This is a genomic window from Cryobacterium frigoriphilum, from assembly GCF_004403305.1.
Taxonomy (GTDB): Bacteria; Actinomycetota; Actinomycetes; order Actinomycetales; family Microbacteriaceae; genus Cryobacterium; species Cryobacterium frigoriphilum.
The window spans coordinates 1-56273 of sequence record NZ_SOHE01000041.1; the positions used below are offsets into that span (position 1 = coordinate 1).

Annotated in this window: 54 protein-coding genes, 2 tRNA genes and 2 pseudogenes (1 of these 58 running past the window's edge); 28 read left to right on the plus strand and 30 right to left on the minus strand. The window is 66.3% G+C overall.

Annotated features, from left to right (window positions below; all coding sequences use genetic code 11):
- Positions 1-484: 484 nt before the first annotated feature.
- Positions 485-937: pseudogene (locus E3T55_RS08505) on the plus strand (TraM recognition domain-containing protein); the annotation flags it as partial.
- A gap of 79 nt (positions 938-1016) precedes the next feature.
- Here E3T55_RS08505 and E3T55_RS08510 read toward each other — a convergent pair.
- A complete protein-coding gene (locus E3T55_RS08510; protein WP_166791722.1) occupies positions 1017-1799 on the minus strand; it encodes a toll/interleukin-1 receptor domain-containing protein in 783 nt (260 codons plus the stop codon).
- A gap of 188 nt (positions 1800-1987) precedes the next feature.
- Here E3T55_RS08510 and E3T55_RS08515 point away from each other — a divergent pair, with 188 nt between their 5' ends.
- The 4 genes from E3T55_RS08515 to E3T55_RS08530 all read left to right on the plus strand — a co-directional run bounded on the left by E3T55_RS08515 (position 1988) and on the right by E3T55_RS08530 (position 4514).
- Positions 1988-2428, plus strand: coding sequence for a single-stranded DNA-binding protein (locus E3T55_RS08515; RefSeq protein WP_134519148.1), 441 nt, complete (start codon positions 1988-1990; stop codon positions 2426-2428).
- Between the two features lie 8 nt (positions 2429-2436).
- Positions 2437-3003 (plus strand): DUF4913 domain-containing protein, encoded by a 567-nt coding sequence (locus tag E3T55_RS08520; RefSeq protein WP_241992955.1) that lies wholly within the window; start codon positions 2437-2439, stop codon positions 3001-3003.
- 90 nt (positions 3004-3093) lie between these two features.
- Complete coding sequence (locus E3T55_RS08525) at positions 3094-3909, plus strand: hypothetical protein (RefSeq protein ID WP_134519149.1); 816 nt, start codon at positions 3094-3096, stop codon at positions 3907-3909.
- Between the two features lie 62 nt (positions 3910-3971).
- Positions 3972-4514: an RES family NAD+ phosphorylase gene (locus E3T55_RS08530; protein ID WP_241992956.1), complete on the plus strand. Its 543-nt coding sequence runs from the start codon at positions 3972-3974 to the stop codon at positions 4512-4514.
- Between the two features lie 91 nt (positions 4515-4605).
- Here the strand turns inward: E3T55_RS08530 and E3T55_RS08535 are convergent, their stop codons facing one another.
- The 5 genes from E3T55_RS08535 to E3T55_RS08555 form a co-directional block, all read right to left on the minus strand.
- Complete coding sequence (locus E3T55_RS08535) at positions 4606-5685, minus strand: tyrosine-type recombinase/integrase (RefSeq protein WP_241992957.1); 1080 nt, start codon at positions 5683-5685, stop codon at positions 4606-4608.
- Positions 5686-5803: 118 nt separating this feature from the next.
- Entirely contained in the window at positions 5804-5998 is a 195-nt protein-coding gene (locus E3T55_RS08540) for a helix-turn-helix domain-containing protein (RefSeq protein ID WP_134519314.1), read from the minus strand.
- A gap of 193 nt (positions 5999-6191) precedes the next feature.
- Positions 6192-6263, minus strand: a tRNA-Gln gene (locus E3T55_RS08545).
- 149 nt (positions 6264-6412) lie between these two features.
- Entirely contained in the window at positions 6413-7942 is a 1530-nt protein-coding gene (gene gltX, locus E3T55_RS08550) for a glutamate--tRNA ligase (protein ID WP_134519152.1), read from the minus strand.
- Positions 7943-7953: 11 nt separating this feature from the next.
- Entirely contained in the window at positions 7954-8982 is a 1029-nt protein-coding gene (locus E3T55_RS08555; RefSeq protein ID WP_166791723.1) for a LysR family transcriptional regulator, read from the minus strand.
- Positions 8983-9063: 81 nt separating this feature from the next.
- Here E3T55_RS08555 and E3T55_RS08560 point away from each other — a divergent pair, with 81 nt between their 5' ends.
- A complete protein-coding gene (locus tag E3T55_RS08560; RefSeq protein WP_134519153.1) occupies positions 9064-10158 on the plus strand; it encodes an aminotransferase class V-fold PLP-dependent enzyme in 1095 nt (364 codons plus the stop codon).
- A 21-nt stretch (positions 10159-10179) separates the two neighbouring features.
- On the opposite strand, the gene E3T55_RS08565 is transcribed toward E3T55_RS08560, so the two are convergent.
- From E3T55_RS08565 to E3T55_RS08575, 3 genes are read right to left on the minus strand one after another with little or no spacing between them, the layout of a single operon-like run.
- Positions 10180-10971, minus strand: a complete 792-nt coding sequence (locus tag E3T55_RS08565) for a fumarylacetoacetate hydrolase family protein (RefSeq protein ID WP_134519154.1) — start codon at positions 10969-10971, stop codon at positions 10180-10182.
- 32 nt (positions 10972-11003) lie between these two features.
- A complete protein-coding gene (locus E3T55_RS08570) occupies positions 11004-12140 on the minus strand; it encodes a branched-chain amino acid aminotransferase (protein WP_198418540.1) in 1137 nt (378 codons plus the stop codon).
- Positions 12137-13228 (minus strand): 3-isopropylmalate dehydrogenase, encoded by a 1092-nt coding sequence (locus E3T55_RS08575; RefSeq protein ID WP_420897988.1) that lies wholly within the window; start codon positions 13226-13228, stop codon positions 12137-12139. The genes E3T55_RS08570 and E3T55_RS08575 overlap by 4 nt, the downstream gene beginning before the upstream one ends.
- 169 nt (positions 13229-13397) lie before the next feature.
- Between E3T55_RS08575 and E3T55_RS08580 the strand changes: the two genes are divergently transcribed.
- The gene (locus tag E3T55_RS08580) at positions 13398-13658 is read left to right on the plus strand and encodes a DUF6458 family protein (RefSeq protein WP_134519156.1); all 261 of its coding nucleotides are present in this window, start codon (positions 13398-13400) and stop codon (positions 13656-13658) included.
- Positions 13659-13680: 22 nt separating this feature from the next.
- On the opposite strand, the gene E3T55_RS08585 is transcribed toward E3T55_RS08580, so the two are convergent.
- A complete protein-coding gene (locus tag E3T55_RS08585) occupies positions 13681-15237 on the minus strand; it encodes an MFS transporter (protein ID WP_420897989.1) in 1557 nt (518 codons plus the stop codon).
- Between the two features lie 97 nt (positions 15238-15334).
- Between E3T55_RS08585 and E3T55_RS21020 the strand changes: the two genes are divergently transcribed.
- Positions 15335-15928 (plus strand): TetR/AcrR family transcriptional regulator, encoded by a 594-nt coding sequence (locus E3T55_RS21020; RefSeq protein ID WP_134519157.1) that lies wholly within the window; start codon positions 15335-15337, stop codon positions 15926-15928.
- A 639-nt stretch (positions 15929-16567) separates the two neighbouring features.
- On the opposite strand, the gene serA is transcribed toward E3T55_RS21020, so the two are convergent.
- Complete coding sequence (serA, locus tag E3T55_RS08595; protein ID WP_134519158.1) at positions 16568-18160, minus strand: phosphoglycerate dehydrogenase; 1593 nt, start codon at positions 18158-18160, stop codon at positions 16568-16570.
- Between the two features lie 119 nt (positions 18161-18279).
- Between serA and E3T55_RS08600 the strand changes: the two genes are divergently transcribed.
- Positions 18280-18681, plus strand: a complete 402-nt coding sequence (locus tag E3T55_RS08600; RefSeq protein WP_134519159.1) for a DoxX family protein — start codon at positions 18280-18282, stop codon at positions 18679-18681.
- 4 nt (positions 18682-18685) lie between these two features.
- Here E3T55_RS08600 and E3T55_RS08605 read toward each other — a convergent pair whose 3' ends face one another.
- Positions 18686-19048 carry a bacitracin resistance protein gene (locus E3T55_RS08605; RefSeq protein WP_134519160.1) on the minus strand — a complete coding sequence of 121 codons (363 nt, stop codon included), beginning with the start codon at positions 19046-19048 and terminating at the stop codon, positions 18686-18688.
- Positions 19045-19536 (minus strand): DNA polymerase III subunit gamma/tau, encoded by a 492-nt coding sequence (locus E3T55_RS08610; protein WP_134519161.1) that lies wholly within the window; start codon positions 19534-19536, stop codon positions 19045-19047. Before E3T55_RS08610 ends, E3T55_RS08605 begins: the two co-directional genes overlap by 4 nt.
- Positions 19537-19704: 168 nt before the next feature.
- On the opposite strand from E3T55_RS08610, the gene E3T55_RS08615 reads away from it, so the two are divergent.
- The gene (locus tag E3T55_RS08615; protein ID WP_134519162.1) at positions 19705-20172 is read left to right on the plus strand and encodes a hypothetical protein; all 468 of its coding nucleotides are present in this window, start codon (positions 19705-19707) and stop codon (positions 20170-20172) included.
- Positions 20173-20193: 21 nt separating this feature from the next.
- Here the strand turns inward: E3T55_RS08615 and E3T55_RS08620 are convergent, their stop codons facing one another.
- From E3T55_RS08620 to E3T55_RS20750, 9 genes and pseudogenes are all read right to left on the minus strand, one after another.
- Entirely contained in the window at positions 20194-21498 is a 1305-nt protein-coding gene (locus tag E3T55_RS08620; RefSeq protein ID WP_134519163.1) for an Nramp family divalent metal transporter, read from the minus strand.
- Between the two features lie 163 nt (positions 21499-21661).
- Positions 21662-23104, minus strand: a complete 1443-nt coding sequence (locus E3T55_RS08625) for an FAD-binding oxidoreductase (RefSeq protein WP_134519164.1) — start codon at positions 23102-23104, stop codon at positions 21662-21664.
- Between the two features lie 177 nt (positions 23105-23281).
- On the minus strand, positions 23282-23914 hold the full coding sequence (locus E3T55_RS08630; RefSeq protein ID WP_134519165.1) for a DUF998 domain-containing protein: 633 nt from the start codon (positions 23912-23914) through the stop codon (positions 23282-23284).
- Positions 23915-24010: 96 nt separating this feature from the next.
- Positions 24011-25039 carry a ketol-acid reductoisomerase gene (ilvC, locus tag E3T55_RS08635; RefSeq protein ID WP_134519166.1) on the minus strand — a complete coding sequence of 343 codons (1029 nt, stop codon included), beginning with the start codon at positions 25037-25039 and terminating at the stop codon, positions 24011-24013.
- Positions 25040-25080: 41 nt separating this feature from the next.
- The gene (ilvN, locus tag E3T55_RS08640) at positions 25081-25590 is read right to left on the minus strand and encodes an acetolactate synthase small subunit (RefSeq protein WP_166791724.1); all 510 of its coding nucleotides are present in this window, start codon (positions 25588-25590) and stop codon (positions 25081-25083) included.
- A gap of 2 nt (positions 25591-25592) precedes the next feature.
- Positions 25593-27425, minus strand: a complete 1833-nt coding sequence (locus E3T55_RS08645) for an acetolactate synthase large subunit (protein ID WP_134519167.1) — start codon at positions 27423-27425, stop codon at positions 25593-25595.
- A 65-nt stretch (positions 27426-27490) separates the two neighbouring features.
- On the minus strand, positions 27491-29185 hold the full coding sequence (gene ilvD / locus E3T55_RS08650) for a dihydroxy-acid dehydratase (RefSeq protein WP_134519168.1): 1695 nt from the start codon (positions 29183-29185) through the stop codon (positions 27491-27493).
- Between the two features lie 69 nt (positions 29186-29254).
- A complete protein-coding gene (otsB, locus tag E3T55_RS20745; RefSeq protein ID WP_241992982.1) occupies positions 29255-29995 on the minus strand; it encodes a trehalose-phosphatase in 741 nt (246 codons plus the stop codon).
- 60 nt (positions 29996-30055) lie between these two features.
- Positions 30056-31657, minus strand: a pseudogene (locus tag E3T55_RS20750) (alpha,alpha-trehalose-phosphate synthase (UDP-forming)); the annotation flags it as partial.
- Between the two features lie 191 nt (positions 31658-31848).
- Between E3T55_RS20750 and E3T55_RS08660 the strand changes: the two are divergent.
- The 6 genes from E3T55_RS08660 (at position 31849) to E3T55_RS08685 (ending at position 37925) form a co-directional block, all read left to right on the plus strand.
- Complete coding sequence (locus tag E3T55_RS08660) at positions 31849-32736, plus strand: sugar phosphate isomerase/epimerase family protein (protein WP_134519170.1); 888 nt, start codon at positions 31849-31851, stop codon at positions 32734-32736.
- Positions 32696-34291, plus strand: a complete 1596-nt coding sequence (locus tag E3T55_RS08665) for an ABC-F family ATP-binding cassette domain-containing protein (protein ID WP_134519171.1) — start codon at positions 32696-32698, stop codon at positions 34289-34291. The genes E3T55_RS08660 and E3T55_RS08665 overlap by 41 nt, the downstream gene beginning before the upstream one ends.
- 43 nt (positions 34292-34334) lie before the next feature.
- Positions 34335-35264 carry an aldo/keto reductase gene (locus E3T55_RS08670; protein ID WP_134519172.1) on the plus strand — a complete coding sequence of 310 codons (930 nt, stop codon included), beginning with the start codon at positions 34335-34337 and terminating at the stop codon, positions 35262-35264.
- Between the two features lie 74 nt (positions 35265-35338).
- Positions 35339-36415, plus strand: coding sequence for a zinc-binding dehydrogenase (locus E3T55_RS08675; protein ID WP_198418541.1), 1077 nt, complete (start codon positions 35339-35341; stop codon positions 36413-36415).
- A gap of 139 nt (positions 36416-36554) precedes the next feature.
- Complete coding sequence (locus tag E3T55_RS08680) at positions 36555-37415, plus strand: hypothetical protein (RefSeq protein ID WP_134519173.1); 861 nt, start codon at positions 36555-36557, stop codon at positions 37413-37415.
- 12 nt (positions 37416-37427) lie between these two features.
- A complete protein-coding gene (locus E3T55_RS08685) occupies positions 37428-37925 on the plus strand; it encodes a DUF1990 family protein (RefSeq protein ID WP_241992958.1) in 498 nt (165 codons plus the stop codon).
- On the opposite strand, the gene E3T55_RS20240 is transcribed toward E3T55_RS08685, so the two are convergent.
- The gene (locus E3T55_RS20240) at positions 37908-38081 is read right to left on the minus strand and encodes a hypothetical protein (RefSeq protein WP_166791725.1); all 174 of its coding nucleotides are present in this window, start codon (positions 38079-38081) and stop codon (positions 37908-37910) included. The genes E3T55_RS08685 and E3T55_RS20240 overlap by 18 nt on opposite strands.
- Before the next feature lie 122 nt (positions 38082-38203).
- On the opposite strand from E3T55_RS20240, the gene E3T55_RS08690 reads away from it, so the two are divergent.
- The 9 genes from E3T55_RS08690 to E3T55_RS08730 all read left to right on the plus strand — a co-directional run bounded on the left by E3T55_RS08690 (position 38204) and on the right by E3T55_RS08730 (position 45580).
- Positions 38204-38389 (plus strand): hypothetical protein, encoded by a 186-nt coding sequence (locus E3T55_RS08690; RefSeq protein WP_241992959.1) that lies wholly within the window; start codon positions 38204-38206, stop codon positions 38387-38389.
- A gap of 273 nt (positions 38390-38662) precedes the next feature.
- Positions 38663-39103, plus strand: coding sequence for a hypothetical protein (locus E3T55_RS08695; RefSeq protein WP_134519175.1), 441 nt, complete (start codon positions 38663-38665; stop codon positions 39101-39103).
- A 309-nt stretch (positions 39104-39412) separates the two neighbouring features.
- Complete coding sequence (locus E3T55_RS08700) at positions 39413-41332, plus strand: glycoside hydrolase family 15 protein (protein ID WP_134519176.1); 1920 nt, start codon at positions 39413-39415, stop codon at positions 41330-41332.
- 77 nt (positions 41333-41409) lie between these two features.
- Positions 41410-42024, plus strand: a complete 615-nt coding sequence (locus tag E3T55_RS08705) for a biotin transporter BioY (RefSeq protein ID WP_134519177.1) — start codon at positions 41410-41412, stop codon at positions 42022-42024.
- Positions 42021-42728, plus strand: a complete 708-nt coding sequence (locus E3T55_RS08710) for an energy-coupling factor ABC transporter ATP-binding protein (protein WP_198418542.1) — start codon at positions 42021-42023, stop codon at positions 42726-42728. The genes E3T55_RS08705 and E3T55_RS08710 overlap by 4 nt, the downstream gene beginning before the upstream one ends.
- A gap of 30 nt (positions 42729-42758) precedes the next feature.
- Positions 42759-43352 (plus strand): CbiQ family ECF transporter T component, encoded by a 594-nt coding sequence (locus tag E3T55_RS08715; RefSeq protein WP_134519178.1) that lies wholly within the window; start codon positions 42759-42761, stop codon positions 43350-43352.
- A gap of 85 nt (positions 43353-43437) precedes the next feature.
- Complete coding sequence (locus E3T55_RS08720; protein WP_134519179.1) at positions 43438-44448, plus strand: FKBP-type peptidyl-prolyl cis-trans isomerase; 1011 nt, start codon at positions 43438-43440, stop codon at positions 44446-44448.
- A 221-nt stretch (positions 44449-44669) separates the two neighbouring features.
- Positions 44670-44966: a DUF1801 domain-containing protein gene (locus E3T55_RS08725; protein ID WP_255455387.1), complete on the plus strand. Its 297-nt coding sequence runs from the start codon at positions 44670-44672 to the stop codon at positions 44964-44966.
- 155 nt (positions 44967-45121) lie between these two features.
- Entirely contained in the window at positions 45122-45580 is a 459-nt protein-coding gene (locus E3T55_RS08730) for a pyridoxamine 5'-phosphate oxidase family protein (RefSeq protein WP_134519181.1), read from the plus strand.
- A 65-nt stretch (positions 45581-45645) separates the two neighbouring features.
- Here E3T55_RS08730 and E3T55_RS08735 read toward each other — a convergent pair whose 3' ends face one another.
- From E3T55_RS08735 to E3T55_RS08750, 4 genes are all read right to left on the minus strand, one after another.
- Positions 45646-46548 carry a glycine betaine ABC transporter substrate-binding protein gene (locus E3T55_RS08735; protein ID WP_134519182.1) on the minus strand — a complete coding sequence of 301 codons (903 nt, stop codon included), beginning with the start codon at positions 46546-46548 and terminating at the stop codon, positions 45646-45648.
- 133 nt (positions 46549-46681) lie between these two features.
- The gene (locus tag E3T55_RS08740) at positions 46682-47593 is read right to left on the minus strand and encodes an ABC transporter permease (RefSeq protein WP_134519183.1); all 912 of its coding nucleotides are present in this window, start codon (positions 47591-47593) and stop codon (positions 46682-46684) included.
- Positions 47590-48828: a quaternary amine ABC transporter ATP-binding protein gene (locus E3T55_RS08745; protein WP_134519321.1), complete on the minus strand. Its 1239-nt coding sequence runs from the start codon at positions 48826-48828 to the stop codon at positions 47590-47592. The genes E3T55_RS08740 and E3T55_RS08745 overlap by 4 nt, the downstream gene beginning before the upstream one ends.
- Positions 48829-49275: 447 nt before the next feature.
- Entirely contained in the window at positions 49276-50709 is a 1434-nt protein-coding gene (locus tag E3T55_RS08750; protein WP_134519184.1) for a cation:dicarboxylate symporter family transporter, read from the minus strand.
- Positions 50710-50893: 184 nt separating this feature from the next.
- Here E3T55_RS08750 and E3T55_RS08755 point away from each other — a divergent pair, with 184 nt between their 5' ends.
- The gene (locus tag E3T55_RS08755; protein ID WP_134519322.1) at positions 50894-52615 is read left to right on the plus strand and encodes a sensor histidine kinase; all 1722 of its coding nucleotides are present in this window, start codon (positions 50894-50896) and stop codon (positions 52613-52615) included.
- Positions 52608-53327 carry a response regulator gene (locus E3T55_RS08760; protein ID WP_134519185.1) on the plus strand — a complete coding sequence of 240 codons (720 nt, stop codon included), beginning with the start codon at positions 52608-52610 and terminating at the stop codon, positions 53325-53327. Before E3T55_RS08755 ends, E3T55_RS08760 begins: the two co-directional genes overlap by 8 nt.
- Here the strand turns inward: E3T55_RS08760 and E3T55_RS08765 are convergent.
- Positions 53324-53713, minus strand: coding sequence for a VOC family protein (locus E3T55_RS08765; RefSeq protein ID WP_134519186.1), 390 nt, complete (start codon positions 53711-53713; stop codon positions 53324-53326). The two genes, E3T55_RS08760 and E3T55_RS08765, sit on opposite strands and share 4 nt — an antisense overlap.
- Before the next feature lie 1012 nt (positions 53714-54725).
- Positions 54726-54801, minus strand: a tRNA-Lys gene (locus E3T55_RS08770).
- Positions 54802-54916: 115 nt separating this feature from the next.
- Here E3T55_RS08770 and E3T55_RS08775 point away from each other — a divergent pair.
- Positions 54917-55765: an inositol monophosphatase family protein gene (locus E3T55_RS08775; RefSeq protein WP_241992961.1), complete on the plus strand. Its 849-nt coding sequence runs from the start codon at positions 54917-54919 to the stop codon at positions 55763-55765.
- On the opposite strand, the gene E3T55_RS08780 is transcribed toward E3T55_RS08775, so the two are convergent.
- A protein-coding gene (locus E3T55_RS08780; protein WP_241992962.1) for a trimeric intracellular cation channel family protein crosses the window boundary here: on the minus strand, positions 55762-56273 show its 3' portion. It continues 241 nt past the right edge of the window; only the last 512 of its 753 coding nucleotides appear in the window; its start codon lies beyond the right edge, outside the window — the gene reads right to left on this strand; it ends in the stop codon at positions 55762-55764. The genes E3T55_RS08775 and E3T55_RS08780 overlap by 4 nt on opposite strands.

Below are 56273 nucleotides of genomic sequence, written 5' to 3' on the forward strand. Positions count from 1 at the left end.
GATGTCACCCCCGTCACCTTCGAACTGCAATACTCGTCAGAGACCGCGGAAGTTCAACTCGCCGCTTAACCCGTGTCCACTAACCGGGGGCAAGGCCAGTTACTCTCCTTCAGTGGTAAACGTTCTCATGTTCATTGCCGCAGGATGGCTCAATCGGTAATGTGTGCTGCTTGGCGAGCGGCAATGATGCGCATCAGCGCACGTTCCGCAGATCGATGTCCCGGGCCGTGGTCGAACGACAAAACTCACATTGCACCCCCGCAGCTGTCCGTCTAGAACTTGCACCCCAGCAAGTACATCGAACCATGGGCCACTGACGCACCAGTATTGAGTCCCTGCGTCCGGCGCGGACGCGTGCACTTGTCGAAAGCTTTGAGTGCCATCACCCAAAGTGGAGCACAGGCCTTTGCAGAACTCAGAATAGATGACTGGATGAATGGCATGTTTGATTCTCTGCAAGCCGTGTGGATTCGACCGATCTTGGACCGGCATCACCACGATGCCGGTGCTGCAATCCCTGGCGCAGGCCCGTACCAAATGGAGCGACAACGCGGCCGGAACCATCTGGGACGCATCCATCGTCAAGATCGTGCTCGGTGGTTCATCCAACGCCAAGGATCTCCACGACCTCGCCACCCTCATCGGAGATCGCGACGAGACCACGGACTCCACCACAATCGGCGACCGAGGTTCACGGTCGTCACAGCGCTCGATTCGCCGCGTCCCGATCATGCCGCCCGACACCATCCGCACCCTCCCCTTCGGCACCGGCCTGATCATGCTCCGGTCAGCCCCACCCATCATCGCGACCCTCCAAATGTGGACCGCCCGCCCCGACGCCAAGACACTGCGCGCGAACCGCGAGGAAATCGAGGGGCTCATGCGCACGCCGGCTCCAGAGGAGCCGCCCACAAAACCAACTGGTGAATCTGTATAGCTCGAGACCGATCTCAACGAGGCGGAATGGCGTGTCCCGCTAACTCCGCGGCACGCGGCACGCGGCGTTCACGCTTGCTCTACTCGGCTACATTCTGACCAGCATCGCGATGGGATCGCTCCGCTGCTGCAATCAAATCTTGCGCCTCACGCACAAGGTCCCATTTAGTTCCAGTGCTGCTATCGGCGGGCTTCAAGACAAAGTCGAAGGATCTAGGAGCGAAATTTTGATCTATCCCGGCTGCTGCCAGGAGGGTCTGAGACCCGCTGGAGACGGTGCCGCTGTCGCGCTTTTGTGGCTGTGCCAGACTTCGAACGATTCCAAGTATCTCCTGAACAAGCGCCTCCATATTCGGTGGGGCGGGCTCCTGGACGGGCTCTGAAGCTCGTTCAATTTCCTTGAACTTTGCCTCCAATTCAGGCCACCACTTCGCAAATGCGCGATCGAACGCCGCATCGTTCCTTGGACCCTTCGCGGTCTCGCTGATCGACTTCATCATCCCGAGAATGCCGTCGCGGCTTGAGTTGACACCGTTGAATTGCCGGATTGGATATTCAAGACTGCTGGGTTGGAAATCAAAAGTGAGGGGAACCACTCGTGTGTCATCGTCAATCTTCTTCGCCAGCGCACCCGCCTCGAAATTTAGCCAGCGTGCTTCTTGGTTGTCAGCAGTGACACAAAGTATGCCGAAGCTAGTTTCAGCTAACTGCGCATTAATAACCTGCAACCACTGCTGTCCGGCTCGAATCGTCTCGGATGAGAAGAAGCAATCGACCTCTTGAATTACATCGGGAATCCACTCGCTCAGCGCTTCTGCGACTTTGCGACTCTTGTCGCCGGACCAGCTAATGAATACCTTCATGACGACAGCATATTGGTTACGGCAGATTGGCTTCGCGCCGATCCGCATTGGGGTGTTCCGGTCTTAGGCTTGAACACAATTCAGTTTCCGCGACTATCGGTCGCATCAAACAAACGCCGGATAGTTGGGCGCACCTCCTAGGTGAAGCGGATCACAATGGTCCGCCACATCCCAGGAGGCCCAGTCCCATGACACTTCACACCCAGCAGTCCCTCTCCGGCTTCATTGCATCGGAGCCGCAGCAGTCCATCACCGAGCACGGCGAGACTCGCTTCTACGCGCGCGTTGGCCAGCCGCACTTCCGCCGCGAAGACGACGGCCGATTCACTGCGCTCACACCGACCTTCCACGACCTCGTCGCCTACCGGGCCACCGCCGATCGGGCCCTCAGGCGATTCGCCAAGGGCGACAGCTTCGTCGCCGAAGGCTACGTGCGCACCTTCCAGGTCGAACGCGAGGGCATCGTCATCCAGCGCGAGGAGTTCGTGGCGAAGAAGATCGGCCACGACCTCGCCCGAACGAATTACGAAGTTGACCGGGCCCGCCGCGCATCCGCGGATGTGCCCGCTTTCCAGGAGGTCACCTCACACGAACTGGCGTCGTCCACCGCCGGCTCCGTCGCGAACTGAGCGCGTCGATGTCAGAATCTCTGGTCGAGCGGGCCCACGGAGACCATGATGACCGCTTCCGCGAGAACTCAAGGGACGAGCTCGACGGTCCCCTCGCCAACGAGCCGCCGCATCCGATCAACTGGAACCTCCTCAACGCCGATGCCGCCGAAGCCGAATGGATCGAACTCAACCGCTGGGTGAACTGGCTGCGTCGCACCTACGGCCTGCCGGCATCCGTCGTGCCGCCGTTCTGGCACCGCCACCCCGAGCTGGTCTGGGAGCTTTCTGCGCTGCACCTGCACTGGCTCTGCGCCTACGACCCCGACCAGCACGGTTCAGCGCCATTCGGCTGGCACCGAGACTTCGCGGATGCCCGCCAACGCCTCCACGACTGGGTCGCGACCTCGGGTACCCGCCTCGAGCGCGACAGGTCAACGCGGCAGACGTCGTGGCCAGGAGAACCGCCAGCGGATGCCGTTGAAGACGTCATCATCGGCAACCGTGACGAGGACTTCGTGCAGTTCGTTGTCGACGACGTCGCCCGGCGCCGCGAAGCCGAGGCAACGTTATACGCCACCGTCCGTCCGGTGTGATTTGAGTCACAGACCAGTGTCCACAGTGAAACTGCCAGCTGATCTTGACGAAATTGACGTTAGACTCTGTTGTAAGTAACGGAGGTAAAAGTGAGCACGAAGAACAGGATCGTCAGTGCAACAAGGGCCCACACTGTCCAAAACTCGAAGCAGTACGTAGTGAAGGCCCGGAACGGCAAGGTTCAAAAGGGAGCCAAGACCACTCACGTCGAGAAGCCCGCGTCGCCGTCTAGGCTAAAAACACACGGCAGCAGGATCGGCGCTGTACCTCCGGTCGAGAACCTCCGCGGCCCGAGCAAGCGTCAGCTGAAGGTTGCCGCTCCTACGCAGCTGAGCGCGGCCCCACGGAGTACTATCGACGCGGCCGCTGCTCAACTCCTGTCTTTGATCCCGGGTCTCAGCCCCCAACAGGCACAGCATTTCATTCAGGGTCTGGTCAACACCCGGCTCAGCGTCCACGCGTTGGGCCCGGCACTGACGAAGCTAGAGTCCGCGGCAACCCCGTCAACAGCCCGCGCCCTCCAGGCGACGGAAAACGTCTGGCGAGAGTTGGACGAGCGGTACCGCCTGCTCAGCAGCACCGAGGTCGCCACCCTTCTCGGTGCCAAAGGTGCGAACAGGGCCTACGCAGCCAGTCTTCGAGCGAAGGGGCATCTGCTCGGAATTCAGCGACGCAACTCCTACGTCTACCCGGGGTTCCAATTCACCGCTCGAAACCCGCGGATCAAGCCGGTAATCCCTCTCCTCCTGGCGTTGGCCACGGAACTCACCTGGGACCTGGAAGACCTGACTATCTGGCTGAGCACTCCCTCGGGTTACTTCGGCGGCGATCGACCAGCCGATCACCTCGATGAGACCGAGACCCTTCTGAGCAGAGCACGGGATGAAGCGACCGTTCAGTGGTAGCACCGCCCTCACCCTTCACTGCCGCTGAGATTATCCTTCCCGCTGACACGCCCCTCTACCGAGTGCACGACAACACACGTGCGGCGAACGAATTCAACCCGGGGTTTGGCGCCCCTACCCGGTTTGCCTTCTTCGGCGACCCCACAGTCCCCGTCCTCTACGCGGCGGAAACAGAGGATGCCGCCATCTGCGAAACGCTCCTCCACAGCGTCCCATTCACCGGCGGGGTCCTCCGACCCCGGAGTTACGAGTCGCGGGTCGCGTCAAAACTCCTCGTCACCCGCCCACTTCGCCTCGCCGCCCTGCTCGGCACCGGCCTACGAACACTGGGCGTGCCGGCCAGCGAGGTAACCGAGACCGAAGCAGACCGCTACCCGGAAACTGTGAAGTGGGCCGAGGCCGCGCACGCCGCGGGTTTTGATGGAGTGGTTTACATGAGTCGGCGCTGCAACAGCGACCGCGTATACGCACTTTTCGGCGATCGCGTTCACGAACCGGACCTGCGCATCCAAACGGACTACGGACGAGTATTCGCCGTCGCCGACGATCGTGACTGGCTCATCGACTACTGCGCCCCTCTGCACGTGGACGTGCTGATTCTTTGAGCCAAGAGCACGACGGGCATGACCTGTGACCAACACACGACGTCGCTCGACGCGGAAGATGTATCGATCGGCTGGACTCGTCTGACCTCGGCTACTCGCCGAGGACGGCATCGAGAATCTCCGCCGTCACCGGGTCGACCTGGTCGGCGGTGACCACGTAGCTGTTGCGCGTGATCTGCTCGTTCGCGTGGCCGAGCAGGCGAGAGGCCAGGGTGATGCCGGCGGCTCGTTCGATCAGCGTGGCCGCCGTGCGCCGGTAGATGTGGGTGGTGTACTCGTCCACTTCGACGCCCAGCTCGACCAGATAGTCCCTCTCGTCGCCGATGAAGGTGCGCAGCAGCCGCTCGTAGTTGCTGACGCTCATCGAGCGGCCAGTCTTCGTGGGGAACAGATACGCGTTGGGATTGGGCTCGGCTAGCGCCAGGCGGCGGCGCACGGCCGCTGAGGCCATGGACGGCAACGCAATGCCCCGCCGTTGACGGGAGCGCTTGGGTGCATTCTTGCGGTGCGTCCCTTCCGCCACCGTCGTGACGATCGTGCCGTTGACCATCAGAGTCGGCGGCAACGTCGTCATGTCCACATCGCAGCGGCGCAGGCCAAGGCATTCTCCGATGCGGATTGAGGTGCCGACCATGATGTCCATGCCGTCAATCAGTGCCCGATAGTTGGGCCGCGGGCCGTCGTCCCGCGTAAGGCGCCACAGTTGCATCCGCTCTCGGATGCTGTTGATCTGTACCGGGGTCAGGGAGGACTCCTTCTTAGGCGCGGTCGGCAGCCGCTGCACATCGCGCACGGGATTACGTTCCAGCGCGTCGTCGCGCACGGCGTAGCCACAGATAAGGCTCAGCACCGACCGTGCCCGGCGCGCTTTTGACACGGTCTCCTCCGCCAAAATACGCTGCAGAATGCGGTCGCAACGCCCGACGGTCAGCCGGTCAAGCCGCACTCCCCCGCAGCGCGGCACGATGATCACCCTGGCGGCCGTCTCGTACGATTCGTACGTCGAGTACGCGAGGCTGCCGGCTTTGGCCCGGCTGAGCACTTGCACCAGCCAGAGCTCGACGGCGTCGGCAATCGTGCTCGAAGGCTTTAGCGCTCCGACGCCGCCCGTCGACATCGCCGCCGCTTGGCGACGCACGTCGGCACGCGCCTCCTCCTCGGTGTCTGCCACTGCCGCTAAGCGATGCGGGGCGCCGCTGTCGTCCCGAGTAGAGGCGCGCGCCCGGTAACGCCCGCTCAAGACGCGATCGATGACGACGCTGCCGAGCTCGCCGGCGGCTATCTGCGGTCTAACCATGCCGGTGCTCGCGGGCCCACGTGAGCACGTCCTCGACGTCGTAGCGAACGTGCCGCCCGAATTTCAAGAACGGCGGTCCGGTGGTGGTGAGACGCCAGTCTTCCAAGGTGCGCTCCGGTACGCGGAGCAGTTCAGCGAGTTCCCGCTGCGTGAGAAACGTGGGCCTAAGTTGCGTTGTCGTGTCCATACCAACGAGGTGCACGGCTGAATCCGAGAGCAACCCGAACGCATCCGGACACGGCCGTAGCCGTGCGCCATAACGACCCCACAGGGTGGTTTCTGGTCCGTTTCTGGTCACAGAGCCAATTTCGGGCCTCTGAGGCCAGAGCTGGCGAAGGAGCGATAGGTGATTTCGCCGCGGAATTCTGCGCTTTTTCTTGCTGGGGTACCTGGACTCGAACCAAGAACAACTGAACCAGAATCAGCCGTGTTGCCAATTACACCATACCCCAATGCCCGGTTCGAAAACCGGGCCGAATCCGAAGATCCGAGGCCCGTTAGATCACCGGGCCGACTCGTAACTCTAACCCACTTTTGGAGGGCCGCGAAACCACTCACACGTTCGCGGAGCGATTTCGCGGCCCTGGGAGGCCAAGAAAGGTCAGGCGCTGGTGATCGGGAGCGCCCCGACGAGGCGGTCGAGGCGGGCCAGGGTGTCGGTACGACCGAGGATTTCCATCGACTCGAACAGCGGCGGCGAGACTTTGCGACCCGAGACAGCGACGCGCAGCGGGCCGAACGCGACCCGCGGCTTCAGGCCGAGGCCCTCGATCAGGGTTTCGGTCAGCACGACGTGGGCACGGTCGTGGGTGAACTCGGCCGCGGGAATCGCCGCCAAGGCCGCAGAAGACGCGACGAGGATGTCGCGGGCCGTTGCGGGAAGAGAGGCGAGGGCATCCGCTTCGTGCACGAGCTCGGCGCTCGTGACGAACAGAAAGCCGAGCATGGCCGGGGCCTCGCCGAGCAGGGCGATGCGCTCCTGGATCAGCGGGGCCGCGGCGGTGAGGATGGCCTGCTGTGCATCCGTCAGGGGCTCAGCCAGCACGCCGGCGGTCGCCAGGTAGGGAACCAGCCGCGAAGCGAAGTCGGTCGGCTCCAGCAGGCGAATGTGGTCGCCATTGATCGACTCGGCCTTCTTCAGGTCGAAGCGGGCCGGGTTCGGGTTGACGTTGACCACGTCGAACGCGGTCGTGAACTCGTCGATCGAGAACACGTCGCGGTCGTGCGAGAGCGACCAGCCGAGCAGGGCGAGGTAGTTGAGCAGGCCCTCGGGGATGAATCCGCGGTCGCGGTGCAGAAACAGGTTCGCCTCGGCGTCGCGCTTACTGAGCTTCTTGTTCTTGTCGCCCATCACGTAGGGCAAGTGGCCGAAGCGTGGCACGAACGTCGTCACGCCAATGTCAATGAGCGCGTGATACAGCGCGATCTGGCGCGGGGTCGACGAGAGCAGGTCTTCGCCGCGCAGCACGTGCGTCACGCCCATGAGCGCGTCGTCGACGGGGTTCACGAACGGGTACAGCGGATGCCCGTTCGGGCGCACGACAACGAAGTCGCTGAACGATCCGGCGGGAAAGGTGATCTCTCCGCGTACGAGATCGTCGAAGGACAGCTCGCTGTCCGGCACCCGCAGGCGCAGGGCCGGAGACCGGCCCTCGGCCCGGTAGGCGGCCTTCTGCTCTTCGGTCAGGTCGCGCTCGAAGTTGTCGTAGCCCATCTTGGGGTCGCGGCCGAGGCTCACGTTGCGCGCCTCGATCTCTTCGCCGGTGACGAAGCTCTCGTAGATGTGGCCGCTCGTCTTGAGGCGCTCGATGATGCCGCGGTAGATGTCGTAGCGCTCGCTCTGGCGGTACGGTTGCTGCGGGCCGCCGACGCCGACGCCCTCGTCCCAGTCGAGTTTCAGCCAGCGCATCGCCTCGACGAGCTGCTGGAAGCTCTCTTCGCTGTCACGGGCGGCATCCGTGTCTTCGATCCGGAAGATCATCGTGCCGCCGGTGTGCCGGGCGTAGGCCCAGTTGAACATGGCGGTGCGGATCAGGCCAACGTGGGGCGTGCCGGTGGGCGAGGGGCAAAAACGAACCCGAACATCGGTTCCGGTTGCCGTGGAAAAGGGGTGCGCAGTGGTTTCAGACATCGAACCTGAGTCTACTTGGCCGTCTCGACCTCCCCCAGTGCCGAATCTCGTGCGGCATCCCGCGCAGCATCCCGCGCAGCATCCCGCGCCGCATCCCGCGCCGCGCTCAGCAGCGCGACGAGGGTACGCGTTGTTGCGGCGAGAGCCGGTACCCGGTCGGCTCCGGCGGCGGTCACGGCGTGCAGGGTGCGCTGGTCGTGGCCCGTTGTCGCTTGAACCGAGACACCGGCCCGCGATCCGACCGACTCGATCGCCAGCGCCGGCAACAGCGCCACACCGATCCCCGCCTCGACGAGCCCGAAGACGGCGGCGACATTGTCGGTCTCGTACGAGATGCGGGGAGCGAACCCGCGGCGGCCGCACAGGTCGAGCAGGTGCCCTCGGCAGCGCGGGCAGCCAGCCACCCAGTTCGCGTCGGCGAGGTCCGCGAGGTCAATGGCTTCAGCGTGCCCGGCGGCAAGTGGATGCCCCGCCGGCAGCACGAGCATCATCTCATCCGGGCGCAGGGTCGTCACCAGCAGCCCGTGGGCGCTCTCCCGGTGGGGATCGACCCGATCCCCCGGGTAACTGAATGTGATGGCCAGGTCGGCTCGGTTTTCCCGCACGGCCGCCACGGCCTCGGGAGGTTCGGCTTCGAGGTAGGTGATGCTGATCTGGGCGTGCTGTTGCTTCATTCTCGCGAGCAGACTGGGCACGATGGTTGCCGACGCCGACGGAAATGCCACGAGCCGTACACGTCCTGACCGCAGACCCTGCAAGTCAGCAATTTCGTCCGCCGCGGCGTCGATCGCCTGCGCGACGGTGACGGCGTGCCGAGCCAGCACCAGCCCGGCCTCCGTCAGTCGCACACCGCGACCGACCCGCTCGACGACCGACAAGCCCAGCCGAACCTCCAGGCGTTTGAGCTGCTGACTGACGGCGGGCTGACTGAAGCCGAGGACCGCCGCCGCCGCGGTGATCGACCCGCATTCATGCACTGCCCGCACCACACGCAGGGCGTGGGCGTCAATGTCGGGGCCCGGTTCGGCAAGGTGGATCATGTCCCAAGAATAACGTCAGCTTATGCTTTTCATCGAACACTGGCCCTTGTTGCATGAATCGTGACCGGACAGGCTGAGGTCATGACCGTCGCGACGCCCACCCCCGCATCCGCTCACCCACCACGGCTCCCGCTCTCGGTCGCCGAGGCGCGTACCCGTTACCTCGGCGGTCGCGGATACCTTGCCGCGTGCACGCTGGGGCTGCCGACGATCGACACGATCGCCGCGATGCGCGCTGATGCCGAGAAGTGGGCCCGCGGCGAGGCCTGCGCCGCGGGCTATGCCGAGGTGGTCGAGCGGGTGCGCATCGGCTTTGCGGATCTCGTCGGCGTCACCCCTGACCGGGTCGCGATCGGCTCTCAGACCTCCGTGATGGCCGCGGTCGTCGCGGCCAGTGTGCCCGATGGCGCCGAGGTTCTGGTGCCGACGGGCGACTTCAGCTCGATGGTATTTCCCTTTCTCGCCCAGGCGCACCGCGGAGTCGTCGTGCGCCAGGTTGCCCTGGCCGATCTCGCCCCCAGCGTCACGGCCAACACCTGGCTCGTGGCCTTCTCCCTCGTGCAGTCGGCCACCGGTACCGTCGCCGACGCAGACGCGATCACCGCATCCGCTCGCCGGCACGGCGCGTTCACCCTGTGCGACACCACGCAGGCGACCGGATGGATGCCGGTGGATGCGGCGCGCTTCGACGCCACCGTCTGCCACAGCTACAAGTGGCTGGGCGCACCCCGCGGCGTCGCGTTCTTCACTGCAACCTCCGCCTTCGCCGACCGGCTGAATCCCGCGAACGCGGGCTGGTATGCGGGCGAGGATGTCTGGGGATCCTGCTACGGACCGGCAATGAGTCTCGCTGCCGATGCCCGCCGCTTCGACGTCTCGCCCGCTTGGCCGGCCTGGGTCGGCGCCGAACCCGCGATCGACCTGTTCCGCAGCCTCGACCTGGCCGAGGTACGGGCGCACACCGTGCGCCTCGGCGACGCGCTCTGTGACGGCCTCGGGCTCGCACGTCTCGGCCAGGCGATCGTCAGTTGGCCGGATGCCGGCGGCACGGACCTCGCCCGGCTCACGGCCGCGGGGCTCACCGCCTCGGGTCGCGCCGGCCGGGCCCGCGTGGCGTTCCATCTCTGGAACGACTCAGACGATGTCGCCCGCGCGGTGGCCGCCCTGCGCCCCTGACCCAGGAGTCGCCCGTGAGGGTCAGGCGGCGCGACGCACCGGGTTGGCGAGCACGCCGATGCCGGGAATCTCCACCTGCACGGTGTCGCCGGCCGAGACGGTCGCTCCGAGGGATCCGGTGAGTCCAGGGGACCCGGTGAGGATCACGTCACCGGGCAGCAGCGTGAAGATGCTCGAGGCGAAGGCAACGATCTCCGCGATCGAGTGCACCTGCAGCTCGGTGTCGCCGTTTTGAAACTGGGCGTCGTTGATACGGCCGTGCACGACGACCTGGTCCACGTCGAACTCGGTCTCGATGACCGGGCCGAGCGGGCAGAAGGAGTCGAACGCGGTAGCGCGGGCGCTGTTGCCGTCGGCGACGGCCAGGTCCTGGGCCGACACGTCCGTCGCAATCGTGTACCCGAAGATGACGCTCTCGACATCGTCGACGGCGACGTTCTTCGCGAAGGTGCCGATGATGATCGCGAGCGACCCCGCCACGCGCACGTCGGTGGACTGCGCGGGCAACACGATGGCCTCGCCCGGTCCGACGACGGATGTGTTGGGCTTGATCACCAAGGTCGGCTCGCGCGGAATCGACTCGGCTTCGGCCTCCGCCTCGGCGGCCGCACTGGCAAAGAAGTCGCTGCCCATGACGACGACCTTCGACCGCGGGATCACTGGGGAGAGCAGCTTCACCGAGCTCAGCGCAACGCGCTCCCCCGTGGTGCCGAAGCCGGCGAACATCGGATCTTTTTCCAGCACGACCAGCTCGTCGTCGTCGACAATGCCAAAGGCGATGGCGCCCTCGTGGCTGAATCGTGCAATCTTCATCGGTGTCCTAACGTTGTTGAGTTGTCTACAGGTTACGCGTCGAGGCGCGTGAGCCAGCCGTGCCGGTCGGGCAGTCGCCCGTACTGAATGTCGGTGAGTTCCTGGCGCAGCGCCAGCGTGATCTCGCCGGCGGGGGCATCCGCATCGCCGATTTCGAAGCCCTTACCCTTGAGCTGGCCGATCGGGGTGACGACGGCCGCGGTTCCGCAGGCGAAGACCTCGGTGATTTCACCGGATGCGATGCCGTCGCGCCATTCGTCCACGGTCACTTCGCGTTCTTCCACGGTCATGCCGCGGTCACGGGCGAGCTGCATGATGCTGTCGCGGGTGACGCCCTCGAGAATCGAACCGGTCAGGCGGGGGGTGACGAGCCGGTCGGTGCCGTGCACGAAGAACACGTTCATGCCGCCGAGCTCGTCGATGTGGGTGCCGGTTTCGCCGTCGAGAAAGAGCACCTGGGCGCATCCGTTGTCGTAGGCCTGCATCTGCGGCAGCAGTGAGGCGGCGTAGTTTCCGCCGCACTTGGCGGCACCGGTTCCGCCGCGGCCGGCGCGGGAGTAGTCGGTCGAGAGCCAGATCTTCACCGGAGCGACCCCGTCGGCGAAGTAGGCACCGGCCGGGCTCGCGATGACGTAGTAGCCCACCCGGTGGGCGGCCCGCACGCCGAGAAAGCTCTCGTTCGCAATCATGAAGGGGCGCAGGTAGAGGCTGGTTTCGGGCGCGGAGGGCACCCAGTCACCGTCGACGGCGATCATCTGCTTGATCGACTGCACGAAGTCTTCGACCGAGAGCTGGGGCAGGGCGAGGCGAGCCGCGGACCGCTGCATGCGCTCGGCGTTCTTCTCGGGCCGAAAGGTCCAGACCGAGCCATCGGCGTGGCGGTAGGCCTTCAAGCCCTCGAAGATCTCCTGGCCGTAGTGCAAAACCGAGGAGGCAGGGTCGAGCTGCAACGGCCCGTACGGCGTGACGCGGGCGTCGTGCCAGCCCTGGTCGACGGTCCAGTCGATCGTCACCATGTGGTCGGTGAAGTGCTTACCGAAGCCCGGGTCGGCGAGAATCTCGTCACGCTCGGCCTCGGCGCGCGCGGTCGTCGACGGCGTGAGCGCGAAGCTCAAGGGGTAGGCGGTGCTGTCGAGGGCGGTGTTGCTGGCCATGCTGGCGGTGCTCATTGGAGTCCCTTGCTGGTGAGGAGGGTCACGATCGCGTCGCCCACGGCGGCGGTGCTGCGGGACGCGGTGTCTGGAGATGTATTGCGGCCGGCGATGTCGGTCGTGACTGCCGCGCTCACCCGGGCCGCGGCATCCGCCAGACCGAGGTGATCCAGCAGAAGGGCGACCGAGAGAATTGCGGCTGTCGGGTCGGCAAGCTGCTTACCCGCGATGTCGGGGGCGGAGCCGTGAACCGGTTCGAACATGCTGGGAAATCGGCCCTCGGGATTGATATTGCCGCTGGCCGCCAGCCCGATGCCACCGCTGATAGCGGCCGCCAGATCGGTCAGGATGTCACCGAAGAGATTGTCGGTGACGACTACGTCAAACCTACTCGGCTTGGTGACCATAAATATCGTCGCGGCGTCAACGTGCAGGTAATCCACGCTGACTTCGGGAAATTCGGCGGCCACGGCGTTGACCGTGCGCTGCCAGAGGCTGCCGGCGAAGACGAGCACGTTGGTCTTGTGCACGAGCGTGAGCCGCTTGCGGGGGCGGCCGGCGGCAACACCGAAGGCGAAGCGCACGACCCGCTCGACGCCGAAGGCGGTGTTGACCGAAACCTCGTTGGCAACCTCCTGCGCGGTACCCTGACGGATCGCGCCGCCATTGCCCACGTAGGGGCCCTCTGTGCCCTCGCGCACGACGACGAAGTCGACGGCGCCGGGAGCGGCGAGCGGGCTCGGAACGCCGGGAAAGAGGATGCTCGGGCGCAGGTTCACATAGTGGTCGAGCGAGAAGCGCAGGCCCAGCAGCAGGCCACGCTCGATGTTGGCGTCCCTGAGCCGGGGGTCACCGGGAACGCCGCCGACCGCTCCGAGCAGAATCGCATCGTGCGCGGCGATCGCGGCGAGGTCCTCGGCCGTGAGCACGTCCCCGGTCTCGAGAAAGCGTGCCGCACCGAGTGCGAAGTGGGTCTTGTCGAAGGTCACATTCTCGTTCGCGGTGACGGCGTCGAGCACCTTGACCGCTTCGGCAATGACCTCGGGGCCGATACCGTCTCCGGGAATAACGGCGAGCTTGATCGTACGAGATGCGGCTTCAGACACAACTTCACGGGACATAACACTCCGAACTGTGGACTCAGCGATCTGCGGAGTCGATACAAATTTGCCAAAACTAACCTGTACTCAAACCCTACTGCGGTCGCTTGGGTGCCTATGCTGGTCTAAATCAATCGTCGGCGCCGCGAGGTCGCCACTACGAAAGCAGGTCGTCATGAGTATCGGACTGGGAATCTTTCTCTTCGTCGTCGGCGCGATTCTGGTTTTCGCGCTCGAAGTCACCGTCGACTGGATCGACCTCAACCTGGTCGGCTACATCTTGATGGGTGCCGGCGCGGTGATCTTCGTGCTGGGCCTCGTGCTTCTCATGCGACGCCGTAACAGTGTCAGCACGACCCGCACCATCGCCGACCCGGCAAACGGCGAGCAGATCACCCGTCGGCAAAGCTCCATCGACGACCGCGACCTGCAGTAGGCAGCACCGGGCGCGCTGCCGGCTAGCGCGCCCGGCGCAGCGCGATGGCTCCGACCAGGGCGGCGCTCACCACGAGGCCGACTCCGATCCAGGCGCTCACGCCCACTCCGCTGTCGAAGGCGTGGCGGGCCGAGTCGAGCAACTGTGCCGCGGCATCCGTCGGCAACTGGCTCGCCACGGTCACCGCGCCGCCCAGGGTTTCGCCCGCTGAGTGTTGCTGCGCCGCGGTGAGCCCGTCGGGAAGAATCACATTGCTGCGGTACGACGCCGTGAGAATGGTGCCGAGAATCGCGGTTCCGAGCACAGCGCCGAGCTCGTACGCGGTCTCGCTGACAGCGGATGCCGCCCCCGCCTTCTCGGCCGGGGCGCTGGCCACGATCAGTTCGTTCGATACCGTTTCGGCGGCGCCGATGCCGACGCCGAGCAACACAAACGCGAGCGCGAGCCCGCCGGCATCGATCTGACCACCGCTGAGGGCGATGAGCGCAAAGCCCGACGCCGATACGGTGAGGGCGAGCGGCACGACGATCGACGGCCGTACCCGCCGGGCGACGGGCACAACGAGCAGACCGGCCACGATCATCGCGCCGAGGCCCGGAACGAGCACGAGTCCGGCATTCAGCGGTGACATACCGAGCACCAGCTGCAGATGTTGGGAGATGAAGAAGAGGCAGCCGACGAGCGCCGTGACGCTCAGCAGGTTGACGCCGACCGCGCCGCTGAAGGCACCGCGGCGAAAGAGTGTCATATCGAGCAGGGGGGTCGTGAGGCGCTTCTGCCGGCGCACGAAGAGCACGCCGAAGACCAGTCCGGCCACGACCGGGGCTAGGCCGACGAGGCTCAGTCCGTTCTCGGCGACCGCCTTGATGCCGTAGACGATGGGCAGCATCGTGACGAGCGAGAGCGCGATGCTGAGGGGGTCGATGCGGCCCGGGTGCGGATCCCGGGATTCCGGTACCAGCAGCGGCGCGCACACGAGCAGCGGAAGCAGCAGCGGCACGGCGATCAGAAAGACCGAACCCCAGGCGAAGTGCTCGAGCAGCACGCCGCCGACGATCGGGCCGAGGGCGCTGCCAACGGCGAACCCGGTCGCCCACACGGCGATCGCGAGGCGACGCTCATCGCGGTCGGTGAAGATCGAGCGCAGCAGCGACAGCGTCGAGGGCATCAGCATGGCGCCGAAGAAGCCCAGGGCGGCGCGGGCGATGATGAGACCCTCGATGCTCGGGGTGAAGGCCGCAACGACCGAGACCACGCCGAAGCCGGCCGAACCGATGAGCAGCAGTTTGCGGCGGCCGATGCGGTCGCCGAGGCTGCCCATCGACACGAGCAGGCCGGCCAGCACGAGCGGGTAGATGTCCACCATCCAGAGCAGCTGGGTGCCGCTCGGCTGGGTCGCCTCACTGATCGCCGGCAGCGCGAAGTTCAGCACCGTGTTGTCGATCGACACGAGCAGCACCGGCATCATGAGCACCGCGAGGGCCCACCATCGGCCGGCACTCCCCCGGCGGGTCGCGCCAGGGTCGGCGGTCAGGCCGCGGGTGTGGCGCAGATCAATTTCGGTGGTGGGTGTTGACACGATCGGTATCGCTTTCTCGTTGAGGGCAACCTTGACTATACCGTCTAGACGGTACAGTAGCCACCTCGCGACCAGTTATTCTCGATACCATGGCGCAATGCCTCCCCCTGCACAGCTCCCGACAGCACAGCCCTCGACACCACAGCCCGCGACAGCGCAGCCCTCGACCCGGGACCGCCTGCTCGACGCGTTCGAGCACCTGCTGATCGAGGGCGGGGAGCGCTCGGCGACGCTCGACGCTGTTGCGGCCGCCGCGGCCGTGTCCAAGGGCGGCCTGCTCTACCACTTCGGATCGAAAGAGGCTCTCATCGAGGGCCAGCTCGCCCGGCTGGCCGGTTTCGCGGCGACGGATGCCGACAACATCCGCTCTGCGCCGGCCGGCCCCGTCGACTATCTGATTCGTACCTCGATCGACACGGGAAGCCCGTTCGACCGGGCCTACATCGCCGCGACGCGGCTCGGCCAGGGTCAGCATCCGCAGGCGGTGGAACGGCTCGCCGACATTCGGCGCGGCTGGCTCGGCGTCATCGAAGAGGCCGTCGGCGACCCGGACGTGGCACAGGCCGTGATGCTCATCAGCGATGGTTTATACAGTAATTCGGCCCTGATGGGCCTGCTCTCCGCTCCCACCGAGATCGAGGGAGCGGAGAACATGGACCGTCTGCTGGCCGTGATCGAACGCCTCACCTGATTGCCTCGGGCGTGATCGGCTCGGGCGAGCGGATGCAGCTGATCGCGCCGGCACCGCTGCCGCCAGGACCCTCGCGCGGTGTCTCGACAGGCTCGACTACCGGCGCCGCTGCGCGGTACTTGCGCCGCTGCGCGGTAGCTGCGCCAGGGCGCTGGGTGAGCATGGACGAGCTGCGCGGTAGCTGCGCCGCTGCGCGGGTGGCACGCCACCCGCGTAGCGGCGCAGGTACCGCGCTCGACCCTCGGGGGCCGAGGCTGGCGTGATCCCGGCCTCGCTGCGCGGTACTTGCGCCGCTGCGCGGTCGCTGCGCCAGGGCGCTGGGTGAGCATGGACGAGCTGCGCGGTAGGCGTGCCACCCGCGTAGCGGCGCAGGTACCGCGCTCGACCCTCGGGGGCCCAGTCGGGCGTGATCCCGGCCTCGCTGCGCGGTAGCTGCGCCGCTGCGCGGTAGCTGCGCCCGGCCGGCGGGCGCACCGCAGAGCATCCGTCGGCAATACGCGGTGTCTCGACAGGCTCGACAACCGGCACCGCTGCGCGGTAGGCGTGCCTACAGCGCAGCGGCGCAGTTACCGCGCAGCTCGCCGGGCGAGCGGATGCCGCGGATGCTGCTGGTACTGCTGGTACTGCTGGTCGCGCTGTCTACTCCGTGATGTCGATTTCGACCATGACATCGGCGTCGATCGCCGTGCGCACCGAGGCGAGCAGGCCGGCCGGAACCTCGGAGTCGACCGTCAGCACGCTGAGTGCCTTGCCGCCGGCTTCGTGGCGAGCGATCTGCATGCCCGCGATGTTGATGCTGGCCTCGCCGAACTCGCGACCGTAGACCGCGACGATGCCGGGGCGGTCGGTGTAGATCATGACGATGAGGTTCTTCGCGAACGGAACCTCGACGTCGTAGCCGTTGACCTCGGTGATCTTCTCGATCTGCTTGGTTCCCATGAGCGTGCCGGAGACCGACACCTGAGAGCCATCGGCCAGCGCGCCGCGCAGGGTGATGACGTTGCGGTATTCCGGGCTGACCGCATCCGTGATCATGCGCACCGTGACGCCGCGCTGCTCGGCGAGCAGCGGCGCGTTCACGTACGACACGGTCTCGCTGACGACGTTGGTGAAGATGCCCTTGAGGGCGGCGAGCTTCAAGACGCTCACGTCATAGTCGACGAGTTCGCCGCGAACCTCGATGTCGACGCTCGTGAGCGGGCTGTGGGCGGCAAGTCCGGAGAAGACCTGGCCGAGCTTCTCGACGAGCGGGATTCCGGGGCGCACGTAGGGGTCGATGACGCCGCCGGCGACGTTGACCGCGTCGGGAACGAGTTCGCCCGAGAGCGCGAGGCGCACGGACTTGGCGACGCTGACGCCGGCCTTCTCCTGCGCTTCGTCGGTCGAGGCACCGAGGTGCGGGGTGGTGATGATGTTGTCAAGGCCGAGCAGCGGCGAGTTCGTGGGCGGCTCGCTGACGAATACGTCGAGGCCGGCGCCGGCGATGGTTCCGGCGACGAGGGCCGCGTGCAGGGCCTCCTCGTCGACGAGTCCGCCACGGGCGACGTTCACGACGAACGCGGTCGGCTTCATCAGCTTGAGCTGGGCTTCACCGATCATGCCGGTGGTCTCGGGGGTCTTCGGCATGTGGATCGTGACGAAGTCGGACTGCGCGAGCAGCTCGTCGAGGGTCACCGGGGTGACGCCGAGCTGCTGGGCGCGGGCCGAGGTGATGTAGGGGTCGTAGGCGATGACGTTGGTGCCGAATGCCTGCATGCGGGCGGTGATGAGGGCACCGATACGGCCGAGGCCGATGATGCCGATCGTCTTTTCGTAGAGCTCGACGCCGGTGTACTTGGAGCGCTTCCACTGGCCGTCGGCGAGGGCACCGGAGGCGGCCGGGATGTGACGGGCCAGGCTCAGGATGTGACCGACGGTGAGCTCGGCTGCGGAGATGATGTTGGACGTCGGGGCGTTGACGACCATGACACCGGCCGCGGTCGCGGCCTTGATGTCGACGTTGTCGAGGCCGACTCCGGCGCGGGCGATGACCTTCAGCTGGGGAGCGGCCTTGATCGCTTCGGCATCCATCTTCGTCGCCGAACGCACCAGAATGGCGTCGGCGGTGGCCAGCTCGGCGAAGAGCGCCTGCCGGTCCGTTCCATCTACGTGGCGCACGTCAAAGTCGGGCCCGAGGGCGTCGACGGTGGCGGGCGATAGTTCTTCGGCAATCAGGACAACGGGCTTCGACACGAAATCGGATCCTTCGATAGCGGTAAACAGGGACTGGTGCACACTCGACTGGCGGGTTTAACTGCCGCAGCAGTGAGGCGCCAGATACCTTTTCACCTTAGCGGCTGCACAATAGACCCATGAGCACTGAGTCGGCAGAAGGCATCCAACTGGTCTTGCGCGTCATCCTGGCGGGTGCGTTCATCTTTATGGGGGTCATGCACTTTCGGCCGGCGGCGCAGCGCACGATGGCCAAGATCATCCCACCACGGTTGCGCTTCACGGGTCTCGCGAACCCCCGCAATCTGGTGATCTTCACCGGGGTGTGCGAGATCGCCGGCGGCATCGGACTGCTCGTGCCGGCCACGAGCGTCGCGGCCGCGATCGCCCTCGCGGTGTTTCTCGTGGCGGTGTTTCCCGCCAACGCCTATGCCGCGGCGCACCCCGAGCGATTCGGCCGTCTCGCCATACCGCTGCTGCCGCGGCTCGCGGCCCAGATCGTGATGATCGCCCTGCTGCTGCTGTCGGTCTGGAAGTGGTGACAGGCTAGACGATCAGGTTGCCCAGGCTGAACATGACGTACATGTCGAGCGAGAGCACGGCGACCAGGCACAGTCCGGTGATGTACATGAGGGCCTGCACGCCCACGGCGCGGCGCCGGCCGAGCCAGAACACGACCCCGTACACCACGACGGGAATCAACACCCCGATGATCAGTACGGCCCAGCCCGAGCCGCCCAGGCTCGTGTCGAGGTCTCCGGCGGCGATGTTGAGGCCGACCAGATTGCCGACGGCCTCCCAGAGGTCGTAGGCGTAGAACAAGCCGAAGACGATAGCCACCGTGACGGTGAGCCAGAGCGGGGCCCGGCGCGGGGCATCCGTCTTGACGGTGGCGGCCGTGTCGCTCATGCTGCTGCTCCGCTTCCGAAGATAAAGGGAATCGGAGCCAGCAGCACCACACCGAGCACCAGCCAGGCCAGCCGGGTGCGCGGGCGGCTCGTGGTGAGCCAGTACGTCACGCCGAACCAGACCATGGGAGCGGCCACGGCGAGCCAAGCGCCGAGCGAGAACATGAACTCCGAGACAGGATCGTCGATCGGATTCGTGATGCGGTTCACGCCGATGAACCAGCCGATCGTGTAGAGCAGATAGACGCCGGCGAGGATTCCCATGATGACGAGCGTCGCGGATGCCCCGGCGCTGGCGACCTGCGCGGCCGCCGGCTCAGAGGTTTCGGCAGAATCATCGTGAAAGCCATCCGGAGTGGTGCCGGTACTCGTGCCGGGTGTGGACCAGCCGTCGGCCAGCTCGGGACGGGTGGAGGCATCCCCCGCCGCGAGGGTCGGGTCGTTCTCACCGGCCCAGCTCAGTGCATCGTCATCCGGTTTGGCATTCATGACCCCAGATTATCCCGGATTGTCGAGGATCCCGGCAGTGACGGCCCCTGGCTTGAGCGTGAGCGCGCCCGGTCTCGGTACACGCTACGGTAACGGGTGTAGCGCACACCCGTTTCGGGCGCGGTAATGGCTGAGGGCGCGAACGCGCACCTCAGATCGGGGGAACCAGTGAAGAAGAGCTACAAGGTGGCCGCCATCCTGCTGATCGTGCAGGGGGGTGTGATGGAATTTGCCGTCTTCGTCGGCGTCATCCCTCTGCTGGCTCTCGGCGTGCAGCAGGACCAGATTTCAGAGCATTTCTCGTTCATCGTTCCGTACCTGCAGGACAACCTCTATCTGATGATGGTGATGAGCGGCGTGTTCGGCGCCGTTCGGCTGTTCGGCGCCATCGGCGTGCTGCGCAACCGGATGTGGGGACTTGCCCTCTCGATCATCAATTGCGTCGTCACCATGGCATTGATGATCTTTCTGCTTCCCGCCGGAATCCTTGATGGAATCTTCTCCTGCACCGCTCTGATCCTGCTGCTCACCGGCTTCTTCGGTGCCCAGACGATCGTCTCTGACCCCGAAACGGATGCCGCGGCGCACGCGCCTGCGACCCTGGCTACCCACGGCTCCCCCGGCGAGAATCAGTAGCGAACGCGGCAGAAAACACCCCTACTGAAAGAGCGGGGCCACCACCGTCACGAGCTGCTGCACGCCGAGCACGATGAACAGCAGCGCGCAGATGCCCAGGGCCGTGTTGGTCCACCAGCGGTTGCGCCACTCGCGCGGAATGTGGGACCGGTTCAGCAGCCCCAGCAGGGTGATCGCCAGAAACGGCATGAACAGCGATCCGAGGATGCCGTAGGCCAGGATCAGGCCGATCGGCTGCCCGAGCAGCAGCAGAATCATGGGCGGAAAAGTCAGCCACAGCAGGTAGAACTTGAAGTACTTGCCGCCGACGCGGGTGTCGGGGTGGCCGGAGTGCTTGCCGCGCATATTGCCCCAGAAGTCGGCGAACATGAGGCTCACGCCGTTCCAGACGCCGATGATCGACGAGAAGGATGCCGCCCAGAAGCCCACCAGAAATCCGGTTCCCACGACCACGCCGTACTTCTCGTTGAGCACCGTGGAGAGGTCGACGAGACCCTTGTCGCCGGCCGCCAGCGTGACTCCGGCGGCACTGACGACCTCCGCGCCCACGATGAGCATGGCGATCACGAAGATGCCGGTCATCACGTAGGCCATGCGGTTGTCGATGCGCATCACCCGCATCCAGCGCGGTGTCGACCAGCCCTTCTCCCGCAGCCAATAGCCGTAGGCCGCGAGGGTGATGGTGCCGCCGACACCGCCGGCCAGGGCGAGGGTGTAGAGCACGCCACCCTCCGGAATGAGCGGCACGAGGCCGGCAGCCATCGCCCCGAAGTCCGGCCGGGCGATGACGGCAAGGCCCACGACGGTCACGAACATGAGCGCGACGAGCCCCGCGGTGATCTTCTCGAACACGTCGTAGCGGCCAAACCACACCATGACCAGTCCGGCGAGGCCCATCAGCACTGCCCAGACCGGCAGCGGCAGCGCCGGGAACAGCGCGGCCAGGGGCAGCGCGGCCGACGACATAGCGGTTGCGCCATAGACGAAGCCCCACAGCATGATGTATGGGCCGAAGTACCAGGTGGTCCATTTGCCGAGCGAGCGCCAGCCCTCGAAGATGGTCTTGCCGGTCGCGAGCGTGTAGCGGCCGGCGCCCTCGACGAGCACAATCTTCAGAATCACCCCGAGAATCACGGCCCAGAGCAGGGCGTAACCATACCGGGAACCGGCGACCAGGGTCGCGACCATGTCGGCCGCACCCACGCCGGTCGCCGCGACCACCAGGCCGGGCCCGATGATCTTGTACTTGGGGGCTGGTCCCTCGTCGGCCACGGCTCCCGATCCGACCGTGGGCGGAATGAGACCGTCAGAGAGGTCTTTCGTCATGTGTCACCTGCTGCACCATTGCGAGCGAATGGCCCCCCAGCGTGCGGCAGGGCGTCTATAACCCTCGCTGCAGTGTGGCAAAGCTGTGCATCCGGGCACAGGACCGATAGAGAGAGGCGTTCTAGCCCCAACAGGGGCTAATCCTACGCGATGGGGTACTCGCTCACGTCGTGACGGTCGAGGCCGGCGGAATGTTGTGGTTGCGCCGCAGCAGATTCTCGGGGTCGTACTGTCGTTTCAGCGCGCTCAAGCGCTCAAACTTTCGCTGACCGTAGACGGCAATCGCCTGGTCGCGAGCGTCCTGACCGTTCTCATCTCCGTTCTCCACCCCGCGCTCATCACCCATGAAATTCACGTATGTGCCGCCCGAGGAGTGCGGCGCCATGTCCGCCGCGAAGTCTCGCACGAAGCGGATGCGCGCCGCGTCGTCGTGCGCATCGTTCCAGAAACCGTAGATGTTGAGCCAGAACTGCGCGGCACGGCTCGGAAACGCCGTGGCCGACTCGGCAACCCGACCGAAGGCCCCTCCGAGGTGGTGCACGTCAAAGCCGGTACCTCGCCAGGTCTGTTCGGTGCCGCGCCGCACGAGCAGATCGATCACGGCGTCGTCGAGGTGGTCGAAGGAGGTGTTCTTCCAGTATGCGCGCGCCCCCTTCGGGAAGGCATCGTCAACCGCCGACTGCCAGGTGGTCCACTTCACCGGTTCGACGATCTCCTCATCGGGGGGCGCCGCCCTGCGCAGTTCGTCGAGGGCATGGGCGCCCTCCTGCAGATACTTCGTCGCCCAGGCGAAACCAACGAACATCCGCGGTTCGTCACCGAGTTCCCAGTCGGGCGGCGGCACCAGAAACGAGATGATCGACGTCAACGCATCGGGAAGCCCTCGCGTCCAGTCGGCGTAGGCCCGCAGGGCCTCGACCCAGTGCGGCTGGTCGTAGACGAAATTGCCCGAAAACACCTCCGGCGGTAGCGGATGCGCCCGGAAAGTGAACGACGTGACCACACCGAAGTTGCCGCCGCCACCGCGCAGTCCCCAGAACAGTTCGGGGTTCTCGGTCGCACTGGCCCGAACGGTCTGCCCTGCCACGGTGATCACTTCGGCCTCGAGCAGGCTGTCGACGGTGAGCCCGTGAGCCCGGGTCAACCAGCCCACGCCGCCGCCCAGTGTCAGGCCGGCGATACCGGTGCCACTGACCACGCCGCTCGGCACACACAGGCCGAACGGTTCGGTGGCCGCGTCGATGTTGCCAAGGGTGGCTCCGGCCTGCACCCGAACCGTTTGGTCGCCCGGCAGCACCTGCACCCGGTTCAGGGCGGCGAGGTCGAGCACGAGTCCATCGTCGACGGTGCCGTTGCCGGCCACATTATGCCCGCCGCCGCGAATCGCCAGCGGCAGGTGTCGGTCGCGGGCGAAGCGCAGGGCCGCGGGGATGTCGTCGACATGGACGGCCCTCACGATCAGTGCCGGGCGGCGGTCTATCATGCCGTTCCAGACCCGTCTCGCCTGCTCGTAGCCCGGGTCGCCCGGAAGGATCACCCGGCCGGCGACTGCCCTCCGCAGCTCTGCGACGGCTTCGGTATACCCGTCTGCTGCCCAATCGTGCATGACATACACCTCCGCGCTGTTTATCCGTGGTGTTTCTTATCCGTCGTGTTTCGCTCGTCGCTCATCACCGCGAGCTTCTCGCCGACCACGGTACGACCGTCTGCGCGCGACGGATACGGGCACGACGAAATATTCGGCGAATTGACCGATGCGTGCCGCGGCCGGCGATTGACGTGACTACGACAGGCGACGGATGCCGCGGGCCACCACATAGGTCCAGCCGAGAATTCCGAGCAGGCAGAGGCGCTCCGCGAGGCCGAGCACTGACGGCACGGTAGTCACGGTGAGGGCGAGAAACGCGACGCCGACGACGGCGAGCACGGTGAAAACGAGGGCCGAGCGCCGGGCCGTGGCAAGACATCCGCTGAGTGAGACCCAGAGCGTGAGCAGCACGATCGCGGCGAGGACCGCCGCGAAGCCGAGCGTCGCGACGACCAGGTGCACGGTGCCGGCGACGGATGCCGCGACCACGCTCTGCCCCGCTGCCGCCACGTCGGTCGGAAAGAATGCGAGAACCGCCGAGCAGATGCCGCCGACGGTGAGCAACGCGAGGCCCGGAACCAGCAGTCCGGGCACCCGGAGGCGGTTCTCGACGCGGCCCGCCCACGCCACGGCCATCAGCGCGCCGACAAGAGCAAACGAGGTGAGGGCGCGGCCGAGAAAATTGAGGTTCATGATCCAGCCGAACGGGCCGACCGCGAGATTACTCTCGGCCTCGCTGATCGGGCTGTAGTACGGCGGCAGAAACTGCAGCACGACGTCCACGGCCACATAGACGACCACGCCGATCATGGCGATTAACGCGCACACCCGCCCGCTGTCGGCCGGGAGACCACGGTGAGGTGGGCTCCCGGCGGGTTGCGGGCGGGATTGCGTCAAGCTGGCCTGACTAACGGCAAGCCGAGGCTAGCGCGAGACCGAGCCGTCGGTGTAGTCGTCGTCGTTGGACGCGTTCCACGCGAAGAGCTTGCGCAGGCTGCGGCCGGTGGCCTCGATCGGGTGCTCTTCGCCCTTCTTGCGCAGGGCGAGAAACTCCACGCCGCCGTTGTCCTGGTCGGCGATGAAACGCTCGGCGAACGCGCCGCTCTGGATGTCGGCGAGAACGGCCTTCATGTTCTCCTTGACGCTCGGGTCGATGACGCGGGGGCCGGAGACGTAGTCGCCGTACTCGGCGGTGTCGGAGACGCTCCACCGCTGCTTGGCGATGCCACCCTCCCACATCAGGTCGACGATGAGCTTGAGCTCGTGCAGCACCTCGAAGTAGGCGACCTGCGGCTGGTAGCCGGCCTCGGTGAGAACCTCGAAGCCGTACTGGATCAGCTGCGAGGTGCCACCGCAGAGCACGGCCTGCTCGCCGAAGAGGTCGGTCTCGGTCTCTTCGGTGAAGGTGGTCTTGATGCCGGCGGCACGCAGGCCACCGATCGCCTTGGCGTAGCTGAGCGTGAGGGGCCAGGCGTTTCCGGAGGCGTCCTTCTCGACGGCCACGATGACGGGAACGCCACGGCCGGCTTCGAACTCGCGCCGCACGGTGTGGCCCGGTCCCTTGGGCGCGACCATGACCACGTCGACGCCCTCGGGCGCCGTGATGTAGCCGAAGCGGATGTTGAAACCGTGTCCGAAGACGAGGGCCTTGCCCGCGCTAAGGTTCGGCAGAACGTCGTCCTTGTAGAGGTGACGCTGCACCTGGTCGGGCGCGAGGATGACGATGACGTCGGCCCAGGCTGCGGCCTCGGCGGTCGAGAGAACCGTGAAGCCGGCTTCTTCGGCCTTAGGCGTCGACTTTGAGCCGGCCTTCAGGCCGATCTTGACCTCGACACCCGAGTCGCGCAGGTTCTGCGCGTGGGCGTGGCCCTGCGAGCCGTAGCCGATGACGGCAACCTTCTTGCCCTGGATGATCGACAGGTCGGCGTCTTTGTCGTAGTAAATCTCAGACAATGTTATTGCTCCTTATTTGTTGAAAGTCAGTGTGTTGGAAGTCAGTTCTTAAAAACGCGTTCGGTGATCGATTTCGAACCGCGGCCGATCGCGAGCAGGCCCGACTGCGCCAGCTCCTTGATGCCGTACGGTTCGAGCACCCGCAGCAGGGCCTGGGTCTTGCCGCTGTCGCCGGTGACCTCGATGACCACGGCATCCGTCGCCACGTCGACAACGCGTGCGCGAAACAGGGTGACGGCTTCGAGAACCTGTGAGCGGGTCGCGTTGTCGGTGCGCACCTTCACGAGCAGGTGTTCGCGCTGCACCGACTGCGAGAAGTCGAGCTCGACGACCTTGATGACGTTGATCAGCTTGTTGAGCTGCTTCGTCACCTGCTCGAGGGGCACGTCTTCGACGTCGACCTGAATCGTGATGCGCGACAGGCCGGGAATTTCGCTGTGGCCCACGGCGAGGCTCTCGATGTTGAAACCCCGGCGGGCGAAGAGCCCGGCGACACGGGTCAAGAGGCCCGGCTTGTCTTCGACAAGCAGGCTCAGTACGTGCGTCGTCACGGTTATTCTTCTCCCCAGGTCGGTGCGTGGTCTTTCGCGTACTGCACATAGCTGTTGCTGACGCCCTGCGGCACCATCGGCCAGACCATCGCGTCGCGGCTCACGATGAAGTCGATCACCACGGGGCGATCGTTCGTCGCGAGGGCGAGCTTGATGGCATCGTCGACCTGATCCGCACTCGTCACGCGGATACCCAGCGCGCCATACGCGTCGGCGAGCTTCACGAAGTCGGGCACCATCGCGGTGCCGTGACCGGTCTCCAGGTCGGTGAAGGAGTGGCGTCCGTCGTAGAACAGGGACTGCCACTGGCGCACCATGCCGAGCGAGGAGTTGTTGATGATCGCGACCTTGATCGGGATCTTGTTGATCGTGCAGGTGGCCAGTTCCTGGTTGGTCATCTGGAAGCATCCGTCGCCGTCGATCGCCCAGACGACGCGGTCGGGCTGCGCGACCTTGGCACCCATGGCCGCGGGAACCGCGTAGCCCATGGTGCCGGCGCCGCCGGAGTTCAGCCAGGCGTTCGGGCGTTCGTACTTGATGTACTGAGCGGCCCACATCTGGTGTTGCCCGACCCCGGCCGCGTACACGGCCTCGGGACCGGTGAGTTCGCCGATGCGCTGGATCACGTACTGCGGAGCGAGCAGGCCGTCGGCCGGTTCGCTGAAGCCAAGCGGAAACTCCTCCTGCAGGCCGTTCAGGTAGGTCCACCAGTCGTCCGTGTCGACCGAGTCGGTGCCGAGAGCATCGGCGAAGGCGATCGTGAGGTCGGCGATGACCTCCTTGGCGTCACCCACGATCGGCACGTCGGCGTTGCGGATCTTGGAGATCTCGGCGGGGTCGACGTCGACGTGCACAACGGCCGCGTGCGGGGCGAACTGACTGATCTTGCCCGTCACCCGGTCGTCGAAGCGGGCGCCGAGCGACACGATCAGGTCGCTCTCCTGCAGCGCGAGCACCGCCGGAACGGTGCCGTGCATGCCGGGCATGCCGAGGTGCTGCTTGTGCGAGTCGGGGAACGCGCCGCGAGCCATGAGCGTCGTCACGACGGGTGCTCCGGTTGCTTCGGCCAGCGCGAGCAGCTCGGCCGAGGCCTGGGCACGAATGACGCCGCCACCGACATAGAGCACGGGCTTCTTCGCGGTCGCCAGCAGCTGAGCGGCGGCCTGCACCTGCTTGCCGTGGGCCTTGGTGACCGGCCGGTAACCGGGCAGGTCGAGCTTGGGCGGCCAGATGAAGGGCGCGAGCGCCTGCTGGGCATCCTTGGTGATGTCCACGAGCACCGGTCCGGGGCGGCCGGTGGATGCGATGTGGTGCGCGGCCGCGATGGCCGCCGGAATGTCTTCGGCACGCTTGCACAGGAAGGAGTGCTTGGTGATCGGCATCGTGATGCCGATGATGTCGGCCTCCTGAAAGGCATCCGTTCCCATCAGGGTGGAGAAGACCTGGCCGGTGATGCAGAGCAGCGGAACCGAGTCCATGTAGGCATCCGCGATCGCCGTGACCAGGTTCGTCGCGCCGGGGCCCGACGTTGCGATGGCGACGCCGACCCGATTGCTCGATGAGGCGTAACCCTGGGCGGCGTGGCCGGCGCCCTGCTCGTGGCGCACGAGGATGTGGCGAATCTTGTCCTGCGTCATGAGCTCGTCATACAGCGGAATGACAGCGCCGCCTGGAATGCCGAAGACGTCGGTGACGCCGAGCAGTTCGAGCGTGCGAATGATCGCGCCCGAGCCCGAGAGCACCTCGGGCTCGGTGGAGACGGGGGCCGTCGGCACGGCGCCGGGCGCCCCTGGGGTGGCGGTGGGCAATGGCACGGTTGAAGATTCCGCGTTCATGAAAGGAGGATCCCTACGTCGGTGTTGTCGATGGGAGGTATCGAGAGGAGAAGTTACTCAAGCAGTTAGCCCGTGATTGCGCCTTCGGCGGCAGAGTGCACGAGCTTGGCGTACTTGGCGAGAACGCCGCGGGTGTAGCGCGGCGCAAGCGGGGCCCAGCCGGTGCGGCGGGCGGCGAGCTCATCGGGGGCGACCAGTAGGTCGAGCGAGCGAGCTGCGATATCGACCCGTATCAGATCACCATCGCGCACGAAGGCGATGGGACCTGCGTCCACCGCTTCGGGTGCTATGTGGCCGATACACAGTCCGGTTGTGCCGCCTGAGAATCGTCCGTCCGTTAACAGTAGTACATCCTTACCGAGCCCTGCGCCCTTGATGGCGGCGGTGATCGACAGCATCTCGCGCATGCCGGGCCCGCCCTTCGGGCCCTCGTAGCGGATGATCACGACGTCGCCGGCCTTGATCTCACCCTCGGTCAGGGCGTCCATGGCGGCGCGTTCGCGTTCGAACACGCGTGCCGGTCCTTCGAAGACGGATGCGTCGAATCCGGCGGTCTTCACGACAGCGCCCTCGGGGGCGAAGCTGCCCTTGAGAATGGTGATGCCGCCGCTCTTGTGGATCGGGTTGTCGAGGGTGCGCAGCACCTCGCCGTCGAGCGCGGGCGGGTCGATCTCGGCGAGGTTCTCGGCAACGGTCTTGCCCGTCACGGTCAGGGCGTCGCCGTGAATGAGGCCGGCCTCGAGCAGTGCGCGCATGACGGCGGGCACGCCACCCTGACGGTCGACGTCGTTCATGACGTATTTGCCGAAGGGCTTGAGGTCGCCGATGTGCGGAACCTTGTCGCCGATGCGGTTGAAGTCGTCGAGGCTCAGCTCGACCTCGGCCTCGCGGGCGATCGCGAGCAGGTGCAGCACGACGTTGGTCGAGCCGCCGAACGCCATCGCCACGGCGATCGCGTTCTCGAAGGCCTTGCGGGTGAGAATGTCGCGCGCGGTGATACCGAGGCGCAGCATGTTGACGACGGCCTCGCCAGAGCGGTGCGCGAAGTAGTCACGGCGGCGGTCGGCGGATGCCGGGCTCGCCGAGCCGGGCAGGCTCATGCCGAGGGCTTCCGCGACGCTGGCCATGGTGTTGGCGGTGTACATGCCGCCGCAGGCGCCCTCGCCCGGGGCGAAAGCGCATTCGATGCGCTTGGCATCCGCTTCGCTCATGCGGCCGGCCTTCACGGCGCCGACAGCCTCGAAGGAGTCGATGATGGTGATGTCTTTTTCGGTGCCGTCGCTGAGTTTGACCCAGCCCGGCGCGATCGATCCGGCGTAGAGAAAGACGCTCGCAAGGTCGAGACGCGCGGCGGCCATGAGCATACCCGGCAGGGACTTGTCGCAGCCAGCCAGCAGCACGCTGCCATCGAGGCGTTCGGCCTGCATGACGACCTCGACGGAGTCGGCGATGACCTCACGGGAGACGAGGGAGAAGTGCATGCCCTCGTGGCCCATCGAGATTCCGTCGGAGACGGAGATGGTGCCGAACTGCAGCGGGTAGCCGCCGCCGGAGTGCACACCCTCCTTCGCCGCCTGCGCGAGGCGGTCGAGGGAGAGGTTGCACGGCGTGATCTCGTTCCACGAGCTCGCAATACCGATCTGGGGCTTGTCCCAGTCGGCGTCGCCCATTCCGACGGCGCGGAGCATCCCTCGAGAAGTCGTGGCTTCAATGCCATCGGTGACGTCCCGGCTGCGTGGTTTCAGATCGATCTCAGACATGCCCCGAGTCTAGAACGCCTGACCCAGCGTCTTGTTCACCAGCGACGTTCGGCGACATCCGTAGCGCGCCTACCTGCGCAGGTCGGTGCGCAGGTCGGCCAGCAGATTCAGCACCTCAGTGACCTCCTTCGGGCTGCGCACCCGATAGCCGGCAAGCGACGGACCCGGGCCGATCTTCAGGCCGATGTCGAGGTCGCGCAGCACGGCGAAGCCGTCTTCGTCGGTCACGTCGTCGCCGGCATAGAAAACCCGGTCGGCGGAGGTGTGGCCGCGAAGCACGTCGAGGGCGTCACCCTTGGTGCGTGAACGCACCGAGAACTCGAGCACGTTCTTGCCCTCACGCACTGTGAGACCCGGCAACTCATCGTTCAGCTGCTCGCGGGCCTCGCGCTGGGCACGTTCACCGTCGTGCGGGCTGGCCAGTCGGGTGTGGATGGCCATCCCGGCGGGCTTGCGCTCGATGGTGGTGCCGGCGACCGAACCGGAGATGCCCTCGAGCACCCGGGCGAGGGTGTCGAGCTGGTCCAGTTCGTCGGCGAGCAGGTTGAGCTCGATATCGGGGCTGTCGAGCCGCATCTCGATGCCATGGGAGCCGGTCAGCAGCACGTCCTGCTGCGGGTCGGCGACGTGCTGCAGGCTCACGAGCGCACGGCCCGAGACGAAGGCGACGCGCACTCCGTCAAGATCCAGCAGGCGCTGCACGGCTTCGCGGGTGCCATCGACCGCGCGGGCGTCTTCTGGGCGGTCGACGTGCGGGGCCAGGGTGCCGTCGAAGTCGAGGGCCACCAGCAGGGTGTCGGCGACGGCCATCTCGCCGAGCGCGACCCGCAGGTCATCGGGTATTCCAGCCTGCACCGCGGCTCCTCCGGTGAGTGTTCGCAGGAACGATGCCGACCAGGCGGCGACATCGTTTTCGGAGACTTTCTTGCGCAGCGCGCGCATCCGTCTGGTACGTTCGCGTTTGGGCATGACCACGGCACGTTCGATCGCGTCTTTGGTGCCCTCGATGTCGTGCGGGTTGATGAGGATCGCCTGCTTGAGCTCGTCGGCGGCGCCGGCGAATTCGCTCAGTACGAGCACGCCGTCGCCGTCGAAGCGCACGGCGACGTACTCTTTGGCGACCAGGTTCATGCCGTCGCGCAGGGCGGTGACGAGCATCACGTCGGCGGCCAGGTAGAGCGCCACCATCTCTTCGCGCGGGTAGCCGTGGTGGTGGTAGCTGATGGCGGTGTGGCTGATGGTGGAGAAGTCACCGTTGAGGCGCCCGACGGCGAGTTCGATCTCGTCGCGCAGCACCTTGTAGGTTTCGACCCGTTCCCGGCTCGGGCTCGCGACCTGCACGAGCGTGACGTCTTCGACGCTGAGGCGTTTCTCGGCAAGCAGCTCGCCGAAGGCCTTGATGCGGTGGCCGATGCCCTTGGTGTAGTCGAGCCGGTCGACGCCGAGCATGAGGGTCTTGGGGCTGCCGAGGTCTTCGCGAATCTGCCGGGCTCTGGCCTGGATCTCGGGGCGGCGGGCCATCTCCTCATAGGCGGCGGCGTCGATCGAGATCGGAAAGTGCTTGGCGATCACGCGACGGGTCGCGCCGGCACTGCGTGCGCCGGTACTGCGTGCGCCGGCACCGCGTGCGCCGGTACTGCGTGCGCCGGTACTGCCTGCTTCGATGCTGCTGGCGTCGTCGCCGTTGGGCACATCGATGACCACGCCGCGGGTCGGGTAGCCGAAGAGGCGGCGCACGGCGCGGGAGAAGTTGCCGGCATCCGCTACCCGCTGAAAACCGATGACGTCGGCGCCGAGCAGGCCGTGCAGAATCTGTTTGCGCCACGGCAGCTGCGCGTAAATGCCGTATGGCGGAAACGGAATGTGGTTGAAGAAGCCGATGACGAGGTCGGGCCGGGCCTCGCGCAGCATGCGCGGCACGAGCTGCAGCTGGTAGTCGTGCACCCAGACCGTGGCCCCGAGGGCAGCGGATGCCGCGGCCGCCGCCGCAAACCGCCGGTTCACGGTCACGTAGGCTTCCCACGTTTCGCGGTGAAACGCGGGGGCGGCGATCACGTCGTGATAGAGCGGCCAGAGGGTGTCGTTGGAGAAGCCCTCGTAGTACTCCTCAAGCTCCGCCGCGCTGAGCCGCACCGGCACGATGTTGATGCCGTCGTTCTGAAAGGGCTCAAAGCTGCGGTCGGCGACGCCGGGCCAGCCCACCCAGGCTCCCCCCGAACTGCGCATGAGCGGTTCGAGCGCGGTGACGAGGCCACCCGGGGAGGTACGCCAGACATCCGGTGCCGCTGTTCCGTCGGCATTCTCGGGGCCGTCTTCGTGGTCGACCGGCAGACGGTTCGAGACGACGACGAGCGAGAAGGTACCCACCGGCGACTCGGCGAGGTCGAGGCCATCGGTGGACGCAGGTGCGGCGGCGGCTGGGGTTTCGGCGGCTGGGGTTTCGGCGGCTGGGGTTTCGGCGGGGAGTGAGATGAATGATCCGTTCCGGGCGCAGCGGCGGCGCTCAGGCCCTGAACTCTCAGGATACCGCAGCCCCCTGTTCGGGTTTGAATCGTTTGGCTTGAATCTGTCGGGTTCGAATCTGTCGGGTTCGAATCGGTCGGGTTCGAATCGGTCGCCGGCCGGTTGCCGCCCGTTTACCGGCGGCGGCTATGCTCGGCGCAATGATCCGCATCGGTATGAGCACGACCTGCGTCTACCCGCTCCCGACCGAGCATGCCTTTCGGCTGGCCAAACTGGCCGGTTTTGACGGCCTCGAGATCATGGTCACCCGCGACGAGGGCACCCAGGATGCCGCCGGCCTGCGGGCCCTGTCGGAGCGGTTCGCGCTGCCCATCCTGTCGATTCACGCCCCCGTCCTGCTGCTCACCCACTTCGTCTGGGGCCTTGACCCGCGGGTCAAGCTTGAAAAGAGCGCGCAGCTGGCTGCGGATGTCGGTGCCACGACGGTCGTCGTGCATCCGCCGTTTCGCTGGCAGACCGACTACGCCGAGAATTTTCTCGACATCGTGAGAGAAATCAGTACCGGCACCGGAATCGAGATCGCGGTCGAGAACATGTTCCCGTGGAAGATCGGTTCCAAGACCCTGAAGGCCTACTCCCCCGGCTGGAACCCGACGACCATGGACTGCGACGCGGTCACGCTCGATTTTTCGCACGCCGCGCTGAGCGGTGTCGACAGTCTGCAGATGGCAACCGCGCTCGGCGAGCGACTGCGACACGTGCATCTCTGCGACGGCTCCGGGTCGTCCGATGAGGGCAAGATCTTCGACGAGCATCTGCTGCCCGGACGCGGCAATGAGCCCGTCGCCGACGTCTTGCACCAGCTTGCGGTCGCAGACTGGACCGGCCAGATCGTGGCGGAGGTCAACACCCGCAAGGCGAAAACCGAACAGGAACGACTCGACCTGCTGCTTGAAACGGTCGCTTTCGCCCGCCTGCACACCACCCAGCCACGCTCGGTAGAATTGGGACTCGCGACACCCTCGCGGCACCCCCGGGAGGACCAGCATGAGCCTGATCAGGCTGAACGACGTCAGCATCCGTTTTGAGAACACCCAGATTCTGCGCGAGGCGTTCTTTCGCCTCGAGCCGAAGGACCGCGTCGGCCTGATCGGCAAGAACGGCTCCGGCAAGTCCACGATACTCAAGCTCATCCTCGAGCAGGTCTCACCCGACACCGGCACGATCACCCTCGAGCCGGGTGTCAAGATCGGCTACTTCTCGCAGTTCTCCGAGCTCAACGGGCAGTCAACGATCACCGAGGTGCTCGACGCCCTGTTCGTCGAAGTGAAAGCCGTCGAGGCCGAACTGGCCGCGATCGACGTGGCCATCGCCGCGGACTCCTCGGCGAGCGCCGCGCTCGACACGCTCATTCACCGCCAGTCCGAACTGTTCGAAGACATGGACCGGCTGGACGGCTGGGACTACAAGCGTCACATTGACACCGCACTCAGCACCCTCGGCTTCAACGAGGCCCACCGCGTGTGCGCGATCGACGATCTCTCCGGCGGATGGCGCAACCGGGCAGCCCTCGCGAAGATCGTTCTCGAGGCCCCCGATATTCTGCTGCTCGATGAGCCCACCAACTTTCTCGACGTCGCCGGCGTCGAATGGCTCGAGGCCTGGTTCCGCGACTTTAAAGGCGCGGCCATCGTGGTGTCGCACGACCGCAAGTTTCTTGACGCCGTGGTCACCCGCATCATCGAGGTCGAAAACTTTCACCTGCACGAGTATCCCGGCAACTTCGGCGAGTACATCGTACAGAAGCAGTTTCGGCTCAAGACCCTCGAGGCCCAGTTCGTGCACGAGTCCGAGCTTCTCGCCTTCGAGGCCGAAGGCATCGCCGACCGCCGCGAGGCCGCCAAGGCCGAAAGTCGCCAGCTCGGCAACCAACTCGCGCACATCAAGAAGAGCCGCACCCCGCGGCCGGTCGACACGATCATCACCGACATCTACGGTGGCCTGCACGTGAAAGACGTGCTCTGCCGGGTCGAGGGACTGGCCAAGAGTTACGGCGACAAGCTGCTCTTCGAAGACCTCACGTTCGAGGTGCGCCGCGGCAACCGCATCGTCGTGCTCGGCCCGAACGGCAGCGGCAAGACCTCGCTGCTGCGCGTACTGACCGGCGAAGAGAAGGCCGATGCCGGGGACGTAGCGTGGGCATCCGGTGCCGCCGTCGTGTCGTACAACCAGGTGCTCGACGAGCTCGACGAGGCCGACACCGTGAGCCACGCGGTGAACGCGATGCCGGGCAGCCTCGCGCTGACCTCGACCCGCAAGTCGGTGAACCGGTTCCTGACCATGTTCCAGTTCAGCGAGGCCGATCTCAAGCAGAAGATCGGCAACCTCTCCGGCGGGCAGCGCGCCCGCGTCGCGATGGCCCAGTGCCTGCTCTCCGGTGCCTCCGTGCTGCTGCTCGACGAGCCCACCAACCACCTCGACATGTCGAGCACCCAGGTCATGGAACGCGCCCTCGTACATTTTCCCGGCGCCGTGATCGTGGTCAGCCACGACCGGTTCTTCAGCGACAAGATCGCCAACCGTTACCTGGTCTTCGGTGCCGACGGCGCGGATGTGGGCGAGATCGACGTGCGCGTCGCCTAGAGCTGTAGTCCGGTCATCCAGACTCGTCAGGCAGACTGGAAGCATGAAAACAATGACGTTGCGCAATACGAACCTCGAAGTCTCCAACATCATCATGGGGCTGATGCGCATCGTCCCGTTGGACGACGAGCAGATTCGCTCGCTCGTCGGTGCCGCGCGCGACGCCGGCATCACGCACTTCGACCACGCCGACATCTACGGCAGCCACCCCCACGAGTGTGAGCAGCGCTTCGGCGACGCGGTCACCTTCTCGGCCGCGGAACGGGCGAACGTCACGATCCAGTCGAAGGTCGGCATCCGTCCGGGATTCTGGGACTTCTCGGCGGAACACATCCTGCGGTCCGTCGACGAGTCGCTCGCCGCCCTGAACACGGAGTACCTCGACCTGCTGTTGCTGCACCGCCCCGACACCCTCGTCGAACCCGAAGAGGTCGCCGAAGCCTTTGACACGTTGCACAGCTCGGGCAAGGTGCTGAACTTCGGCGTCTCCAACCAGACCCCCGGCCAGATCGAGCTGCTCAAGCGCAGCGTGAACCAGCCGCTGATTGTCAATCAGGTGCAACTCAGCATCACTCACGCGCCGCTCATCGCTGCCGGCGTCGCGGCGAACATGGCCGGCCTCGATCAGTCCGCTGACCGCGACAACGGCATTCTCGACTACTGCCGCCTCAATGACATCACCCTGCAGGCCTGGTCCCCGTTTCAGAAGGGCTTCTTCGATGGGGTTTTCTTGGGCGACCGGGCCGGGTACCCCGAACTCAACACCGCGCTCGACGAGATCGCCACCGCCTACGCTGTGACCCCCGCCGCCATCGCCGTGGCCTGGATCACCCGCCACCCGGCCCACATCCAGGTCGTGCTCGGCACCACGAACGTGTCCCATCTGCTCGATTCCGCCGCCGGCTCCGACATCCCGCTCACCCGCCCCGAGTGGTACCGCCTCTTCACCGCCGCCGGGCACCAGCTGCCCTAACCCGCCACCGATTCAGGCGACGGATGCTGCGGGCCGGCCGGGCGAGCTCCAGCCAACAATGGCAGGCTTGACCGATGACACACAGTGCGACAGACAGTACGACACACACGATGACGGCCGCCGTGCTCACGAAGTTCGGCGGCTCCGAGTCGCTCGAGCTCCATCACGACTGGCCGCGGCCTCGGCCCGCCGCACACCAGGTGCTCGTCAACGTCACTGCTGCAGCGGTCAACAACACCGACCTCTGGACCCGCCAGGGCGCGTACGGACGGCCCGAAGACCCTGCGGCGCTGGCCGGCTGGCTGGGCGACTTCGACTTTCCCCGCATCCAGGGCGGTGACATCTGCGGCATCGTCGCCGAAGTCGGCTCCGGCGTCGGCGACGAGTTGCTCGGCCGCCGGGTACTGATCGACCCGGCGCTGTATCCGTCCGCTGACGAGAACGCCTCCCCCACCGGATATCTCGGCAGCGAGGCCGACGGCGGATTCGCGCAGTACGTCGCCGTCGACGCCGCCCACGCCCACGATGTGCACGACTCGCCGCTGACCGACGAGCAGCTCGCCTGTCTGCCGGTCGCCTTCGGCACGGCACTGGCCATGCTCGATCGAGTCCGCGTACAGGCCGGCGAAACGGTGCTGGTCACCGGGGCGTCGGGCGGCGTCGGCCTCGCCCTCGTGCAGCTGGCGGCCGCGCGGGGCGCGCACGTGCTCGCCATCACGAGCGGTTCCAAAGCGGATGCCGTACTCGCCAACGGGGCGGCCCAGGTCTTCACCCGGGAATCACCGAACATCGCCGACCAGATCAGCGCCGCAGCGCCCGACGGGCTACACGTCGTGGCCGACATCGCCGGCGGAACGGGCGTCGCCACCCTCATGCCCCTCATGCGGGACAACGGCCGCTGGGTCATCGCCGGCGCCGTCGCCGGGCCCGTGATCGAGTTCGACCTGCGCCGCCTCTACCTGCACAACATCCAGCTGATCGGCTCCTCTATGCACACTCGCGTGCACTTTCGAGGTCTGGTCGACCTTGCCCGCAGCGGCGACATCCGCCCTCAGATCAGCGCCACCTTCCCGCTGACCGCGATAGCGGATGCGCAGGCCGAGTTCTCCGCCCGCCGCCACATCGGCAAGATCGTGCTGCTGCCCGAGTAGCCCCAGGCCGCGTGGCGAAAACAGGACGATTTGCCCCCGTGTTCTCGTACGCAGGACGATTTGCCCCTTTTTCGACCTCGGATCCTGCTTTCGCCCCGCACTCGCCGGCTGACTAGGCTGGAGGCCGGGGCGGGGGCACGTGAACAGGTCAGAAACGACGGCATCGCCTGTTTCGGGGCAAGCGGATACCGCCAGTCTCGACTCCGCCGGCGAGCTCGCCCGGCTGGAGAAGGCGGTGTACTCGCGTGCCGGCAGCGCGGAGCCGGTCATCGAGGTCGTCGACCCTGTCACCGGGCACACGCTGCGGGCGACCGCGTCTGAACTGCGTCTGCGGGCGTTGCAGGCCCAGCTTGCCGAAGAGTCAGCCCGTGCGACAGGACCGGTTGAGCCTGGGTTCGAACCGTCCGCTGACCACGTCGATCCCACCGAAGCGCCCCCGTTGATACCCCCCGGCAAACCGATCTCGACCCAACGCCGCCGCTTCGTGGTGCCCCTGGTCGCCATAGCTGCCTTCGCCGTTGGCGTCACCGCTGCCCTTATCGTGCCCGCACAACTGGCCGGGATCGGGACCACGACCGACCCCAGTAAGGACTCCACTGTCACCCCGGTCGCAGCAGCCGACACCTCCAAAACCCTGCGTGGATTCGTCGATCCGTCGGAGTTCCCCGACATTCCCATCCCCGATCTCGGTGAGACCTTCGTCGCGAGTTCACTTCGGAACGTGTCTGGTACGTCACAGCTGGAGCAGGGTTACGGCGCTTATCTCGGCCGTTCTGTGGGCAGCAACCTCTATTGCCTGATCGTGAACACCGATGCCGTTCTCACCAACTTCGACTGCGGCACCTCAGAGCAGGTTGCGAGCGAGGGGCTGCAGGTCGAGTCACCGGTGGGCATCCGCTCGCCGGAAACGCCCGACGCGACGCCCAACGAGACGGTCATGACGGCGAAGTTATCGAGGCTCGGCCAGTTCTCGATGTGGTTCTCCCCGACGCCGTCGTAAGGTCCACGCACCGTGAACCAGGGAGAGAAATATGCGCTGACCATGCCGGACCTGGTCGAGTGGCCCGCGAGCGACCCGCGCTTCCGTCGCTCCGATGTCACCGCGGTTGTGGGGAGAGGTGACGCAGTCTGGCAACGTTCCACCCTCGACGTACTCCGCTGGGGAGTGAAGACCGCGAGCGGGTTTTTGGTCGATTCCCCCGGCCCGGTTTCGCTGGGTGATCGAGTGATCGTCACGGCCCGGGTCTTCAGGGTGACGGTCGTGGAGCCCGTCGAAGTCGTCGCTGTCGTCGTCGAGCCAGATCGGGTCGGCTTCGCGTACCGCACGCTGCCCGGCCATCCGGTCAGCGGCGAGGAGGCCTTCATCGTGCACCGCCACGCCGACGAGGTGCATCTCACCGTGCGGTCGCTCACGCGGCCGGCACCCCAGCAGCCGTGGCGCGCCCTCTACCCAATACTCCGGGTGGCGCAGCTCGTCGCGCGCCGGCGCTACCTACGAGCGCTCGGCTGAGGTACCGGCTGCGCTGCTGGCCTCACTGCTGGCCTCACTGTCGCTCCGCCGGGACTCGTCGGCGTCGCGGATTCCGGCCGCGACAGCTCTTCTGACGACGACATAGAGCACGTAGAAGAGCACGGCCACCAGAAAGAGTCCAAAGAAGAATTCCATGGTTCAAGGCTAGCCAGCACTGCGCGGACACAATTGCGCGCGTCCGAATCCTTGGGTTTTCGGCTCGGGCGGGTACGGTGGACGTGGAGGCTCACATGCGAAAGTTCTTGTTTAATAGTGCAATGATCGGCGTAATTGCCGGCGGCTGGAATACGCTTCAGGCCACCCGCAACGGCCCGCGCGACTGGCGCCTGGCGTTGCTCTGGGCCGGCTGGCTGCTGAGCGTCGCTGCGGCCGTCGGCACCGTCATCGACGAGTCCAACGAGCGCCGCGCGGACACCGAAAGCAAGAAGCCACTCAAGAAGTAGACCCTTCGCACGGCGCCGCCGGTCGATCGGGTGCTGAGTATAGCCACTCGGTGGTCGGCGCGGCGTGTCTGCGGTCGCTTGAGCATCCGTCACGCACACTGGACACAGTGGTTATTTACCGCGTGAAAGGGGCTCCTCATGTTTGGTCGACGACGACGAGCCGCCCGCGCGGCCGAAGCGCGCGAACTCGAACTGCGCGCACTCCGGCTCGCCGCTCCTGAGCTGCCGATATCCGCTTCGTCAGCGTCGGCGCCTTCACCCGCGCCTACCACCGTGCAGCCCTCTACCGCCGTGCAGCTCAGTGCCGACGCTGTCACGGCGTTGCTGCATCACCAGCTCAACAACCTCATCGGTACCGACGGCATCTGGACGCTGGTTCCCCGCACCAGCGACGATACCGAGGTCTTCTTTCACGAACTTCAGGCCCACGAGATTGCACGCCTGCTGAGCTCCGCCCTGCAGACCGGCACGGCACGGGCCAGCATTGACCTGGCCGAGTCCCCCACCGTCCCCGGCGCCGTGCTGCCCGACACCCCGACAGCGGCCGTTCGCGAAGACGCGGCGCCAGTCTCGACCTCGACTCTCACCACCCCGATCACCGAACCCGCCGAGCCCACGGCCCTGCCGTGGACCCCGCGCCCGGTCACCCATTGGGCCGAACCGGATTCCGCACAGACGCTCGCTCCCGCTCGAGATGAGGCAGTTCGGCGGTAGCGACCGGTCACAAGCCACCGAGGAGTCCCCGGGACCGCGGCAAGGTCGTTGCGGGTCGCCAGGTTTGGCTCATCTCGAGCCTCTCATCACCCACTGACATTCCAGATTCCGCACGCCGACCCAGCGTCCGGAGGACGGCTCGCCGTGGTTTCGACACGGGCGCGCCAAAGACGCGCGCGCCCTGCTCAACCAGCGAGAAAAGGGGGAAATCGCATAGGGCGGATCGCGCGACGCGCCGACCCCGGCGCTAGTCCAGGCTGACCGGCGATAGTCCAGGCTGCTCGGGGCTAGTCAAGGCACAATAGGCGCATGGCACTCAACATCGAGGACTATGCCCTGATCAGCGACTGCCACACCGCGGCCCTGGTCGGGCGGGACGGCAGCATCGACTGGCTCTGCCTGCCCCGCTACGACTCCGCATCGATGTTCGGAGCGCTCCTGGGCGACCCGAATCACGGACGCTGGCAGCTCGCACCGACGGATGCCGCGGCCACCGCTGGCCGCTCCTACCGCGGCAACACCTTCATCCTGACGACCATCTGGACTACGCCGACCGGGGAGGTCGAGGTGACCGACTTCATGCCGCACGGCAACGGCCGGGCCGACGTCGTGCGTCGCGTGCGCGGCATCACCGGGGCCGTCGAGATGGCGCAGGATCTGCGCATCCGCTTCGGCTATGCCTCAATCGTTCCGTGGGTACGCCAACTCAGCCCCAGCGAAAGCGTGGGTGAAAGCGTGGGCGAAAGCGCGGGCGAAACACACGAGCACCACCACACGCCCCCTCAGGTGCACGGCCTCATCGCCGTCGCCGGCCCCGACGCCATCGTGGTGCGCGGCCCTGCCCTGCACGCCTCAGACCACCGGCACCTGTCCACGTTCACGGTGTGCGCCGGCGAGACCATTGATATCCAGCTGGCCTGGTATCCCTCGCACCAGCCCACCCCGACCGCGATCGACGTCGACGCCGCCCTGCGCGACACCGCTGCGTGGTGGGAGGGTTGGGCCCACAGCTGCACGCACGCCGGCCCGCTGCGCGAACAGGTCGTGCGGTCGATGCTCGTGCTGCGCGCCCTCACCCACGAGGAGACCGGCGGCATCGTGGCGGCCGCGACCACCTCGCTGCCCGAACAGGCCGGCGGCACCCGCAACTGGGACTACCGCTACGTCTGGCTGCGCGACGCCTCACTGACCCTCGAGGTGCTGCTCTCGCACGGTTACGCCGAGGAGGCCGAGGAGTGGCGAGCCTGGCTGCTGCGCGCGATCGCCGGCGACCCGCACGACGTGCAGATCATGTACGGACTCTCCGGCGAGCGCTACCTGCCCGAGCGCACCCTCACGAGCCTGCCCGGCCACCGTGGCGCCTCTCCCGTGCGGGTCGGCAACGGTGCCGTCGACCAGTTTCAGAGCGACGTGATCGGCGAGGTCATGGTCGCCCTGCATTCCGCGCGCCTGGCCGGTGTCACCGAAACGAAGTTCTCCTGGCCGCTGCAGCGGGCCCTGATGAAATTTCTCGAAGACAACTGGCGCCGCCCCGACCAGGGCATCTGGGAGGTGCGCGGCCCGGCCCGGCACTTCACCCACTCCCGCGTCATGGTCTGGGCGGCCTTCGACCGCGCGGTGCGCGGCATCACCGAATTCGGCCTGCCCGGCCCCCTCGAACGCTGGAGCGCCCTGCGCGATGAGGTGCGCCGCGACATCGACGAGAACGGCTTCAACGCCGCGCTGAACAGCTTCACCCAGTACTACGGCAGCACCGAAGCGGATGCCGCCCTGCTCGTGCTAGCCCAGGTCGGCTTCTGCGAACCCACCGATCCGCGCATGCTCGCAACCGTCGCCACGATCGAGTCGACCCTGCTGCACCACGGTGTACTGCTGAGGTACCACACAGGGCCCCCTGAGCAGTCAGTGCACACCCTGGACGGCCTGCCGCCCGGGGAGCATCCATTTCTGGCCTGCTCGTTCTGGCTCGTCGAACAGTACGCCCGCTCGGGCCGTGCCGCCGACGCCGACGCGCTCATGACCCGGCTGCTCGGCTTCGTCAACGATGTGGGGCTGATCTCAGAAGAGTACGACGTGTCGGGCAGGCACCAGATGGGAAACACTCCGCAGGCGCTGTCCCACCTCGCCCTGGTGCGGGCAGCGGATGCGATCGCCGCTGCTGCCACTGCCACTGCCACTGCCACTGCCACTGCCACTGCCACTGCCGCTGCCGCTGCCGCCCAAAAATGACGACCTCCATAGTTCGGCACATTTTGTTGTAGGTATTCTTCAGCGGCACCTACCCCGCGAATTCTAGGTTAGAAACCATGACCGACACCATCCGTTCTCGCAGCAGCACCCGGCGCACGCTGCCGGCCCGGGACCTCGCCCAGATCGCCGTCTTTGCGGCGCTGATCGCCGCTCTCGGCCTGGCCGGACCGCTCAACATCGGCCCGGTGCCCATTACCCTGCAGACCCTCGGCGTGATGCTCGCCGGCGCGATCCTCGGCCCGCGCAAGGGCACCCTGGCCGTGCTGCTGTTTCTGGTCTTGACCCTGTTCGGCCTGCCGCTGCTCGCCGGCGGGCGCGGCGGAATCGGCGCCTTCACCGTGAGCCCGGCGGCCGGCTACCTGTACGGCTGGCTGCTCGGAGCCTTCGTGATCGGGTACCTGACCGCCCGCCTGATGCCGAAATACCCGTTCTGGTTGGCCCTGGGCGCCACCATCCTCGGCGGCATCGGCGCCGTCTACCTGATCGGCATTCCCGTGATGGCCTGGAACCTCGGCCTGCCGCTCTGGACCGCAGCCGGCCTGAACCTCGCCTTCATTCCGGGGGACCTCATCAAGGTCGTCGTCACCGTGTTCGTCGCCGCCCAGGTACACCGCGCCTACCCGGGGCTCATCAGCCGCATCCCGCGCCGCTCGGCGGTTACCGCCGAGTGAGTTCGATCACCTTCGACCGGGTCTCGCACCGTTTCGAGGGCGCGGCCTCACCCTCAAGCCCCGCGCCGCAGAATACGCTGCGGGACATCAGCCTGACCCTGACCGAGAGCCGCATCGGTATCGTCGGAGCGAACGGGTCCGGTAAGTCCACGCTCGTACGCATGATCAACGGTCTGGTGATGCCCAGCGCGGGCACCGTGACCGTCGACGGCCTCAGCGTGAAGAAGCAGGCTCGCGAGGTGCGTCGCCGGGTCGGCTTCATCTTCACCAACCCCGACAACCAAATCGTGATGCCCACCGTTCAGGAAGACGTCGCATTCACGCTGCGCCGCCGCGGCCTCAGCGCCGCCGAAATCGCCGAGCGCACGGCCATCACCCTCGACCGCTTTGGCCTGACCGCCCTGGCAGACCGCCCCGCGCACCGCCTGTCCGGCGGGCAGAAGCAGTTGCTCGCCCTCGCCGCGGTGCTCGTGGCGGAACCGGCGATCGTCGTCGCCGACGAACCGACCACCCTGCTCGACGCCCGCAACACCCGGCGCATTCAGGAGCTGCTGCGCACTCTCAGCCAGCAGTTGATCGTCGTCACCCACCAGCTCGACCTGCTCGACGACTTCGACCGGGTCATCGTCATCGAAGACGGCCAGGTCGTGGCCGATGACCGTCCGGCCGTCGCCCTCGGCGCCTACCGCGCCCTGCTCTCGTGAACAAGCAGATCTCGTGAAAAACCTGCTCTCGTGATCGGCCTCTACAGCCCCGGCACCTCACTCGTGCACCGGGCCCCCACCCTGCTGAAGCTGCTGCTGCTCTCGCTCGGCGTCGCGGTCGTCACCGTGCTCGGCGATCCCCGCCAACTCGCCGTCGCGCTCATCGTGGTCGTCGCCCTGTTCATCGTCGCGGGGGTGCCGCTGAAGGCATCCGTTCGCCAGATTGCCCCCGTGCTGTGGATGCTGCTGCTCGCCGTTCCCGTTCAGGCCCTGCTCGCCGGGTGGCTGGTCGCAGGCCTCATGGCGGGGCGGTTGCTCGTCGCCGTGGCCCTCGCCGCCCTCTTCACCCTCACGACCACGGTCACCGCGGTGCTCGAGGCCTTTGACCGGCTGCTGCGGCCGTTTCGCCGCTGGATCGACACCGAGCGGGTCGGGCTGCTTGTGGCCCTGACCATCCGCTGCATTCCGCTCGTCGCCGAGATCGTGCGCGAGGTGCTCGAGGCCCGCACCGCTCGCGGCACGAGGGGGACGCTGCGGGCACTCGCGGTTCCGGTCATCGTGCGCTCTCTCTATGCAGCGGATGCCCTCGGCGAGGCCCTCGCCGCCCGCGGCGTAGATGACTGACGGGCTCCCGGCGATCTTCAGCGCACTCATAGCCGGAACGTGACAGGGTAGACACGCCTTAACCGCCCTCTGCAGAGAGAATGTCGTGCCCAAACTTGCCCTGAAGATTCCTGCCATCGCCACCATCCTGGGGGTGGCTCTCGTTCTCACCGGCTGCACGAGCAGCGACACCGAGAGCACGGACACCGCCACCAACGTGAACGCGTCGACCGAGGAATGCACCGAGAGCGGCTCCGCCTCTGATTCCGTCGAGGTCACCGGCGATTTCGGTGCCGAGCCGGTCGTTACCTTCGAATCGCCGCTCACCGCGACCGACACCGAGCGCACCGTCACGATTGCCGGCACCGGCACCGACGAGGCCTCGACCCACCGACTCGTCGAGGTGTCGCTGATGGGCTTCAGCGGCACGACCGGTGAAGCCATCATCACGAGCGGCTGGGACGACACCTCGGACTCCGCCTTCATCCAGGTCGACGAGACCCAGGAACTCGAGGGCCTCGCCCGCGCCGTCAACTGCGCTGTCGTCGGTGATCGGGTGACCGTCGTGATTCCGCCAGCGGATGCCTTCGGTACCGGTGGCCAGCCCGATCTCGGTATCACCGCCGATGACTCCATGGTCTTCGTTCTCGACGTGAAGAGCATCGTTCCGTTGACGGCAACCGGAACCGATGAATCCGCGGTGGCGGGCCTGCCCACGGTCGAGCTCGCCGATGACGGAGCACCGAGCATCACAATTCCCGATGCCGAGGCACCCACCGACCTGAAGATCGAGACCCTGAAGACCGGCGACGGCGACGTCGTGGCCTCGGGCGACACCGTCGCGCTCGAGTACACCGGCGTGCTCTGGAAGAACGGCGAAGAGTTCGATTCCTCATGGGACACCCCCGGACTCGTGCAGTTTCCGACCACCGGGGTCGTTGAGGGCTTCGGCGCGGCCATGGTCGGCCAAACGGTCGGCTCGCAGGTTCTCGCCGTCATTCCGCCCGCTCAGGGCTACGGCGAGGCCGGCTCCCAGGACGGCAGCATCACCGCCACCGACACGCTCGTCTTCGTGCTCGACATCGTCGCCGTGACGGTAGCCGCCCCGACCGAATAGTCACGCACGAGCGGCCAGACCCGAACAGCCAGACCCACAACCCGGGCCGCCCGCCGTGACAGGCGGCCCGGGTTGTGACAGGGTGGAGATGAGCGCGCATTCACATCGGTGCCGCCATCACCAGCCGAAAGAGGTATCCCCTGAGCTCCACCGCTACGACTCCCTCCTCCCCCGCCACGATCGACGAGTACATCGCCGCGATCGCGGATCCGCTCCGGCCCATCGCGGGCACGCTGCGCGCGAAGTTCGACGAGGGCTTGCCGGGTATGGAAGCGAAACTGTGGCACGGACATCCCGTCTGGCTGCAGGACGGAGTCCCGGTCGCCGGGTTCAAGGCCTACGCGAACTTCGTCACGCTGTTGCTCTGGCGCGGCCAGCGCATCACGGATGCCTCGGGCAAGCTCGACGCGAGCGGCTCAGCCGAGATGGGCTCCGTGAAACTGCGCGAAGCCGACGACGTCGACGCGCCCCTGTTCGACGACTGGCTGCGCCAGTTGCGTGAACTGTATCGCGCGTAGCGCCACGTAGCGCGGGCATGCCCGTTTCAGACTGAGCCCTTTTCAGACTCTGCCCTTTTCAGACTCTGCCCTTTTCAGACTGTGCCTTTTCGGACTCTGCCCTTTTCAGACTGTACCCTTTTCAGACTCTGCCCTTTTCGGGGTACGGTGCATCAATGACGACATGGCAACGGGTCGAAGCGGATGCCCCCACCTTCGCCGCCCGGGTACGCGAACGATTCGACGCGGGCACCAACAAGACCATGGCGACGCTGCGCAAAGACGGCGGCCCACGCATCAGCGGCACCGAGCTCGCCTTCGCCGACGGCCGCATCACCCTCGGCATGATGCCGCACTCCCAGAAGCTGCACGACGTTCTGCGGGACCCGCGGGTCGCCATCCACTGCCCGACGCTGGAACCCCCGGCGGGTGACCCTTCGGCCTGGGCGGGAGACGCGAAGATCGCCGGCCGGCTCGTGCCGATCGCGTCGCAGCCGAGCGAACCGCCCGGATCGTCGAGCTTTGAGGTCGAGCTCGACGAGGTCGTGCTCACCTACGTCGACGACAGCAACACGCACCTCGTGGTCGAGTCCTGGCACGCGGGGCGCGGCTGGCAGCAGATCGTGCGCGAGTAGACGCGCTACACACAACGAAGGCCCGCGTCGACTGACGCGGGCCTTCGTTGTGGGTAGGGCCGTGACTAGCTGGTGAGGCCGTCCACGTACTCCTGGTTGTCTTCGATCCACTGCGCGACGATCGGAGCGTAGTCCGAGCCGTCGTAGTCGACGAACATGGCTTCTTCGAGCGTGTACAGGGTCTCGAGCTCCATCTCGAAGCCTTCGATCCAGCCGCTGGCTTCCGGGAAGTTCTCGGAGAAGTCAGCGCTGCCGAAGGAGTGCAGGCTCTCGACGGACTCGAGGGTACCCTCGGGGTCTTCAAGGTTCTTGATCGGGAACGAGCCGTAGGCCCAGTGCGGCTCCCACAGGGTCACGACGACGTTCTCGCCGGCATCCGTTGCGGCCTTGAGTTCGGACAGCATGGCCGCCGTCGACGAGGTCGTGAATTCCATGTCTTCGAGGCCGTAGCTCGGGATCACGCGGTCTTCGGTTGCGGCGGTCAGGCCGGCTCCGGCCTCGATGCCCACGATCTGGTTGCCGAACAGGTCGGCGTTCTCGGCCAGCTCGGCGAGCGAGTCGATCGGAGCATCCGCGTTGACCGCGATGGTGAGCTTGGACTCGTTGTTCCAGGCGCCGAGGTCGGTGATCTCGTCGCCGTACTTTTCAATGTACTCGCCGTGAGTGTCGGGCAGCCAGATGTCCATGGTGAGGTCGTAGTCCGAGGCGGAGAGGCCCTCGTAAACGGCGGCGACGTCGGCGTACTCGAGCTCGACGTTGTAGCCCTTCTCGTCGAGAATGGCCTTCCACAGTTCGGAGACCGCGATGCCTTCGTCCCAGCCGTTGAAGACGGCGAGGGTGACGTTCTTCTGGTCGTCGTTGCCGTTACCGACGGTGTCGACCTCGGTTTCGGCGGCGGGGGCGCAGCCCGCCAGGGCGAGGAGCGAAACCGCTCCCAGGGCGATCAGGGGCGTTGAACGAATTTTCATGTGTCTACCTTTCGTGCCACCCGCTGCGGGTGACTGGGGATTGACTCGTGGTGCGTGCGCCGTTTCCGGGGATCCGGCGCACAGGGAACGGATGCGGGACATCCGTTGGGGGAAGGGGGCTCGGTCTGAAGGATCAGACCAGAGCCGGTGCGGGCGCCGATGTCGGCTGCGCCGCCGAACGGCTCGCCTTGCGGGCGTTCAGCACGCGGCCAATCGGGGTATCGCCGTTGCCGAGCGCCGCCGTGACGCGGTCGAGGAAGATCGCCAGAATTACCACGGCGAAACCGGCCTCGAAGCCGAGGGCAACGTCGAGGCGCGAGAGGCTCGCGACGATCTCGCCGCCGAGGGCGCCCGCGCCGACCATGCCGGCGATGACGACCATCGACAGCGACAGCATGATGACCTGGTTGATGCCGGCCATGATCGTCGGCGTCGCGAGCGGCAACTGAATCTGCCGCAGGATCCGCCACGGGCTGGCGCCGAAGGCCTGGCCGGCCTCGACGACCTCCTTGTCGACCCCGCGGATGCCGAGCTCGGTGAGCCGCACGCCGGGTGCCATGGCGAAGATGATGGTCGCCACGATGCCGGGAACCTCGCCGACCCGAAACAGGATCAGCGCCGGCACCAGGTAGACGAAGGCGGGCATGGTCTGCAAAAAGTCCAGGACCGGTCGAATGATTTGCGAGGCAAGCGACGACTTGGCCGCGAGGATTCCGAGCGGAATGCTGACCGCAATCGCAATGATGCTCGCCACCAGAACCAGGGCGAGGGTGGCCATCGCGTTGTCCCACTGGTCGACGCCGAGAATGAGCCCGAGACCGATCACGGTTCCGACAGCGAATTTCCAGCCGCGCGCGGCGAGTCCGATGGCCGCCGCGATCGCGATGATGACGTAGAACGGCGGTGCGACGAGCACGAAGGCGACGCCCTCGAAGGCGCCGTCGACGATCAGGCGGATGAAGTCAAAGACGAACCCGAAGGTGACCGTGATCCATTCGATGAAGGTTTCGATCCAGGTGCCGAGGGGAATACGGAAGTCGTTCACGCTTCGGCTCCTTCCAGCGCGGTGTCGCGCGGCATTTCGGTATCGCGCAGGATGTCGGTGATGACGTTGACCGAGATGGTCGCCGGCGGGTCGATCACCGGCAGTTCACCGGTACTCGTGGTGACGTTGCCGATGGCGGCCAGCAGGGTGACGCGCGGAATCACGCCGAGCAGGCGGTTTCTCGCGTCGACGACGGCGATTGGCAGATCGCTGCCGACGGAGGGCTCGACGAGGTCGACGAGCGCGGTGTCGGGCGAGACCGTCGTGGCATCGTGGCGAATGATCGTGCGCAGGTCGGTGTCGCCGGCCTTGACCATCTTGAGCACGTCGTGGTCGCGCACGATCCCGGCGAAGCTGCGGTCGCGGTTCAGCACGAAGACGACGGATGTCTGCAGGTCGCGCATCGTGCGCAGCGCGGCCCGGGGGCCGGCCGTCTTGGTGACGACGGCCCGCACCGGTTCCATGACGCTCGTTGCGGTGAGCACGCGGGCCCGGTCGACGTCTTGCACGAACTGGGCGACGTAGTCGTTGGCCGGATCGGTGAGGATCTCTTCCGGCGTGCCGATCTGCACGATGCGGCCGTCTCGCATGACCGCGATGCGGTCACCGAGAAACATGGCCTCGTTGAGGTCATGGGTGATGAAGATGATCGTCTTGCCGAGTGCTTCCTGCAGCTCGATGAGCTGTTCCTGCATCTCGCGGCGAATCAGCGGGTCGAGCGCCGAGAAGGCTTCATCCATCAGCAAGACGTCGGTGTCGGCGGCGAGTGCGCGGCCGAGGCCCACCCGCTGCTGCATGCCGCCGGACAGTTCGGACGGCATGCTGTCGGCCCACCCGGAGAGGCCGACGAGGTCGATGATCGTCTGGGCCCTGGCGAGGCGTTCGGTGCGGCCCATGCCCTGAATTTCGAGGCCATAGGCGACGTTGTCGATCACCGTGCGGTGCGGCAGCAGGGCAAAGTGTTGGAAGACCATGGAGATGCTCTTGCGTCGCACGTCGCGCAGGTCTTTCGCCGAAATGCCGGTGACATCGGTGCCACCGACGGTGACGGTGCCGGAGGTGGTGTCCCACAGGCCGTTCAACATGCGGATCAGGGTCGATTTGCCGGAGCCGGACAGGCCCATGACGACGAAGATCTCGCCTTTTTTCACCTCGAAGGAGGCGTCGATGACGGCGGCGATTCCGAGGTGGGCGACGTCGGACCGGCTCGCGCCGGCGGCGATCTTCTTAACCATCTCGTGAGGTCGGCGGCCGAAGGCCTTGTAGAGGTGGTGGGCCTTGACGGCTATTTCTGGGCTGCTGGCGTCTGGGCTGCTGGAACTTGTGGTGGTAATTTCGCTCACGGGTTTCTGCCTGCACGCCGGCGGGCCGGAAACCGGTCAGCACAGCATGCAATCGCTCGTGGCGGACGGGTAGGCGCTGACCGGCCGCGACGCAGAATCTGCTGGGCTGGAGTGATCATGGGATCACTTCGTCAGGGCCTCACCATACGTAAACGGCTGTTCCATCAATATGGGAGCTACGTGTGCGCGTCCTGGGTGAAGGCTTATAAGACCAGTGTCCATTGTAGCACGTCACGCTTTTGGGGCCTCCGGAGGCGCACACACGAGTGGATGCCGCCCGGGTCAGTACACCGGACGGCATCCACTAGTCGTGCTGAACTGGTCGTGCTGCTGGCGCACCTACACGCCGGCCGGCACCTTCTTCGGGGTGGCCTCGGTGGTGAGTTCGACGCTCGCGTCCGGCGCGGCATCCGCTGCCCCCGGCTCGACAGCGACCGGCTCGGCAGCGACCGGCTCGGCAAAGTGGTGGTGGGCCAGCATGGTGGATTCGTCGAAGGGCTCGAGCTTGTTGAGCACTCGGTCGACCTGGGGCATGTCGATCTCCTTGGTCCACTTGCCGATGATGACCGTGGCGACCGCATTACCGGTGAAGTTGGTCAGCGCGCGGGCCTCGCTCATGAAACGGTCGATGCCCACGATGAAGCCGACACCGTCGACGAGTTGCGGGGCGTGGGCCTGCAGCCCGGCGGCCAGGGTGGCCAGTCCGGCGCCCGAGACTCCGGCGGCTCCCTTGGAGGCGATGATCATGAAGACCAGCAGGCCGATCTGCTCCGGCAGGCTGAGCGGCTGGCCGAGCGCCGTCGCGATGAACAGTGAGGCCATGGTCAGGTAGATCGCGGTGCCGTCGAGGTTGAACGAGTACCCGGTCGGAACCGTGATCCCCACGACCGGCTTCGAGACCCCGAGGTGTTCCATCTTCGCGATCAGGCGCGGCAGTGCCGCTTCGGACGAGCTCGTCGAGAAGATCAGCAGGTACTCACGGGCGAGGTAGCGCATGAGCTTGAAGATGTTCACACCGGTGACGATCTTGAGCATGCCGCCGAGGATCACCACGATGAACAGGATGCAGGTGATGTAGAACGCGATCATGAGCGTGAACAGGCTCACGATGGCCTGAAAGCCGGTCGCACCGACGACCGCGGCGATGGCGCCGAAGGCTCCGATCGGGGCCAGCCACATGATCATGATCAGGATGCGGAAGACGAGCGCCTGCAGGTGGGCGATGCCGCGCAGAATCGGCAGGCCGGCCGGACCCATCTTCTGCAGGGCGAAGCCGGCGATCAGGGCTACGAACAGGGTCTGCAGAATGTTGCCCGCGGTCAGGGCCGAGACCAGCGTGGTCGGGATGATGCCGAGCAGAAAGCCCTCGGTGTCAGACGCTTCGGGTGCGGCGTAGGTCGCGCCCTGGATGTTGAGGCCCTCACCGGGGTGGATCAGGTTACCGACGACCAGGCCGATGCCCAGCGCGAAGGTCGACATGACGATGAAGTAGCCGAGCGCGAGCCCGCCGACCTTGCCGACAGTGGCGGCTTTGGCGATCGAGCCGATGCCGAGAATGATCGTGCAGAAGATGATCGGCGAGATCATCATTCTGATGAGTGCGATGAATGCGTCGCCGAGCGGCTTGAGGCCGACCGCGAAGCCTTCGGGGCCACCCCAGATCAGGCCGACCGCGATTCCGAGGACCACGGCCACGATGACCGCCATGTACAGAAAGTGTGACGAATCGAGGCGCTTGCGCGGTTTCTTGCCGGCGGTTACTGACGATGCCATGGCAGACTCCTTTGTCTAGGCTTGAGGGAGTCCCGGGCGGGATTCACCACTGAATAGGTACTGAATAAGTACTGGGTAACGACGTGCTGCTGAGTTATACAGTGGTGGAGGCGGCGGCATCCGTCACGGTTGCGGTCGTATTGGTCACAGCCGACGAAACTGAAGCACGGGCAAAAGGAGCATGGTGGGTCACGGCTGGAGCATCGCGCGCCGCCTGTTCTGGGCACACGCCCTCTTCATCGTGGTGCTCACGGCCTTCGTCGGCACCGCCGCCTTCATCGATGCCCGTGACCGCGGCTTCGATGACGCCGAGAACCGCATGCTCGCGATCGCGACCTCGATTGCCGACAGCCCGCTCACCATCGCCGCCAGCCAGACGAATGTTCCGAGCCTCACCTTGCAGCCCTACGCCCGCGAGGTCACCCGCGACGCCGGGCTCGACTTCATTACGATCATGGCGCCGGACCGTACCCGGTGGACCCACCCGACGGCATCCGAAATCGGCAAGCCGTACATCGGGGCAATCGACACCGCCCTCGCCGGAACTCCCCTGACCGAGATCAGCACGGGCACGCTCGGGCCGTCGGTGCGAGCGGTAGTGCCGATCGTCGACGGTGACGGCGTCGTTCTCGGCCTGGTCGCGGCCGGCACGACCACGAGCAGCGTGACCATCGCCCTGAACGCCCGACTGCCGGCCGTGCTCGGCCTGTCGCTCGCCCTGCTCGCGGCCGGGTCGATCGTGTCACTGCTGCTCGGACGCTACCTGCGCCGCGTCACCCTCGGCTGGGGGCCGGAGCAGCTCGCCCAGCTCTTCGTCTACTACGACTCCGTGCTGCACTCGGTGCGCGAGGGGCTCGTACTCGTCGATCCGAAGGGCACCCTGTTGCTGTACAACGACCAGGCCGCACGGCTGCTCGGCATCGCACCGCGCACCCCCTCTGCCGGCATTCCCGCCGATCTGCCACGTCTCGGCCTGCCACCCAGCCTTGACGAGCTGCTGCGCAGCGGTCGCCCCGCCCACGATGAAATCCATCTGACCGCGACCCGCGTTCTCGTCGTCAGCCAGAAACGGGCCGAGACCTCGGGTCGCAGCGGCTGGGCGTCGGGCTGGGCCTCGGGCTGGGCGAAGCGGATGCGCCGGGCCCCGGCCCCCATGGGTCGGGTGGTCACGATCCGCGACCACACCGACCTGCAATCACTCGGCAGCGAACTGCAGTCGATGCGCACCCTGTCTGACGCGCTTCGCGCCCAGACCCACGAGCATTCGAACCGGCTGCACACGATCGTGTCTCTCATGGAACTCGGCCGCACCGATGAGGCCCTCGCCTTTGCCACCCAGGACCTCGAGCTCAGCCAGCAGCTGACCGACGAGTTGCTCAGCTCGGTCGATGAACCGGTGATCAGCGCGCTCATGATGGGCAAGGCCGCGCAGGCCAACGAGCTCGGTATCGCCCTCGCCGTGACCGCGTCGGGCAACCTCACCGATTCGGGGCTCTCGGTGCAGGACCTCGTGACCGTGCTCGGAAATCTGGTCGACAACGCGCTCGACGCCGCGGCATCCGCCCCGGCGTTGTCTTCGGCATCGCTGCCCCGCCGCGTCGATGTCCGAGTCGGTGAAACCGAGGGCGCCGTGGTCATTGAGGTTGCCGACAGCGGGCCGGGCGTCGACCCGCAGGAGGCGCAGAATATTCTGCGACTGGGCTTCAGCACCAAGCAAGCCGGGAGTTACGGACGCGGTCTCGGCCTGGCACTCGTGCGACAGGCCGTGCTCAGGCTCGGCGGCACGCTCACCATCGGCCGCGGCAGGGCAGCGGGCCTCGGCGGTGCCGTGTTCACCGTGACGATCCCGGCCGCGCCCCACATCACCGCCCCGGTGCCCGTTCCCCAGGAAGCACCGCATGTCTGATCTGACCGCACCGACTCCCAACCTGATCCGCGTGCTCGTCGTCGAAGACGAGCCGCTCGCCGCGGAGGCCCACGCCGCCTACATCGGGCGGCTCCCCGGATTCGTACTCGCCGGATCCGCCGCCACCGGCCAGTCGGCGCTGCGCCAGCTCGCCGCGGCTTCGACCGCCGCCACCCCCATCGACCTCGTACTCATGGACATGAACCTGCCCGATCAGCACGGACTTGACGTGAGCCGACGGATGCGCGCGGCCGGCCTGACCACGGACATCATCGCCATCACCGCGGTGCGCGAACTCGACAATGTGCGCAATGCCATTGCCGCGGGTGTCGTGCAGTACCTCATCAAGCCCTTCACCTACGCGACGTTTGCGAAGAAGCTCACGAGCTACCGCGAGTTTCGAACCCAGTTGAACGCACACACCACGGTCGCCAACCAGTCAGAGGTTGATCGAGCCTTCGCGAGCCTGCGCTCCCCCGCAGACGCGTCCCGCCCCAAGGGGCTCGCCGACGACACGCTCGCCGCGGTGGTCGCCTTTCTGCAGCAACAGACCGTGCCGTTGTCAGCCACGGAGATCACCGACCAGCTCGGCATGTCCCGGGTCACGGCCCGCCGCTACCTCGAGTACCTCGCCGATTCGGGCAGCGTGCTGCGCTCCCCGCGCTACGGCACCCCCGGCCGCCCCGAGAACGAGTACCGCTGGCGCGCCTAGCTGGCCTGCTGGATGATCTGGATCAGGTTGCCACAGGTGTCGTCGAGCACCGCGATGGTCACCGGCCCCATGGTGGTGGGCTGCTGGGTGAACCGAACGCCGAGGCCGACCAGGCGCTCATACTCGGCGGCGACATCGTCGACGGCAAACTGGGTAAAGGGAATGCCGTCGGCGACGAGGGCATCCTTGAACGGCTTCGCCGCTGGGTGACTGCTGGGTTCGAGCAGCAGCTCGGTGCCGTCCGGGTCCTGCGGCGAGACCACGGTCAGCCACCGGTCCGCGCCGAGCGGCACATCGTGCTTGGTCACGAAGCCCAACACCTCGGTGTAGAAGCGGTGCGCCTTCTCTTGATCGTCAACGAGCACGCTCGTGATGCTGATTCTCATGGGACCTCTTCCGTTCTTTGGACCTTCTCGCGGTTGTGTACCCATTTTTGCAGGGTCGACCGCGCCCTGTGGGCTCGGTTGAGATCAGTGCAATCAGACAGGTCAGACAGGTCCATTCGGTCCGTCGGATCTAGGGTGGTGCGCGAGTCCTGGGCTCGGAGCAGGAACCAAGGGCGCTTGGGATGTGCTCACGGCCGGGCCGGAGCGTCGGCTCGCCGACCGCGACAGACGGGTTGGCTCGCGGGATCGCGCGCACGAGGTGTCACAGATTGCCCATGGCTCCCGTGAGGTGTCACAGGTTGTCCCGTGCAGGTTGCCCCGTGCAGGTTGCCCCGTGAAGGGCAATCGAGTTCACGGGGCCACTGTCGGCGTCTCACGGCGGGCCGCCGCCGCTCAAGGGGCCATTGTTGGCTTTTCGCGAACGAAACGCCAAAAAACGCCCCATGGAGCACCCCTCCCCTCCGCGAGAAGCCAAAATATGCCCCTTGGATCGAGTTCAAGGGGCATATTTTGGCGTCTCACGGCGGGCCGCCGCCGCTCAAGGGGCCATTGTTGGCTTTTCGCGAGCGAAACGCCAAAAAATGCCCCATGGAGCAGCCCGACGGCCCCCGCCCAGCCCCAGAGTCCCGCTCACGGGGCCAGCTGTGACACTTCGCGGCACGAGTCTCGTCATGACCTGCCCGTGCGCCTAAAAACTGCTCGTGCGCTTGGCCGGCCAGGCGCACGAGCAGTTTTGGGGCGCCTGGGCCCGCGAGCACGCCCGTATCGGTCGCATGAGTAGGTTTCGAGCGCACCACACCATGCATATCTGTGGCGCACCGGCACATGTGTGGCGCACCGGCACATGTGTGGCACACCAGCAGCTTTGAGGGGCACGACCGGAGGAGCGTGTGCCTTTCGGGCGAACGAGCTCTGCTTCGAGCGCAGAACGCCGTCGGCTCGGGCGCGGCCCAGGCGCGCGGGCACGAAAAAGCCCCGCTTCATCGACTGCATGCCGATGAAGCGGGGCTGGTGGTGCACCCCCCCGGACTTGAACCGGGAACCCACTGATTAAGAGTCAGTTGCTCTGCCAATTGAGCTAGAGGTGCATGTGAGGCAGCGGTTCAACCCGCGGCAACGTGTAACCCTAACACTCAAAATGCCTTCAATGCGAATCGAGCCGCGAGTGCGGCGTGGGGGCCTGTCATTACTATCCTTGGAAGCGTGACCGAGCCCCTCCCGCACCCCCCGATTCCCCCGACCACCGCCACCGATATTGCTGCTGATCTGCTCCTCGCCCTCGAGCTCGCCGACGCGGCCGACGCCATCTCGCGGGCCAGGTTCACCGCACTCGACCTCGTCGTGACAACGAAACCCGATCGCACCCCGGTGACGGATGCCGACCAGGCCGTTGAGCTGGCCATCCGTCGGCTGCTCGCCGAACGGCGCCCGACCGACGGGATCCTCGGTGAGGAGTTCGGCACCGAGGGGTCGACGGTACGGCAGTGGATCATCGACCCGATTGACGGCACCGCCGGGTTTCTGCGCGGAATCTCGATCTGGGCGACCCTGATCGCCCTCGCGGTCGACGGCGTTCCCGTCGTGGGGGTCGTGAGCGCGCCCGCCCTCGGCAAGCGCTGGTGGGCATCCGTCGAAGCGGGCGCCTGGTCGAGCGATGAACGCACGCCGCATGCCGATCCCACTCGCCTGCAGGTTTCGGCCGTCGCCGACCTCGCCGACGCGTCGCTCAGCTACAACAGCATCCAACAGTGGGACCAGACCGGCCACCTCGACGAACTCATCTCGCTGTCCCGCCGGGTGTGGCGCACCCGCGCCTACGGCGACATGTGGTCATACATGCTGCTCGCCGAGGGACACCTCGACATCGTCGCCGAATTCGATCTGCAGCCCTACGACATGGGCGCACTGATTCCGATCGTGCAGGAGGCCGGCGGCGTGTTCACCTCGATCGACGGGCGGCCGGGCCCGTGGCACGGCAACGCCCTCGCGACCAACGGCCACCTGCACGCGGTCACGCTCGACGCGCTCGCCCCGGCAGTCCCCGCGGGCTAAACCTCGTCGAGCGGGGCGGCGTCGGCGTCGGCGTCACCGCGGGCGCGGCGTCGCCGCTCCCGCCACGCCCGTGGGTGCAGCAGCAGGATCGGCTTCGGAATGCGCAGCGCATACCCGGTCGGCAGTATCCAGCCGTACCGCTTGGCGAGCAGCGACAGCGCGGCGCCGCTCAGAATTGCGACGAACGACCCGATGACGACGAATCCCAGGGTGCTGAGAATCCACATCAGGCTGCTCGCGAGCACCGCACTCGTGGCGTAGAGGGTATTGCCGCCGAAGATCGTCGGCACCTTGAGCAGCATGATGTCCCGCACCATGCCGCCGCCGACCGCGGTGATGATGCCGAGCAAAATGGCCGGCATCCAGCCGAGTCCCGCGTCGAGGGCGCGCTGCACCCCGACCGATGACCAACAGCCCACGGCGAGGGCATCAAGCAGCAGCAGCACGCGCCGCGACCAGCGCCCATTGAACGTCACGAAGTAGGCGATCACACCGCCGAGCACCGCCG

What these genes read in the sequence shown, in the direction of transcription:
- E3T55_RS08510 (WP_166791722.1), bottom strand. Translation starts at nt 1,799, where the DNA reads ATGAAGGTATTCATTAGCTGGTCCGGCGACAAGAGTCGCAAAGTCGCA.
- E3T55_RS08515 (WP_134519148.1), top strand. Translation starts at nt 1,988, where the DNA reads ATGACACTTCACACCCAGCAGTCCCTCTCCGGCTTCATTGCATCGGAG.
- E3T55_RS08520 (WP_241992955.1), top strand. Translation starts at nt 2,437, where the DNA reads ATGTCAGAATCTCTGGTCGAGCGGGCCCACGGAGACCATGATGACCGC.
- E3T55_RS08540 (WP_134519314.1), bottom strand. Translation starts at nt 5,998, where the DNA reads ATGGACACGACAACGCAACTTAGGCCCACGTTTCTCACGCAGCGGGAA.
- gltX (WP_134519152.1), bottom strand. Translation starts at nt 7,942, where the DNA reads ATGTCTGAAACCACTGCGCACCCCTTTTCCACGGCAACCGGAACCGAT.
- E3T55_RS08555 (WP_166791723.1), bottom strand. Translation starts at nt 8,982, where the DNA reads ATGATCCACCTTGCCGAACCGGGCCCCGACATTGACGCCCACGCCCTG.
- E3T55_RS08560 (WP_134519153.1), top strand. Translation starts at nt 9,064, where the DNA reads ATGACCGTCGCGACGCCCACCCCCGCATCCGCTCACCCACCACGGCTC.
- E3T55_RS08565 (WP_134519154.1), bottom strand. Translation starts at nt 10,971, where the DNA reads ATGAAGATTGCACGATTCAGCCACGAGGGCGCCATCGCCTTTGGCATT.
- E3T55_RS08570 (WP_198418540.1), bottom strand. Translation starts at nt 12,140, where the DNA reads ATGAGCACCGCCAGCATGGCCAGCAACACCGCCCTCGACAGCACCGCC.
- E3T55_RS08580 (WP_134519156.1), top strand. Translation starts at nt 13,398, where the DNA reads ATGAGTATCGGACTGGGAATCTTTCTCTTCGTCGTCGGCGCGATTCTG.
- E3T55_RS21020 (WP_134519157.1), top strand. Translation starts at nt 15,335, where the DNA reads ATGCCTCCCCCTGCACAGCTCCCGACAGCACAGCCCTCGACACCACAG.
- E3T55_RS08600 (WP_134519159.1), top strand. Translation starts at nt 18,280, where the DNA reads ATGAGCACTGAGTCGGCAGAAGGCATCCAACTGGTCTTGCGCGTCATC.
- E3T55_RS08605 (WP_134519160.1), bottom strand. Translation starts at nt 19,048, where the DNA reads ATGAGCGACACGGCCGCCACCGTCAAGACGGATGCCCCGCGCCGGGCC.
- E3T55_RS08610 (WP_134519161.1), bottom strand. Translation starts at nt 19,536, where the DNA reads ATGAATGCCAAACCGGATGACGATGCACTGAGCTGGGCCGGTGAGAAC.
- E3T55_RS08620 (WP_134519163.1), bottom strand. Translation starts at nt 21,498, where the DNA reads ATGACGAAAGACCTCTCTGACGGTCTCATTCCGCCCACGGTCGGATCG.
- E3T55_RS08625 (WP_134519164.1), bottom strand. Translation starts at nt 23,104, where the DNA reads ATGCACGATTGGGCAGCAGACGGGTATACCGAAGCCGTCGCAGAGCTG.
- E3T55_RS08645 (WP_134519167.1), bottom strand. Translation starts at nt 27,425, where the DNA reads ATGAACGCGGAATCTTCAACCGTGCCATTGCCCACCGCCACCCCAGGG.
- ilvD (WP_134519168.1), bottom strand. Translation starts at nt 29,185, where the DNA reads ATGTCTGAGATCGATCTGAAACCACGCAGCCGGGACGTCACCGATGGC.
- otsB (WP_241992982.1), bottom strand. Translation starts at nt 29,995, where the DNA reads ATGGCCGTCGCCGACACCCTGCTGGTGGCCCTCGACTTCGACGGCACC.
- E3T55_RS08660 (WP_134519170.1), top strand. Translation starts at nt 31,849, where the DNA reads ATGATCCGCATCGGTATGAGCACGACCTGCGTCTACCCGCTCCCGACC.
- E3T55_RS08665 (WP_134519171.1), top strand. Translation starts at nt 32,696, where the DNA reads ATGAGCCTGATCAGGCTGAACGACGTCAGCATCCGTTTTGAGAACACC.
- E3T55_RS08670 (WP_134519172.1), top strand. Translation starts at nt 34,335, where the DNA reads ATGAAAACAATGACGTTGCGCAATACGAACCTCGAAGTCTCCAACATC.
- E3T55_RS08675 (WP_198418541.1), top strand. Translation starts at nt 35,339, where the DNA reads ATGACACACAGTGCGACAGACAGTACGACACACACGATGACGGCCGCC.
- E3T55_RS20240 (WP_166791725.1), bottom strand. Translation starts at nt 38,081, where the DNA reads ATGGAATTCTTCTTTGGACTCTTTCTGGTGGCCGTGCTCTTCTACGTG.
- E3T55_RS08690 (WP_241992959.1), top strand. Translation starts at nt 38,204, where the DNA reads ATGATCGGCGTAATTGCCGGCGGCTGGAATACGCTTCAGGCCACCCGC.
- E3T55_RS08700 (WP_134519176.1), top strand. Translation starts at nt 39,413, where the DNA reads ATGGCACTCAACATCGAGGACTATGCCCTGATCAGCGACTGCCACACC.
- E3T55_RS08705 (WP_134519177.1), top strand. Translation starts at nt 41,410, where the DNA reads ATGACCGACACCATCCGTTCTCGCAGCAGCACCCGGCGCACGCTGCCG.
- E3T55_RS08730 (WP_134519181.1), top strand. Translation starts at nt 45,122, where the DNA reads ATGACGACATGGCAACGGGTCGAAGCGGATGCCCCCACCTTCGCCGCC.
- E3T55_RS08735 (WP_134519182.1), bottom strand. Translation starts at nt 46,548, where the DNA reads ATGAAAATTCGTTCAACGCCCCTGATCGCCCTGGGAGCGGTTTCGCTC.
- E3T55_RS08745 (WP_134519321.1), bottom strand. Translation starts at nt 48,828, where the DNA reads ATGGTTAAGAAGATCGCCGCCGGCGCGAGCCGGTCCGACGTCGCCCAC.
- E3T55_RS08750 (WP_134519184.1), bottom strand. Translation starts at nt 50,709, where the DNA reads ATGGCATCGTCAGTAACCGCCGGCAAGAAACCGCGCAAGCGCCTCGAT.
- E3T55_RS08760 (WP_134519185.1), top strand. Translation starts at nt 52,608, where the DNA reads ATGTCTGATCTGACCGCACCGACTCCCAACCTGATCCGCGTGCTCGTC.
- E3T55_RS08765 (WP_134519186.1), bottom strand. Translation starts at nt 53,713, where the DNA reads ATGAGAATCAGCATCACGAGCGTGCTCGTTGACGATCAAGAGAAGGCG.